Source organism: Roseiconus nitratireducens (assembly GCF_008629675.1).
Taxonomy (GTDB): Bacteria; Planctomycetota; Planctomycetia; order Pirellulales; family Pirellulaceae; genus Stieleria; species Stieleria nitratireducens.
The window spans coordinates 1-57671 of the sequence record NZ_VWOX01000006.1 but is presented as its reverse complement, the minus strand read 5'-3'; the positions used below and the strand labels follow the sequence as shown (position 1 = coordinate 57671).

43 protein-coding genes are annotated in these 57671 nt (G+C 59.9%); 25 read left to right on the top strand and 18 right to left on the bottom strand.

The window, feature by feature from the left end; translation table 11 throughout:
• Positions 1–282: 282 nt before the first annotated feature.
• Genes FYK55_RS12235 through FYK55_RS12225 form a run of 3 tightly spaced genes read left to right on the top strand, consistent with a single transcriptional unit; the run spans position 283 to position 6239 of the window.
• Entirely contained in the window at positions 283–3165 is a 2883-nt protein-coding gene (locus FYK55_RS12235) for a PSD1 and planctomycete cytochrome C domain-containing protein (RefSeq protein ID WP_150076713.1), read from the top strand.
• A gap of 56 nt (positions 3166–3221) precedes the next feature.
• A complete protein-coding gene (locus FYK55_RS12230) occupies positions 3222–4697 on the top strand; it encodes a DUF1501 domain-containing protein (protein WP_150076712.1) in 1476 nt (491 codons plus the stop codon).
• A 60-nt stretch (positions 4698–4757) separates the two neighbouring features.
• Complete coding sequence (locus tag FYK55_RS12225) at positions 4758–6239, top strand: neutral/alkaline non-lysosomal ceramidase N-terminal domain-containing protein (RefSeq protein ID WP_150076711.1); 1482 nt, start codon at positions 4758–4760, stop codon at positions 6237–6239.
• Positions 6240–6268: 29 nt separating this feature from the next.
• On the opposite strand, the gene FYK55_RS12220 is transcribed toward FYK55_RS12225, so the two are convergent.
• Positions 6269–9409, bottom strand: a complete 3141-nt coding sequence (locus FYK55_RS12220; protein WP_150076710.1) for an efflux RND transporter permease subunit — start codon at positions 9407–9409, stop codon at positions 6269–6271.
• A complete protein-coding gene (locus tag FYK55_RS12215; RefSeq protein ID WP_150076709.1) occupies positions 9406–10932 on the bottom strand; it encodes an efflux RND transporter periplasmic adaptor subunit in 1527 nt (508 codons plus the stop codon). Before FYK55_RS12215 ends, FYK55_RS12220 begins: the two co-directional genes overlap by 4 nt.
• 187 nt (positions 10933–11119) lie before the next feature.
• Here FYK55_RS12215 and FYK55_RS12210 point away from each other — a divergent pair, with 187 nt between their 5' ends.
• Positions 11120–11794, top strand: a complete 675-nt coding sequence (locus tag FYK55_RS12210) for a TetR/AcrR family transcriptional regulator (protein WP_150076708.1) — start codon at positions 11120–11122, stop codon at positions 11792–11794.
• A 35-nt stretch (positions 11795–11829) separates the two neighbouring features.
• On the opposite strand, the gene FYK55_RS12205 is transcribed toward FYK55_RS12210, so the two are convergent.
• Complete coding sequence (locus FYK55_RS12205; RefSeq protein ID WP_150076707.1) at positions 11830–12438, bottom strand: BON domain-containing protein; 609 nt, start codon at positions 12436–12438, stop codon at positions 11830–11832.
• An 842-nt stretch (positions 12439–13280) separates the two neighbouring features.
• Here FYK55_RS12205 and FYK55_RS12200 point away from each other — a divergent pair.
• The 4 genes from FYK55_RS12200 (at position 13281) to FYK55_RS12185 (ending at position 18414) form a co-directional block, all read left to right on the top strand.
• Positions 13281–14855, top strand: coding sequence for a sigma-54-dependent transcriptional regulator (locus FYK55_RS12200; RefSeq protein ID WP_150076706.1), 1575 nt, complete (start codon positions 13281–13283; stop codon positions 14853–14855).
• A 97-nt stretch (positions 14856–14952) separates the two neighbouring features.
• Positions 14953–16863 (top strand): ATP-binding protein, encoded by a 1911-nt coding sequence (locus tag FYK55_RS12195; protein WP_150076705.1) that lies wholly within the window; start codon positions 14953–14955, stop codon positions 16861–16863.
• Positions 16860–17297: a response regulator gene (locus tag FYK55_RS12190; RefSeq protein ID WP_150076704.1), complete on the top strand. Its 438-nt coding sequence runs from the start codon at positions 16860–16862 to the stop codon at positions 17295–17297. The genes FYK55_RS12195 and FYK55_RS12190 overlap by 4 nt, the downstream gene beginning before the upstream one ends.
• A 4-nt stretch (positions 17298–17301) precedes the next feature.
• Positions 17302–18414 carry a sensor histidine kinase gene (locus tag FYK55_RS12185; protein ID WP_161604464.1) on the top strand — a complete coding sequence of 371 codons (1113 nt, stop codon included), beginning with the start codon at positions 17302–17304 and terminating at the stop codon, positions 18412–18414.
• Positions 18415–18516: 102 nt separating this feature from the next.
• Here the strand turns inward: FYK55_RS12185 and FYK55_RS12180 are convergent, their stop codons facing one another.
• Positions 18517–19335: a response regulator gene (locus tag FYK55_RS12180; protein ID WP_150076702.1), complete on the bottom strand. Its 819-nt coding sequence runs from the start codon at positions 19333–19335 to the stop codon at positions 18517–18519.
• Between the two features lie 51 nt (positions 19336–19386).
• Entirely contained in the window at positions 19387–20292 is a 906-nt protein-coding gene (locus tag FYK55_RS12175; RefSeq protein WP_161604463.1) for an ATP-binding response regulator, read from the bottom strand.
• 488 nt (positions 20293–20780) lie between these two features.
• On the opposite strand from FYK55_RS12175, the gene FYK55_RS12170 reads away from it, so the two are divergent.
• Together FYK55_RS12170 and FYK55_RS12165 are read left to right on the top strand one after the other, a co-directional pair.
• Complete coding sequence (locus FYK55_RS12170; protein ID WP_201743697.1) at positions 20781–21437, top strand: superoxide dismutase family protein; 657 nt, start codon at positions 20781–20783, stop codon at positions 21435–21437.
• 637 nt (positions 21438–22074) lie between these two features.
• The gene (locus FYK55_RS12165) at positions 22075–23307 is read left to right on the top strand and encodes a DUF1559 domain-containing protein (protein ID WP_150076699.1); all 1233 of its coding nucleotides are present in this window, start codon (positions 22075–22077) and stop codon (positions 23305–23307) included.
• Positions 23308–23388: 81 nt separating this feature from the next.
• Here FYK55_RS12165 and FYK55_RS12160 read toward each other — a convergent pair whose 3' ends face one another.
• Positions 23389–23607: a hypothetical protein gene (locus FYK55_RS12160; RefSeq protein ID WP_150076698.1), complete on the bottom strand. Its 219-nt coding sequence runs from the start codon at positions 23605–23607 to the stop codon at positions 23389–23391.
• Positions 23608–24017: 410 nt separating this feature from the next.
• On the opposite strand from FYK55_RS12160, the gene FYK55_RS12155 reads away from it, so the two are divergent.
• Complete coding sequence (locus tag FYK55_RS12155; protein ID WP_201743696.1) at positions 24018–24944, top strand: PIG-L deacetylase family protein; 927 nt, start codon at positions 24018–24020, stop codon at positions 24942–24944.
• A 303-nt stretch (positions 24945–25247) separates the two neighbouring features.
• Here the strand turns inward: FYK55_RS12155 and FYK55_RS12150 are convergent, their stop codons facing one another.
• Both FYK55_RS12150 and FYK55_RS12145 read right to left on the bottom strand, forming a co-directional pair.
• Positions 25248–25883: an ECF-type sigma factor gene (locus FYK55_RS12150; protein WP_150076697.1), complete on the bottom strand. Its 636-nt coding sequence runs from the start codon at positions 25881–25883 to the stop codon at positions 25248–25250.
• 5 nt (positions 25884–25888) lie between these two features.
• Positions 25889–27412 (bottom strand): protein kinase domain-containing protein, encoded by a 1524-nt coding sequence (locus tag FYK55_RS12145; RefSeq protein ID WP_150076696.1) that lies wholly within the window; start codon positions 27410–27412, stop codon positions 25889–25891.
• Positions 27413–28038: 626 nt separating this feature from the next.
• On the opposite strand from FYK55_RS12145, the gene FYK55_RS12140 reads away from it, so the two are divergent.
• Complete coding sequence (locus tag FYK55_RS12140; protein WP_150076695.1) at positions 28039–28548, top strand: HEAT repeat domain-containing protein; 510 nt, start codon at positions 28039–28041, stop codon at positions 28546–28548.
• A 174-nt stretch (positions 28549–28722) separates the two neighbouring features.
• Here the strand turns inward: FYK55_RS12140 and FYK55_RS12135 are convergent, their stop codons facing one another.
• From FYK55_RS12135 to FYK55_RS12120, 4 genes are all read right to left on the bottom strand, one after another.
• Positions 28723–29376, bottom strand: coding sequence for a methyltransferase domain-containing protein (locus FYK55_RS12135; protein ID WP_150076694.1), 654 nt, complete (start codon positions 29374–29376; stop codon positions 28723–28725).
• 284 nt (positions 29377–29660) lie between these two features.
• A complete protein-coding gene (locus FYK55_RS12130) occupies positions 29661–30221 on the bottom strand; it encodes a hypothetical protein (RefSeq protein ID WP_150076693.1) in 561 nt (186 codons plus the stop codon).
• A 97-nt stretch (positions 30222–30318) separates the two neighbouring features.
• The gene (locus tag FYK55_RS12125; RefSeq protein ID WP_150076692.1) at positions 30319–33705 is read right to left on the bottom strand and encodes an efflux RND transporter permease subunit; all 3387 of its coding nucleotides are present in this window, start codon (positions 33703–33705) and stop codon (positions 30319–30321) included.
• 136 nt (positions 33706–33841) lie between these two features.
• Positions 33842–35332 carry an efflux RND transporter periplasmic adaptor subunit gene (locus tag FYK55_RS12120; RefSeq protein WP_150076691.1) on the bottom strand — a complete coding sequence of 497 codons (1491 nt, stop codon included), beginning with the start codon at positions 35330–35332 and terminating at the stop codon, positions 33842–33844.
• Between the two features lie 330 nt (positions 35333–35662).
• On the opposite strand from FYK55_RS12120, the gene FYK55_RS12115 reads away from it, so the two are divergent.
• From FYK55_RS12115 to ald, 4 genes are all read left to right on the top strand, one after another.
• Positions 35663–35857 carry a hypothetical protein gene (locus tag FYK55_RS12115; RefSeq protein ID WP_150076690.1) on the top strand — a complete coding sequence of 65 codons (195 nt, stop codon included), beginning with the start codon at positions 35663–35665 and terminating at the stop codon, positions 35855–35857.
• Between the two features lie 549 nt (positions 35858–36406).
• Entirely contained in the window at positions 36407–37900 is a 1494-nt protein-coding gene (gene glpK, locus FYK55_RS12110) for a glycerol kinase GlpK (RefSeq protein ID WP_150076689.1), read from the top strand.
• Positions 37897–39471: a glycerol-3-phosphate dehydrogenase/oxidase gene (locus FYK55_RS12105; RefSeq protein WP_235908638.1), complete on the top strand. Its 1575-nt coding sequence runs from the start codon at positions 37897–37899 to the stop codon at positions 39469–39471. Before glpK ends, FYK55_RS12105 begins: the two co-directional genes overlap by 4 nt.
• A gap of 515 nt (positions 39472–39986) precedes the next feature.
• Positions 39987–41093, top strand: a complete 1107-nt coding sequence (gene ald / locus FYK55_RS12100) for an alanine dehydrogenase (RefSeq protein ID WP_390621726.1) — start codon at positions 39987–39989, stop codon at positions 41091–41093.
• A gap of 233 nt (positions 41094–41326) precedes the next feature.
• Here ald and FYK55_RS12095 read toward each other — a convergent pair whose 3' ends face one another.
• Entirely contained in the window at positions 41327–41950 is a 624-nt protein-coding gene (locus FYK55_RS12095; protein ID WP_150076688.1) for a DUF3124 domain-containing protein, read from the bottom strand.
• Between the two features lie 410 nt (positions 41951–42360).
• On the opposite strand from FYK55_RS12095, the gene FYK55_RS12090 reads away from it, so the two are divergent.
• Positions 42361–42738 (top strand): hypothetical protein, encoded by a 378-nt coding sequence (locus tag FYK55_RS12090; protein ID WP_150076687.1) that lies wholly within the window; start codon positions 42361–42363, stop codon positions 42736–42738.
• A 21-nt stretch (positions 42739–42759) separates the two neighbouring features.
• On the opposite strand, the gene FYK55_RS12085 is transcribed toward FYK55_RS12090, so the two are convergent.
• Positions 42760–43986 (bottom strand): outer membrane protein assembly factor BamB family protein, encoded by a 1227-nt coding sequence (locus FYK55_RS12085; RefSeq protein WP_150076686.1) that lies wholly within the window; start codon positions 43984–43986, stop codon positions 42760–42762.
• 165 nt (positions 43987–44151) lie between these two features.
• Between FYK55_RS12085 and FYK55_RS12080 the strand changes: the two genes are divergently transcribed.
• The 3 genes from FYK55_RS12080 to FYK55_RS12070 all read left to right on the top strand — a co-directional run bounded on the left by FYK55_RS12080 (position 44152) and on the right by FYK55_RS12070 (position 46574).
• On the top strand, positions 44152–44613 hold the full coding sequence (locus tag FYK55_RS12080; protein WP_150076685.1) for a pyridoxamine 5'-phosphate oxidase family protein: 462 nt from the start codon (positions 44152–44154) through the stop codon (positions 44611–44613).
• Positions 44606–45238: a TVP38/TMEM64 family protein gene (locus FYK55_RS12075; protein WP_150076684.1), complete on the top strand. Its 633-nt coding sequence runs from the start codon at positions 44606–44608 to the stop codon at positions 45236–45238. Before FYK55_RS12080 ends, FYK55_RS12075 begins: the two co-directional genes overlap by 8 nt.
• A 94-nt stretch (positions 45239–45332) precedes the next feature.
• Positions 45333–46574 carry a hypothetical protein gene (locus FYK55_RS12070; RefSeq protein WP_150076683.1) on the top strand — a complete coding sequence of 414 codons (1242 nt, stop codon included), beginning with the start codon at positions 45333–45335 and terminating at the stop codon, positions 46572–46574.
• 79 nt (positions 46575–46653) lie between these two features.
• Here FYK55_RS12070 and FYK55_RS12065 read toward each other — a convergent pair whose 3' ends face one another.
• A complete protein-coding gene (locus tag FYK55_RS12065) occupies positions 46654–47844 on the bottom strand; it encodes an aminotransferase class V-fold PLP-dependent enzyme (protein ID WP_235908637.1) in 1191 nt (396 codons plus the stop codon).
• Between the two features lie 162 nt (positions 47845–48006).
• Positions 48007–49326, bottom strand: coding sequence for a calcium-binding protein (locus FYK55_RS12060; protein ID WP_150076681.1), 1320 nt, complete (start codon positions 49324–49326; stop codon positions 48007–48009).
• A 73-nt stretch (positions 49327–49399) separates the two neighbouring features.
• Between FYK55_RS12060 and FYK55_RS12055 the strand changes: the two genes are divergently transcribed.
• The 4 genes from FYK55_RS12055 (at position 49400) to FYK55_RS12040 (ending at position 54633) form a co-directional block, all read left to right on the top strand.
• Positions 49400–49993 (top strand): gamma carbonic anhydrase family protein, encoded by a 594-nt coding sequence (locus FYK55_RS12055; protein ID WP_201743695.1) that lies wholly within the window; start codon positions 49400–49402, stop codon positions 49991–49993.
• Positions 49994–50306: 313 nt separating this feature from the next.
• The gene (locus tag FYK55_RS12050; protein WP_150076680.1) at positions 50307–52580 is read left to right on the top strand and encodes an ATP-binding protein; all 2274 of its coding nucleotides are present in this window, start codon (positions 50307–50309) and stop codon (positions 52578–52580) included.
• Entirely contained in the window at positions 52577–53029 is a 453-nt protein-coding gene (locus tag FYK55_RS12045) for a response regulator (protein ID WP_150076679.1), read from the top strand. The genes FYK55_RS12050 and FYK55_RS12045 overlap by 4 nt, the downstream gene beginning before the upstream one ends.
• Positions 53030–53067: 38 nt before the next feature.
• Positions 53068–54633 (top strand): response regulator, encoded by a 1566-nt coding sequence (locus FYK55_RS12040; RefSeq protein WP_161604462.1) that lies wholly within the window; start codon positions 53068–53070, stop codon positions 54631–54633.
• A gap of 187 nt (positions 54634–54820) precedes the next feature.
• Here the strand turns inward: FYK55_RS12040 and FYK55_RS12035 are convergent, their stop codons facing one another.
• Complete coding sequence (locus tag FYK55_RS12035; protein ID WP_161604461.1) at positions 54821–55348, bottom strand: biliverdin-producing heme oxygenase; 528 nt, start codon at positions 55346–55348, stop codon at positions 54821–54823.
• A 316-nt stretch (positions 55349–55664) separates the two neighbouring features.
• On the opposite strand from FYK55_RS12035, the gene FYK55_RS12030 reads away from it, so the two are divergent.
• Positions 55665–55883, top strand: coding sequence for a hypervirulence associated TUDOR domain-containing protein (locus FYK55_RS12030; protein WP_150076676.1), 219 nt, complete (start codon positions 55665–55667; stop codon positions 55881–55883).
• Between the two features lie 64 nt (positions 55884–55947).
• Here FYK55_RS12030 and FYK55_RS12025 read toward each other — a convergent pair whose 3' ends face one another.
• A complete protein-coding gene (locus FYK55_RS12025) occupies positions 55948–57606 on the bottom strand; it encodes a Glu/Leu/Phe/Val dehydrogenase dimerization domain-containing protein (RefSeq protein WP_150076675.1) in 1659 nt (552 codons plus the stop codon).
• Positions 57607–57671: the final 65 nt, after the last annotated feature.

The following is a 57671-nucleotide window of genomic DNA, read 5'->3' as shown; positions in this document are numbered from 1 at the left end:
GGCTGAGGAAGTGTGGCTGTGGCGGATGGAATCGCTACAACCTTCCGACGCAGCCGTTTCGACCGGCGGCTCGGGGTGAAAAACTTGTGACCGCTGTCGGTGCCTCGTATACTGCCAAGACACGGGATCGGAGCGCCGCGGTGATTGAATCGCGTCCGCTTGCCGGCGATTCCGCCCGCCCAGGCCTCACCGATTTTGGCCGTTGCATTGCGGTTCGCCACGGCATCGCATCTTCCGTCGTTCGCTCCCGCCTCTCCCTCCCGCCCAAAACGACATCACACGATGACAGATCGCCTGGTCGTCTTGATTCTTTGCCTGACGCTCGGGGGGGCTGCGACAACATGCGGAGACCAGCCGCAATCGACGGGGAAGCCGTCGCCAACCTTCGAAGCCGACATTCAGCCGTTGTTTGCCCAGCGCTGCGGGAAATGTCACAGCCAACGCGTGCGCAAAGCCGGGCTGGATCTGTCCAGCATGGCCGGGATTCATCACGGCGGTGAATCGGGCGAGTCCCTGGTGGCCGACTCCGTTGAAGACAGCATGTTGTGGTGGCTGATCGACGAAGGCGAGATGCCGCCCCCGGATGAACCCGCGTTGACGACTGAGCAGCGTGAACTCATTCGCGATTGGATCGCTGCCGGTGTGCCCTCCGATCACGCCCATCCGATGTCGGCCGAATCGCTGAACCAGCACGACGTGTTGCCGATGCTGTTGCTGCGTTGCACGACCTGTCACGGTCCGCGTCGACGCGACGGCGGATTGGATCTTCGCTCACGCGCCGCGATGCTCCAGGGCGGCGACTCGGGGCCGGCGCTGTTCCCCGGGGATCCGGACGGCAGCTTGATGATTCAACGGATCGAACAGGAGCTGTGTCCTCCCAGTGACCTGCTGTTAAAGTTCTTTGTCCGCCGACCGCCAACCTCGGAAGTTCAAACACTGAAGGACTGGATTTCCGCTGGGGCGCCGGTGGAAGATATCGCGCCGGACGTTGCGACCGAACAACCGGATCTGCTGGTCGTCGATGCGGATCGCCAACACTGGGCATTTCAGCCGCCGACCGATCCGGCCACGGGAGCATCCATCGATGACTTCGTCGGCGATCGCCTTCGTGCGGCGGGTTTATCGTTTTCTCCCGAGGCCAGCCGTGAAACGTTGATTCGCCGCGTCTATTTGGACCTGATCGGAATGCCGCCGCGTCCCGAGCAGTTGCGACATTGGCAAACCTGTGGCGACGAGAATTGGTACTCGTCGATGGTCGACCAATTGTTGGCGTCGCCGCATTACGGAGAACGCTGGGGACGCTATTGGTTGGATCTGGCCGGGTACGCGGATTCGGAGGGTGGAATCTCCGCGGATCCGATTCGCCCGGTCGCCTGGAAGTATCGTGATTACGTCATCCAGTCGTTCAACGAAGACAAACCGTACGACCGGTTTCTGTTGGAACAGATCGCCGGCGACGAGCTGGTCGATTATCAGAACGCGGACGTGGTGACCGATCAGATGGTTGAGAATCTGGTCGCGACGGGGTTCCTGAGGATGGGGATCGATGAGACCGGTTCCCGGACCATGAACTTCGTCCCGGAACGATTGAAGGTCATCAGCGACGCGATCACCGTGGTCAGTTCCGGACTGATGGGGCTGACGATGGAATGTGCGCGGTGCCATTCCCACAAGTACGATCCGATTCCTCATCGAGATTACTACCGGTTCAAAGCAATCTTTCAAGGCGCTTTGGATGAGCACGACTGGGACAGTTTCAAAACGCGCACCTTGGACTTGGCGACGCCGGAGCACCGGCGCAGGATCAAACGCGTCAATCCGCCGCTGAAATCCGAATTGAAGAAGCTGCAGTCAACGCAGGACAAGGCGACCAGGCAGTTGCGGCTGGAGTTGCTGCGTCATCACTATCCCGACCAGCCGGAAGACGATCACCAGGCGACCCTGGCCGCGCTGCGCGTCGCCGACAACAACCGGACGTTGAAACAAAAGCGACTGGTGGAGCGTTTGCAGCAGGCGGAGCTTGAGCCGGATGCGGAGCAGCCCGCCGTCGTCCAGGCGACACGCGATCAGATTGCGGCACTGCAAAGGGAAATCGATTTGGTTCGACGTCGCATGGTCCCGGAGCCGACGATTCGTGCCCTGTGGGACCTTGGCCGTCCATCCCCTACGTATGTGCTGCGGGGCGGTGAACACAACAAACCCGGCGATTTGGTTGGCCCCGGCGTCCCTTCGGTACTGACCGATGGAAAGACGCCGTTTCAAGTCACGCCGCCGTTTCCTGATGGAACGCCCAAAACAGGACGACGACTGGCGTTTGCAAATTGGTTGACCGATCCTACGCATCCATTGACCGCGCGAGTGATGGTCAATCGGATCTGGTACCACCATTTCGGCACCGGGCTGGTCAAGGATCTGGAAAACTTTGGGCTTCAGGGTGAACCACCGTCCCACCCGGAACTGCTTGACTGGCTGGCGATCGAATTTGTTCGGCGGGGTTGGAGTGTCAAAGAGATGCACCGCCTGATCCTGAACTCTCGGACGTTCCGACAGCGCAGCGAAACCACTCAGCGGCAGCAACGGATTGATCCACAGAACCGATTGTTGTCGCGAATGCCGTTGCGGCGGATGGACGCTGAAACGCTGCGGGATTCGTTGTTGGCGGTCGCGGGACGACTGGATTTCGCCGCCGGCGGGCTTCCCGATACGATCCAAGTCGATCGTGACGGATTGGTCAGTGTCAATCCGACCGAAGGTGGTGGCTTCCGAAGGAGCGTCTACCTGCAATATCGCCGGACGCAAATCCCGACCATGATGGACACGTTTGACTACCCGCAGATGGGGCCAAACTGTATCGCCCGAACGGTTTCGATCGTTTCGCCCCAGTCGCTGATGTTGATGAACAACGAAGACGTCCGTGAACTGGCCGAAGACTTTGCCGCCCGCGTGCAACTCCTGGCGGGCGGTGATGATTCCGCGACCGCTGCGGCGATCGTTGATGCCGCCTACAGAATCGCGCTCAGCCGCCGTCCCAGCCGAGATGAATTGTCCCTCAGTACCGAAGCGTTGCGGCAACTGCGAAGTGACTGGAAGGGCGACTCACAAAAAGCTTTGGAAACGTATTGCCACGCACTGCTGAATTCCGCCGCCTTCCTCTATATCGATTGAACCTGCCACCGAACCTGCGTACGACAGGTGCCTCGTCAACTGCCCCGCGACGTCCGATGAATGAATCCACTTTTCGCCGCCGTGACTTCTTTGCCCGCATGAGCGACGGGATGTTCGGCGCCGCGTTCGCACATTTGCTGTGCCAGGATTTTTTTGGCGGGACGTCCGCGTTCGCCGAGCAACCGGTTGGCGGACCGGAAGCGCATTCGGGGCCTGCAAAGCCTTTCAACCTGACGCCCAAGCCGACGCATCATCCGGCGACGGCCAAATCGGTGATCCAGTTGTTCATGAACGGCGGTCCCAGCCAGATGGACCTGTTCGATCCCAAGCCGGTCCTGAACGGCATGGACGGCAAGCCGTACCCGGGTAATGTTGAAGAGATCGGGAACACCGGCACGGCGGGCATCGGTGTGATGATGGGGGGCAAGTACAAGTTTGCTCGGCACGGCGAAAGCGGGATGTGGATGGCGGACGTCTTGCCGCACACGGCGAAGATGGCGGACGATCTTTGCCTGATCAATTCCTTGTGGACCGATCATCCCAACCATGACAACGCCCTGTACAAGATCCACAGCGGGCGATTGTTCATGGGTTACCCGACCTTGGGCGCCTGGACCGTTTACGGGCTCGGTTCAGAGAACCAGAACCTTCCGGCGTATGTTGTGCTCAACGACCCGCTGGGATTGCCAAAGAACGGGACGCGAAACTGGACATCGGGATTCTTGCCACCGGTCTTCCAAGGCACGCCCTTTCGACCCACCGGATCGCCGATTCTGAATTTAAAACCCCAGTACGAACAGCCGTCCGAGGTGACCGAGTCGGCGCGGGGGCTGTTGCGACAGCTGGATGAAATTCACCGCGTCCGCCGTCCCTACCATCCGGAACTGGACGCCCGGATTCAATCGTATTCGTTGGCGGCTCGGATGCAGTTGTCGGCCGGCGAGGCGTTGGATATCGGCAAAGAGACTCGCGAGACGCTGTCGTTGTACGGTGTGGGTGAACCGGAAACGGATTCCTTCGGTCGCCGATGCTTGCTCGCCCGTCGACTGGTGGAGCGCGGCGTGCGATTCGTGCAAATCTTTCTGGAAGAGCAACCGTGGGACAGCCACGTCGATTTGGAAGACAACCACCGAGCCGCATGCCGCAGAACCGACAAGCCGGTTGCGGGGCTGTTGCGGGACCTGAAACGCACCGGACTGCTGGATTCCACGCTGGTCATTTGGGGAGGGGAATTTGGACGCACGCCGACGTCGCAGCGAGCGGGCGACGTTTACACCGGACGCGACCACAACATGCAAGCCTTCTCGTCGTGGATCGCCGGAGGCGGGGCTCGGGGCGGGACCACTTACGGCAAGACCGACGAGTTCGGACACAAGGTGGTCGAAGATCCGGTCAGCGTTCACGACTTTCACGCGACGCTTCTGCATCTGCTGGGCCTTCATCATCAAAAACTGTTCTTCACCAGGAGCGGGCTTGAGGAACGGCTGACCGGTGTTGAACCGCCGCGGGTGGTCACCGAAATCTTGAGTTGATTCGATTCGCTGTCACCGTCCGCCGCACCACGCCAACTCGTTTGCAAGTGAGACCTGACCATGTCCCGACCGATTCTTTCGCGGTGGATCCCCCCGGCCTTCTCCGGCGTCTGTCTGGGCTGGCTGTTGCTGACCACGTTCTCGCTTTCCGCGTTCGCCGATGAACCGGAGCGGGAATTTCGCGCCGGCGCCGCGACCAGCAACATCACCCCGCCCCTGGGCGAGTTGATCGTCGGGGGTTGGAAACCGATTCCCGCGCGAACGATTCACGACGAACTCCATGCGCGTTGCCTGGTCCTGGACAACGGACTGACTCGAATCGCGTTGGTGTTGTGCGACAACGTGGGGATCCCGGAAGAAGTATTCCAGCAGGCGCAAGTTCAGATTCAGGAATCGACCGGGATTCCGGCAAGCCACGTGCTGTTGGCATCCACCCACACGCACTCGGCAACCACCGCGCGGGGACCTAGCAAGATGGTCCGAAGCGAGTCGCTGACCGACTACCAGCGGTTCCTCGCCGGGCGCATCTCCGACGCCGTCCGGCGGGCGATTGAAAACCTGCGTCCGGCTCGAATTGCTTGGGGATCGATCGACGAACCGTCGGAGGTCTTCAACCGACGCTGGTTTGTGCACAACGCTGCCCTGCTGACCAATCCGTTCGGCGGCGTGGATCGCGTTCGCATGAACCCGCCGCGGGGACACGAATCGCTGGACCGACCGGCCGGCCCCACGGATCCGGAGATCAGTTTTCTCTCATTGCAAGATCTGGACGGGCGTCCGATTGCACTGTTGGCGAACTATTCGTTGCACTACGTGGGCGGTGTCCGTTCCGGCGACGTCTCGGCCGATTACTTCGGCTATTTCGCCAAAGCGATCGAGCGGAAATTGGGTGCTTCGGATCAATCGCCACCCTTTGTCGGCATCCTGTCCAACGGCACCAGCGGAGATGTCAACAATATCAATTTTCGCGAAAAGTCACCAAAGCGTTACGAACCCTATGCGAAGATGCAGGAAGTCGCGCAGAAAGTCGCCGACAAGGTCTATCAGGCGCACGAGCAGTTGCAGTTTCTCGATTGGGTGCCGATGGACGCTGCTCGCACCGGTTTGACGCTCAGCGTCCGCAAGCCCACCGAGGAGATGACTGACTACTTCAGCCGGGTGCTGGCGGAAAATGCCGATTCGGAGACTCCCGTCCATTCGCGGACGTCGATTTACGCCGAACGCATTGAGGCGCTGAAGCAAGCGCCCGACCAGGTGACCGTCCCGCTCCAGGCACTGCGGATCGGCGACTGGGGGATTGCGGCAATCCCGTTTGAAACGTTTGCCGAAACGGGGTTGGAATTGAAAGACCGCAGTCCCTTTGAACGGACCATGGTCATCGAGTTGGCCAACGGTTCCTTCGGCTACCTGCCGACGCCGGGACAACATCGACTGGGCGGCTACGAGACCTGGTTGGGCACCAACTACGTCCAGCCGGATGCGTCCGAGCGAATCGTGTCGCGCCTGCTGGAATTGTTCTCGATGCTGCAAAGTTCCCGGTGAGTTCAGCGGCGAATTTGCTGCCAGTGCCTTCAAGCCTCGGAGACTTCCGCCGAATCGGTTGCCGCAGCGGGTTTCCCACGTCGCTCGCTCAGCCACTGGAAGACGACGTAAAAGACCGGTGTGAAGAAGATCGCCAGGATGGTCGAAGTGACCATGCCGCCGCAAACCGCCGTTCCCAGTGACCGCCGACTGGCCGCCGCCGCACCCTGGGCGAACACCAGCGGCAGGACGCCAAAGATGAACGCGAACGAGGTCATCAAAATGGGACGGAAACGCATCCGGGAAGCTTCCAGGGCGGCCTCACGAATCGGCTTGCCCTGCAGCCGCAGGTCCCGAGCAAACTCGACAATCAGAATCGCATTCTTACTGGCCAACGCAATAATCAACACCACGCCGATTTGCACGTACGTGTTGTTGTCCATGCCCATCCAGGAGATCGCGGCGACCGTGCCCAGCAACCCGAGAGGGACGACCAGGATCACGGCCAACGGCAGCACCCAGCTTTCGTACAGGAATGCCAGCACCAGGTAGACCAGCAGCACCGCCAGGCCGAAGATATAGATTTCCTCGCCCTGGGCTTTGGCTTCCTGGTAAGAAATGCCGCTCCAGTCATAGCCGATCGTGTCGGGAAAGACCTCACCGGCCAAGCGGTCCATCACTTTGAGCGCTTCACCGGAGCTCTGTCCGGGCGCGGCGCTGCCGGTCACATTCGCCGACGGATACAAGTTGAAGCGACGAATGATCTCGGGGCCGAATGATTGTTCGATCGACATCAGGCTTCCCAGCGACACCATCTCGCCGTCGGCATTTCGCACATTCAGCCGGCGCACGTCGTCGACGCTGTCCCGGAAGGACGATTCCGCTTGCAAGCTGACTCGATACGTGCGTCCGAACTTGTTGAAATCATTGACGTAAACGGATCCCAAGGCTGTTTGCAGCGTCATGAACACGTCGTTCAGCGGGACTTCCGTGCTCATCACCTGCTGACGGTCGATGTCGGCGTACAACTGCGGAACGCCTGCCCGGAATGTGCTGTTGACGCGCTGCAGTTCGGGGCTTGCGGCGGCCCTGGCGATCAGCTCGTTGACCGCCTTCTGCAACTCTTCCAACCCCGCGCCGCCGCGGTCTTCCACCTGCATCTCGAATCCGCCGCTGGTCCCCAGACCCTGAATGGCCGGTGGCGGGATGACCAGAATGAACGCATCTTTGATTGCGCCGAATCTCCCCATCAGTTGACCGATCAGCGGTTCCTGTTGCAGGTCCGGAGCGGTGCGGTCCTCCCAATCCTCCAAGCCGATAAAGATCGTGGCGGCGTTGGAAGACTGGCTTCCTTCCAGCAAGGAAGTCCCACCAAGGGTGAACCACGTCTTCACTCCGGGCATGTCCGAAAGGATCCCGTTGATCTGGTTGATGACCTCTTTGGTCCGGTCTTGAGATGCCGCGTCGGGAAGCTGGACCGCGGTGATCAAGTAACCCTGGTCTTCGGTGGGCAAGAATCCGGTCGGCACACTGCGATACCAGTAGGCGGTCCCGCCAACCGTCAGCAAGAACGCCAACAGGACCAAAGGCCAGACCCGCAACAGTCCGCCGACGCACCACACGTAGGCCGATTCGACCCAGCCGAACGCGGTGTTGAACCAGCGGGAGAGAAAGAAACGCTTTTCCTTCGGACGTTGCAGCCAGACCGCGCATTGGGCGGGTTTCAGCGTCAGTGCGTTGACCGCGCTCAGGAACGCCGTCGCGGCGATCGTCAGCGCAAACTGTCGATACAGTTGCCCGGTGATCCCCGGCAAAAAGGTTGTCGGGATGAACACGGCCATCAGAACCGCGGTGATCCCAATCACCGGGCCGGTGACCTCGCTCATCGCTTTGACGGTGGCCGCCTTGGGTTCCATTCCACGCTCGATGTGATGCGCGGCATTCTCGACAATCACGATTGCGTCATCGACGACGATCCCGATCGCCAGGACCAATCCGAACAGAGTGAGCAGGTTGATCGAAAAGCCCAGCAGGGGCATGATCGCGAACGCCCCAATGATCGTCACCGGCACGGTGGTCGCAGGAATCAGAACCGCCCGCCAGTCCTGCAAGAAAACCAGGATCACGATCAACACCAAGACGCCCGCTTCGAAGAGTGTCTTGTAGACTTCGTGAATCGCTGACGACACAAAAATTGTCGTGTCGAACGGGACGTCGTACTCGATTCCAACCGGAAAGGACGTGCCTAATTCCGCGACCCGAGCTTTGACGCGGTCGGCGACATCCAGTGCGTTCGCACCGGGCAGCTGGTAAATCAGGATGCTGGCCGAATCCTCGCCGCCCTTTTGGGCGAAGGTGTCGTAGGTTTGGGCGCCCAGTTCTACCCGGGCGATGTCGCGCAGGTACGTCAGGCTGCCGTCGTCATCGACTTTGACGACGATGTTTTCAAACTGCTCGGGTTCGGACAATCGTCCCATCGCGGTCATCGTGTACTGGAACGCTTGCGGCGACTCCAGCGGCGGCTGGGCGATTTGACCCGCCGCGACTTGAACGTTCTGGTTGCGCAGCTGGGCCACCACATCCTGAAACGTCAAACCACGCGCATCCATTTTCGTGGGGTCCGCCCAGATCCGCATGCTGTACGCACCGATGCCACTGATCGTGACTTCGCCGACTCCATCGATTCGACTCAATTCGTCACGCAGCCGCAGATTGGCGTAGTTGGACAAGTACAGACTGTCGAATGTTTTGTCCGGTGACGTCAGCGAAACGACCAGCAAGATATTGGTGGATCGCTTCTTGACCGTCACGCCTTGTTGTCGAACCTCGGCCGGCAGAAATGGTTCGGCCAACGCGACGCGGTTTTGGACCAGGATCTGCGCCTCCTCCAAATCGGTTCCGACCTCGAACGTGATCGTCAACGAATAACTGCCGTTGGACGAAGACGTCGACGTCATGTACAGCATGTGCTCGACGCCATTGATCTGTTGTTCCAGCGGGGCCGCAACCGTATCGGTCATCACCTGCGCATTGGCGCCGGGATACGTCGCCGTCACCTGGATCGTCGGTGGCGTGATTTCTGGATACCGTTCCACCGGCAGGAACAGCAGACCGACGATCCCCAAGATGACGGTCAAGAACGCGATCACATTGGCCGCGACCGGACGGTTGATGAAAAAGTTGCTGATCACGGCGCCGTCACCGCCTGGTTGCCAGAGGTCTCTGCATCGTTCCGCTTGGCATCGCGGTCGGGTGATTCTGGGTCACCGGATTGAGATTCGGCCGACGCTTGCTCGGTCGAATTCTTCTCGGTCGCATCCTGTTCGACCGACTCTGGCAGGGCAGGGTTTTGTTGGGCAGGATCTTGTTCGTCATTTCCCCGTTCGATCGTGACGGACGTCTTATTGCGAACTTTCTGGAGTCCCGAAATGATCACGGTCTCGCCCTCCTGCAGTCCTTCGCGGATCACCGTGAAGTCGCCGTCGACGACTCCGGGTTGGATCGAACGGCGCAACGCCACGCCGTCTTCGACGACCATCACGTAGCGACCTTGTTGGTCCATTCCGATGGCGACGGTGGGAACCTGGACCGCCTGGTACTCTTCGGTGAAGGGAAGCTTGACCCTGGCAAACAGCCCCGGTGACAGTTTTCCCTGGGCGTTGTTGAACGTCGCGCGAAGCGTCGTGTTGCCCGTGTTCGGGTCGGTGCGATTGTTGACAAAATCAATCCGGCCTTCGTGGGGATACCCCTGCTCGTTGGCCAGTTTCAATTGGACCAGAATCGTTGATTCGCGAGCTCCTTTGACCTTGCCCTCTCGCATTCGGCGTCGATAGTCCAGCAACGACTGTTCATCGACGTCAAAGTCCACGTAAATCGGATTTTGTGAAACGACCGAGGTGAGGATCGTTTGGTCGGCGGTGATCAGGTTCCCATCGGTGACCAGCGATTGTCCCAGCAAGCCCTTGATGGGCGAGGTGACGCGGGTGTAACCCAAGTCCACCTTTGCGCGATCGCGGATCGCCTTCAAGTTTTCAATCTGCCCGCGAACTTCTGCCAACGCTGCCGATGCCTGATCCAATTCCGCGTTGCTGATGGCGTTTCGGTCGGACAGTTCCTTGGCCCGCTTGAAGTCTTTCTCGGCCTGCAGCAGCCGCGCTTCGGCCGCTTGCAAATTGCCTTCGGCTTGTTCCAACGCCAACTCGTAAGGCTCCGGGTCGATCAGGAACAACAACGTTTTGTTTTCTACGAGCTCGCCTTCGCTGACAGTGACCTTCGGTGTGGTCGAATCGCTCGTTTTATCGACTTCGTTCTCTGCTGGAGTCTTGGAGGACGAACCGTCGTCGCTGTTCGGCGGTGGGTCCTGCGACGAGGTTTCGTCCGCGGGAGAAGAATCCGTTGGGGAATATTTGCTCCGGGGACTGTCTTTCAGGTAGCCGCTGACCCGTGCGCGGATCTCCACCGAGTCCGCCGCTCGCGTGCGACCGGTGTACTCTCGGAATTCCTGAGTCGTCCGCACCACGGCGTCGGTGACCAGCACCGCGGGAGGTGGCGGCTTGTCCGGCCCTGCGGCGTTTGCCTGTTTGGCGCCCGGACCCGGTTGTTCCTGCGAACACCCGACCAGGCTCAACAGGGCCACACCCCCTGCCAAAGCGGACGCGATCGACGCGACTCGCCACAGTGGACGGGCGTCGAGAGAAGTGGGTGGGCGGCGCATGGTTGCTCGGAGTGCGGGAGAAAGCGTCGGCAGGCTGGCGACGGGACCGCGGGGCGATCTGCCGGAAAATTACACTGGCGAGTTTACCTGCAAGGTGTAAACTGGCAAGTGCACTTTTGCACCACGTCAAGGAAGAATCCCTGACGGACGCCTTCGGACGACATTCCACAGCGGTACGGTAGTCAGCATGCCCCCTTCCCCCTCCGTCCCCGGTCCGGAAAGACGTCCGCAACGACGTCCGCGGGTGCGATCGGAAGCCCGCCCGGGCACGCTTTCGCAGCGAAAACGAGCCGCGATCCTGGCCGGTGCGGTCGAAGCCTTTGCCGAATGTGGCTTCGAGCATGCCAACATGGACCTGATCGCCGAGAACGCCGGCGTCTCCAAGCGGACCGTCTACAACCACTTCGAGAGCAAAGACCAGCTGTTTTTCGCGGTCGTGGAAGAGGTCAAGCGGCGGTCGCGGTCGATCGGCACTCTGGTGTTCCGTCGCGACGAAAAGCTTGCGTCACAATTGCAAGAGTTTGGCCGCAGAGTGGTCGACTTCCATTGCGACCCTCCCACGCGCCGGCTGGGGCGAGTGATCCTGTCGCGGATCCTGGAGCGACCGCAGATTGCCAGCGAGCTGTTTGGTGAGAGCAAATTGTTCGAGGAAGAATTGCGAGGGTGGATCCAGGCCGCGACCGACGGCGAAATGCTTTGTTGCAGCGATGTCCATTTGGCGGCCCGCCAATTCCTGGGTCTATTGGAGACGTTCGTGATTTGGCCCCAACTGATTCGCGGCGAACCGGAACCGGGACCCAGGCAGCGCGGTCAAATCGTGGCCCAGTGCGTTGAGATGTTCTTGGCGCGGTATGCCCCCTAGCTTTCGTCGCGACCGCGGCGGAAAACGCTGTCCAGCTACCGCCCCATCACCAGACGCACCGATTCCGCGACCGGCGTGCTGCCGGAATGTTCCAATGCGACGATCACTGGCATCCCGCGATGCAATGCGGCGGTGGTCACGCGATCGCCCGCCACGCGGACGTCGACGTCTTTGTCCAGCACCACTTCCACACGTTCCCGACCATTGCGGTCTAGGATCAGGTGATCGTTGTGCAGTAGCAAGATTCTTCCGCGAACCCACGAGGCCTGCCTGACAGATTCGTTGTGGTGCCGACCAGACGCTCCGGTGAAGGATGATGCCACTCGCGTCTCGATCGCCTGCCCTGCGGGACGGATTTTTAAACGGTTGTCGACCCGATCGACGCCTTCGATGGCTTTCACGTCTTTGCCGATTCGGTAGCGTTGCCGGTAATTGTCCACGCTTCCCCGCAGCACGACGGTCCCTGCAACGATTCGATAATCGACGGCTTCGTCGTCGAGATCGACGTTGCGTCGCAGGACGTTGCGGAGATCGTTTTCGACCAGCAGATCGGGACGCCGCGACGGCAGATCGGTATCGGCGAAGGCGGTCGGACCGATAAGCGAGGCCACGACCAGGGTGATGGTGCAGAGCAGGCTCTTCATGATTCGGGTTCTCCTGCGTCGCAATCAGGCCGGGTTGAAGAGATGACGAGGTTGAGTGGGGCCTGTATTCCGACGTCGGTCCGGCAGTGGAGCGTATCGCGTGCCAAATGCGTTCAACCACGCCAGCGGGCCGCACCGTAACGGATTTCTGCGCCCACGGAGGTTTACAGACGTGCCCCCTGGTTCCGCCATGACCAGGGTGAAACGAGCCGTGCCAGGCCCGCCGTCTCGCAAATCCTCTCGGTGGAGCCCGCTGGGACGTCGCCAGCCCGGCGGTGTGGGGCGAGATCCGGCGGGACGTGCCGTTCCCTCCGCAGTCGGCACACCATTTGCCACTGCCCACGATCTGCTCTGGCTCACCATTTGCCACGGCCAGCGGCTGGCTCGGTTCTGCCGATCCCACCCGTGCCCCTGCTCTCAGCGGTCAGCTCTCAGCGACCTGCTCTCAGCCCACAGCTCTCAGCCCACAGCTCTCAGTCCACAGCTCTCAGTCCACAGCTCTCACGCCCACCACGCCACCTTGCCTTCACACCGGTTGCATGACGCCCGGCCCGTTCTACCGGCCGATTGGAAAACCTTCCTTCGTGTGCCATCGATCCTCTCGGAATTTCGATCCACCCTGACCCGGAGGACGAAGCGAATCGGGACGACCACTTTGCCAAGGCGACGCCAGGCTTTCAAATGCCCAAGCACGGTTCCGCAAAACCGGCGGGGAGGCGATACAGTGGTCGCTGGACCCGTTGGCACGTTCGCCTGCCGGGTTCCTGATGCAGTCGCCAGGACGTTCAAGGGCGACTGCCTGTTTTCAAATCGATAGACGACGCGAGAGAAGTAGCAAGGACATGGCTGATGTGTTGGTGATCGATGATGATCCGATGGTGCAGCAGCTGGTCGCCGCAGCCCTGAAGAAGTTGGATTTGGGTGTTCGGTTCGCGGATTCCGCCGCTGCCGGGCTCCAGGCAATCCGTGATCTGAATCCCGACACGTTGTTCTTGGACATCAAGTTACCCGACGTTTCGGGGTTGGACTTGACGGAGCAGATTCGGTTGTTGGATCCCAAACTGCCGGTGGTTTTTATCACCGTCTCGGACGACAGCAACACGGCGATTGAGGCGATGACGGCCGGCGCGTACGAGTTCTTGCTCAAGCCGTTGGACATGGCACAAGTGCAGGAAGTGGCGTGCCGCGCGATCAAGGCCCGCCGGATGATGCGGGTGCCGGTTCGGATGAGCGAATCGGTCGGTGAATTGGAGGGAGAGCGGCAATCGGGGACCGAAGATCCGATGATCGGTCGCAGCCTGCCGATGCTGGAGGTCTACAAAGATGTGGGGCGGGTGGCGAACCAGGAAGTGCCCGTGTTGATTTGCGGTGAGAGCGGAACGGGCAAGGAATTGGTGGCCCGCGCCGTCTACCAACACAGCCTGCGTTCGGACAAACCGTTTCTGGCGGTCAACTGTGCGGCGCTGTCGGAAACGCTTTTGGAAAGCGAGTTGTTCGGCCATGAAAAGGGAGCGTTCACCGGCGCCGATCGCCGCCGCATCGGCAAGTTTGAGCAGTGCGATGGTGGCACGATCTTTTTGGACGAGGTCGGCGACATGGCGGCCGAAGTCCAAAGCAAGGTTTTGCGGTTGCTGCAAGAGCAGACGTTCGAACGCGTGGGAGGTTCCGAAACGATTCAGACCGACGTCCGCATCATCTCCGCAACCAACCGCGATCTGGAAGCGATGATCGAAGCAGGCGAATTCCGATTGGACCTGTACCACCGGTTGAACGGCTATTTGATCCAGCTGCCACCGCTGCGCGACAGGATGGAAGATATCGTGCGGTTGGTGGAATACCTGTTGGTACGGTACAGCCGCGAATCCGGCAAGGAATTGCGGGGAATCGCCCCGGAGACGCTGGCGCGGCTGCGTCACTACGATTGGCCGGGCAACATTCGCGAAATGCAATCGGTGATTCGAAAAGCGGTATTAAAGTCGACCGGTCCGGTGTTGGTGCCCGACACGTTACCGACGGAAATCATCAACGCCGGCGGCGGAGACACCGAATTTCCGGAAGCGGAACGCCGCGCGAAGCCAGCTTCCAGCAACCCTCCCGTAGCAAGCGAGATCCAGCCGGGCCGCGGGTCGGGAGATCCGGCCGGCGCGGACGGGACGGGGGAGATGTGCAGCGATCTCGCGCAATTTCTCAGCGACGAACGGATCGCGAAATCGGAGACGTTGTACGCGGAGACTCTGGAGGTCATGGAGCGGTACCTGATCGCCCGTGTGCTGCGATCGACACAGGGAAATCAATCACGCGCCGCCGCCACCCTGGGGATCAGCCGGGGAAGTTTGCGCAACAAGATTCGCACGCTGGGAATCTCGATCGAAAGTCACGTGACCACCGCCGAACGCGGTTCCCGGTCGAAGGAGTGATGATTCCGGCAGCCGACTCACGGACGACACCTGCCTCGGATCAGAGATCCAAGGCGTGCGGTCGTTGCATTGATCAAAAGGGATTCTTGAGCCAATCATGAAACGAAAGACGCGAAGACGGGCGATCCCGATTCGATGGAAGTTGTTCACGATCACGGCGGTTGTCGGTCTGGTTGCCGCCGCGATCGCGATCAGCGGACTGTCCCGGATGCGGACGATCAATGACCGCATGAATTTGCTGGTCGATTTCGCGACCGAGACGTCACGGATTGCGGCCACGATGAAAGGGGAGTTGGTCACCGTCACACGTGCCGAGACGAACATGGTGTTGGCCAAAAGTGATGAGGAGATGGAGCGCCATCTGTTAACGATTGACACGACGTTGGACAGCCTTTCGCAAAACGTCGACAAGCTCCGGCCCTACGCGGGCGACACCACCCGCGAGTACCTTGACGATTTCCAATCCAAGTGGAATGCATGGCAGGTCAATCACCTGGAACTCCGCGGTCTCGCATTACAAAATTCCGATGTCCGCGCCCGGGAATTGTCGTTGGGTGAAGCGCGAGAGGCGTTGGATCGCTTGGATGCCAAGCTGAAGGAAATCTCCGACCAGGCCGATGAGACGTCGCCGCAGCAGACGCTCGTGCCTGAAATTCGGATCGGAGCGTTGCAGTTGCAGCGCATCGAGAAGAACTTGATGCTGGCTTCCAATGAACAGGCTGTGCGGGATTCCAAGCAGAAAGTCGAACCATTGCGAGTGTCAATCCGCGAACAGTTGCGGGCTCTCAGTGAACAGCCACAGGCCGATGAATCGCTGGTGGCGGAAGCGTCGGCAGCGTTTGAAGCCTACCTGCAAGTCCTGCAACGCATCCTGGATCACATGGGGCAAAGTTCCAACATCTACGTGATGGAATTGGTCTATGGAATCGGCGTGCCCATCGCAGACGAATGCGAATCATTGCTGGACAAGATCAGCGCCGCTGGCGAACAGGAGATCGACCAGCTGAAAGTCGAGAGCAGCGCCGCCTATATCAACGCCCGGCGGGGGCTGGTCTTGTTAAGTGTGATCGGAATTGCCACCAGCCTGCTGGTCTCGTTTCTGATCAGCGATCGCATCGCACGCGGCCTGGGCAAGCTGGCCACTTACGCCCGTGAGGTTCATCACGCCCGCGACCTGTCCCGCCCCATTCCGTCGGTCGGCAATGATGAAGTCGGTCAGGTCGCCGACGCGTTGGACGGAATGAGAAAAACGGTTTATTCGGCAACACGCCAGTTGGAACAGGTGAACGTGGCGTTGTCTGAAAAGTCGGAGGAAATGGAACAGTTCGTGTACACGGTTTCGCACGATCTGAAATCGCCGCTGGTTTCCTGCAAGGGGCTGCTGGGGCTGATGCGCGAAGATCTCCAGGACCAGGATTACGACGAGGTGTTTGATTCGATCGCTCGGATGGAGGGGGCGACGGACCAACTCGGACAAATCATCGACGACCTGCTGGAACTCAGTCGGATCGGACGCAAACCGATTTCGCCGGTCGATGTCGACGTCCATGCGATGTTGGTGCAGTTGGCCGATGACCTTCGGCAGCGCGTTCACGACGCCGGCGTCGATCTTCGGATTCAACCCAATCTTCCTCGCGTGCAAGCGGACGCCAGTGACCTCCGCCGACTGTTTGACAACTTAATCTCCAATGCGGTGAAGTACGCCAGCGACGTCGAGCAACCATGGGTCGAGGTGGGCGGAACGCAAGAATCCGACATCGTCCGTTATTATGTTCGCGACAACGGACCGGGGATCGAACCGGATTACCAGGAGAAAATCTTCGGGTTGTTCCAGCGTTTGGAACATTCCAAGGTGGGCACGGGACTCGGGTTGGCATCGGTGCGAAAAATCGCTCGGATGCATGGCGGGCGCGCCTGGGTGGAATCCGAGCCGAATCAGGGGGCGACGTTTTGGATTGAATTGCCGAAGAATTCGCAAGCTGGAACTTTTGAAGGGAACTCAGAATGAACGCGCACCTGCTGACCTTTCTACTTGTCGAGGACGATGACAATCATGCTCATTTGGTGATGCGCAGCCTGCGAAAGGCACGCGTCAGGAACCAGGTCTATCGCGTCACCGACGGCGTGGAGGCGCTCAAATTCCTGCGTCGGGAAGGCGAATTTCATGGCCATCCGCAACCCGATGTGGTGTTGCTGGACTTGAAACTTCCGAAAGTCGGCGGCCACGAGGTCCTGGCGTCCATCAAGCAGGACGATGAACTTAAAATGATTCCCGTGGTGATCATGACGACGTCGGATGCCGAATCGGACAGGGCGCGGGCCTACGAGCATCACGCCAACAGCTACGTCGTCAAACCGCTTGATTTTGATCGCTTCCGCGAGTTGGTCCGGGACCTGTGTCTGTATTGGGGCGTTTGGAATGAGCGGCCCGAAGGAGCATGATTTGTTGAACGAATCCTGTCCGCTAAGGGTGTTGTTGGTGGAGGACAATGAAACCCACCGCCACTTGATCCGAAGGCATCTCACCAAGAGCGTCGGCGAGGGCATCCAACTGACGCAGACCGACCGATTGCAAGAAGCATTGAATGAACTCGCCCGCGGGCCCTACGATGCTGTTCTGCTCGATCTCAGCCTGCCGGACAGCCCGTTGACTGAAACACTTCCCCGGCTGATCGACCAGGTGACCGACGTTCCGGTGGTCGTGCTGACTTCACTGGGGGACTTGGATTTTGCCAGTCAACTCGTCCAGCAGGGTGCCGACGACTTTCTGGTCAAATCGGAAATCACCGGGCAAACATTGCTACGGTCGATCCGCTACGCGATTGAGCGGAAAAAGAATCAGATCAAACTTTCCGAGTACGCGGCACGACTGAAAAAACGCAACGAGGAACTGAAGAGCTTCGCCCACACGATCGCCCACGAAGTTCGGTCACCGCTGAATGTGGTCTCCTGCTGCCTGTCCCTGGTGGAAGAAGAACAGGCCGGGCAACTGGACGAGGACAGCATGGAGGCCATCGCCGATGCGAAAGCCGCGATCAAGGGGATGGCCGAACTGGTCACCGATCTGCTGGACTTCTCGCGCGCCGAGCACGATCAGTCGCAACACGTCCCCGTCGCGATGCAATCTCTTCTCGGTGAAGTCCGCACGTCGCTTCGGACCGAGTTGGATCAGGCCCAAGCTGAACTCCAGGCTTCGGACTTGCCGGAAGTCCATGGCAATCCGGTCCAGCTACGGCAGTTGCTGAAGAATCTGATTTCCAACGCAATCAAGTACCGCCATCCGGAGCGGGTTCCGTCCGTTTCGGTTTGGGTTGCGCAGAGAGACTCGGAGTGGTTGGTCGGTGTGGACGACAACGGAATCGGCATCCCGGCGGATCGGATCGCCGACGTGTTCTCGCCCTTTGTGCGAGCCCACGAGTTCACGGGCGTTCCGGGGACCGGAATCGGATTGGCCTACTGCCGCCGAATCGTGGAGGCCCACGGCGGAGAGATCTGGATTGAGCAGAGTTCCGACGCAGGCACTTCGTTGCGGTTCACAATTGAAAAGGCAGCGCGGTAGGCGGTGCGTTGATTCTCGAGAGTCGGCTTGCACTCCGTGCGATTTTGCGAACATTGCCGCATTCATGTATTGCAAAAGACGTGTTTCCGAGCGGTCGGCCTGTCAGTCGACAGAGGCTTTGCTAACGTCCAGGTTCAACGACTGGCGGAGTTCGGCGAGAAGTCCCGGCAGGGTGTCCAGGTTGGCGCGAATCACGTCATCATCCTCCGTCTCCGCAGCACGCTCAATGTTCGCGGCACAAGACAGGATCCGCTGGCCGCCAAGGTTTGCGGCGCATCCTCGAAGCCGATGCGCCGCCGCCGCCGCCCCGCGGTAGTCGTGCCGCTGAAACGCTTGAGCGATGTTTGACCGCAAACTGTCCGATTGCGTGTCGAACGTTTCAACAAACAGCTCAAAGATGGCTTGGTCATTCTGGATCCGTTTCATCACACCCGCCCGATCAAAGACGGGCAGGCTCGCCAACGCGTCAAGCGTTTGCTTACATGCCGTCTGGGAAGAACTCGATTGATCGGACGGATCCGCGGCAGTCGCGGGCGAGTCGGTCGGCGGATCGCAGATCGACGACAGGGTCTCAAACAGTTGGTCGATATCGACCGGCTTGGGCACACAATCGTTCATTCCCGCACTCAAACATTCACGACGGTCGGTTTCGGTACCGCGGGCGCTCATCGCGATGATTGGAATGTCCGCGCCACCGTTCGCGACGGAACGTCGAATTCTGGCGGTCGCCTCGTAGCCGTCCATGACGGGCATTTGCAGATCCATCAGGACGACGTCGAACGGATTCCGTTGGAATTGCTCCACCGCTTGCAGTCCATGATCAGCGGTCGTCACTTCGCACCCGCGCCGTCGCAGCAGACGCTTCAATGCACGTTGATTCGCTGGGACGTCGTCCACCAACAACACTTTCACGCTTTTCATCAAATCCACCTCCTGGAATGCCCCTCAGAATCACCGTCAGCGCTCAGTTCATCATAGCGGCCTGACGGTCGCGAGCATGACTTCGTTGGCGGCGTCGTTGAAACGAATTTCCGAAGAAAGCCGGTGCATCAAATTCAGACCCCGGTCATGACCGATTGCGAACAGGTCTCGCAGATCGTTGCGAGAGTATTCGCGGACATCAAAGCCGTTGCCAGCATCACGGATCACGAATTTCGCTCGATCCCGGGTGATCTCCGAGTCGATGATCACCTTCCGTTGTCGGTATTCTGGGTGGCTGTTGCGGCCATGAATCACGTGCTTCAGTTCGCGACCCGAGGTGTCGCTGCGGAGTCGCGCCAGCAATTCGCGGCGGATCTCGAGGTTGCCGTGCAAAATGGCGTTCGTTATCGCCTCTTCCAAGGCGGTACAGGCCCGGATCCGATCCCACGGATCGCCCACCTCCATGCTTGCCATCGTTCGGTGCAGCGAACTGACCACGGGTTCGATCATGAACAGATCGTTGTCCAATTCGTAGCGGCAACGCTCTTCGGCCAATCGTCGGCCGGCAAAGTTGCGACAGCGGTCCACCATTCCTCGGGTGATCAACCGAGACACGGCAAGCTGGAGTCGCTGCGTCAGATGGGCGGCGGGAACATACGTGGCCACACCCAACGACAAAGCCTCTTCCGCTTCCGATTCGCTGCCCTGGGCGGTCAACGCGAGCATCGTCACCTGCGGGTGAGTCCGGCGGACGTGATCGACGAATTCAGTTGGAATTCCAGACGCGGAATCAAAGGCCGCGACGATCACATCGACACGGGATTGTGCCAGACGTTCGATCGCCTGGTCAGCGTCCCACACGTGTTCGACGCGCAACTTGGAACAATCGCCCAGGAGGAGTCCCGCCTGCTGCTGGATGTTGCTTGCGCGGCCAGCGACAAGAACGACAGGTTTCATTGGATTTCTCGTTTCTGAAAGGAGGCCGGAAGTTTGCAAAGGGCGAAATCTGTTTGTCACGCTCGCCATCGCTGCTGCGGCCGTTTCGCGTCAGCTCGGACGCAGCTGCCATGCCTGACCGCGAATCAGAATCGAGGTTGTTTCGCAACTTCGCTTACCGAAACGAGTTGCGTTGCCGCGTTTAGTAGCCACCGAGATTGGCATTGATCGGATCGGCAGGTAACAGCCTGACCGTCCTGGCACGAGCGGTTCCACCATCCGCGAGGGGCAGTTTCCCCTCGGAAGCGCTGTTCGGGGGATGGGCGTTCATGCTGGCTTCTTAGCGATCGAGCCAGGAAGGACGTCACGGATTTCGCGCTCTTTCGTCGGTGCCTGCGTTCCTGGCGGGCTTCGGCATCGATTTTGCAACCCTTTCATACACCGAGTAATCCACACCCGCGGAAACCTTCCCGCGGCCATCTGCATCGACCCGATGATCACGAGGAAAAATGATGTTTCGCAAGACAAGCTCACTGTTGCTGCTGACGCTGTTGTGCTTCGGTTGCAACGAGGGACCGGATCAGGACACCGTCGTTCCGGAACCTGCCGCGCCGGATACCACGGTGCCGGACACCACGACGCCTGAGCAGCCCATGCCGTCATCCGGGACCACTTCAACAGACGCGGCGTCGACGAATTCCAATGATTCGGCTGCCTCCGAATCGATGGTCGCGGTTGCGAACTTGGAACCGATCGGCGACAGCGGTGTGAAAGGCACCGTGACCTTCACCGCGGTCGATGGCGGCGTGAAAGTCACCGGCGAGGTGACGGGGTTGGAACCCGGGAAGCATGGATTCCACGTCCACGAAAAGGGCGATCTGTCCGACAAGGAAACGGGAAAGTCGGCGGGTGGTCACTTCAACCCTACCGACCAACCGCATGGCAAGCCAAGTGACGAAAAGCGGCACGTCGGCGATTTGGGGAACATCGAAGCCAACGAAGACGGAGTTGCGACCATCGAGATGACCGATGAAGTCATCAGTCTAAGTGGCGACGACGCGATTGTTGGCAAGTCGTTGATGATTCACGCCGGCGAGGACAAGTTCACCCAGCCGACCGGCGATGCCGGGGCGCGCGTGGCATTTGGCGTGATCGAAAAACAGTAACACGCTTCTAACGAACCGATCGAAAGCATTGGCAAGCGGGTCCATGACCCGCTTGCCTTTTTTGTTTGACGGTGCAATCACTCGCAATCGACCTTTCCCCTCCACATCGGAAGGGTCAAAGGCGAGGTACGACCCTTTGGTCAGAGCATCTATTGGGCAGGGCGTCTAACTGGAGAGCGCCACTTTGGGTGAGCCGCGTGGAGCTAGCCGCGGGTTTTTTCGCATCAACCGGCGGCTAGCGCCTTGCCGCTCATTGCACTGCAAATCACGGTGTTTTTGATTGAAAGTGGCGCTCCCCAGAGAGAACCAGCTGACATCAATTGCGTTGGACGTGCGCTCCCCGCGTCATCGCAAGTTCCTCCGTGACTCGTGCGCGAGCCGGAGGGTTACGTGACATCAATAGAAACCAATGCCTTGAAACGACGGGACAAATTGTGTGACACCGACGGTTGCGGAGGGGCTGAATCGACCCGCGCGGGTGGTGGTCGTCGGACTCCCCCATCGTTCAAGGTCGTCGGCCTTGCCATTAGTTGCGTTAGACGGGTCGCATCCATCCCGCGAGCTACTATAGTACTGCGTCCAATCCACGGCCGGCTGTCAGGCCGTGGAGCTTAGTCGTTATTCTCGGGAAGCCAAAATGAGAAGAAGTAAAGTGAACCGGAGCGGGTTCACGTTGGTTGAATTGCTGGTGGTGATCGCCATCATCGGCATTCTTGTGGGGCTGTTGTTGCCGGCCGTCCAGGCCGCGCGTGAAGCTGCTCGTCGCATGAGTTGCAGCAATAATTTCAAGCAAATCGGCTTGGCCATCCACAACTATCACAGTGCGTACAAGCAACTTCCGATGCACGGCGTCGGAACCGATGTTGGCGATGGCGGGCACAATTGGTGGACCTCATACAACAACCACAACTACTGGCGTCTGAGCGCGTTGGTGGGGATGAGCCCGTTCTTCGAACAGCAGGGCTTGTGGGAGCAGATCAGCAACCCCAACGCATCCCGAACCGATGGCGACACGGGGGCCGGAATCGGAACGACGACCAACCCTTGGCCTCCGATGGGCCCAACGCCGCAAAACATCCAGTACATCCCCTGGGCGACCGAAATCCCGATGCTGCGTTGTCCTAGCGATCCGGGACAGGGGTTGCCCTCACTGGGCCGGACCAACTACGCGATGGGCATGGGCGATTCGTTCTGGCGGACGATGCAGGGTGCGCTTCGACCGGCGAATCCAGGCGTTGCGACCGACTTCGCTACGCATTCGCGGGCGGCCAACCGTGGTTTCTTCACGTTGCACAATCAGAACCGATTCCGGGACGTGCTGGACGGACTTTCCAATACGATGGCGATGGGCGAGATTGCCACTGACCTCGGTGATTTTGACAACCGCACCCGTGCCAAGCGGCACCCGGGCGGCCAACCGGCTCAAACCCAAATCCGGGACAATCCTCGCTTGTGTGCCGAAGACACCTCGCCGATGATCGATCCGGCTCGGCCAAGGTTCTGGACGCAAGGCAACCTGGAAGGCGCCAGCAAGGGGCGCGGCTTTCGCTGGGCGGATAGTCAGAACGCACAGTCCAACGTGCACTCGATTCTGCCTCCCAACAGTGCTCTGTGCATCCCGCACGACTCCAACGGTCCGTCGATTATGACTGTGTCCAGTCGCCACCAAGGCGGTGCGCACATCCTGATGGGAGACGGTGCCGTGACGTTTGTCACCGATTCGATCGAAGCGGGCAATCAGAACAATGCTGTGGTTTGGCGAGGCGGAACCGCCGCGCTGAAGAACATGCCTGGTGCACAGAGTCCCTACGGGTTGTGGGGGGCGCTGGGTTCCAAGGCTGCAAAGGAGACGATCGACGAACAGCTCTAGGTTTTTCGTCGGTACGCAACCATGCGACGTTTGCACGCCGCTCGACCTCAGGTCGGGCGGCGTGTTTTCATGCGCGTCCCGCTATTGCGTCTTGATTTCTTGGGGTTCGGATTCTTCGAGGGAATCGATCATGTCGCCCCGATTGGCTTGCTCCTCCGCGGCGATTGCGGCTTCGTAGGCGCGCACTGCGTCGATTTGGTTTTCGGTGACCACGGGCTGGGGCGGTTCTGGCTGGCATCCGACCAGACACAACAGCAACACGCAGGTGGTCAGACAGAAGCATTTGAATAACAGAGGCATTGACGCGCTCCCGCACGTGGAATTTTGAAAGATCGTCCGAGGCCGTCGGAGCGTCAGGGATTGTATCAGACCGCCGTGGCACCACCGCGGGCGCCCCATCGGCTCCGACTGGACGACCGGCCACTCGGGCCCACCGAATGGACGGGCCCACCGAATGGAAGAGCCCGCCGGACCCGCATGATGCCGCGGGGCAGATATAATCGTGAATTCCATCCACCAGGTTCAGCGTGGCGACGATGTCGACTCGGTTCAGACGAAGCCGAAGGCACCGCACGTCCTCCGTCTGCCCGATTCGTCCGATTCACAGCACCATGACCGTGATCGACCGAACGGTTTCGCTGACGTTTTCAGCAACAGCCTGGGACCACCCCTCCGATCTTCCTTCCTTACCGATTCCGGGAGTTTCTTTGATGCGATTTTCAAAGTTCATCCTCTTGATGGCCGTTGTTGCGTTTGCCGGAGGTGCCCAACAGGGTTTTGCACAGTCTTCCGAATCGAGCGAAGCACCCAAACTTCGAATCATTTGTTTCGGAGCTCATCCGGACGATGCGGAATACAAAAGCGGCGGGACGGCGGCGATGTGGGCCCAACAGGGGCATCACGTCAAATTGGTTTCGGTGACCAACGGAGACATTGGCCATTGGAGCCAAGCCGGCGGACCGTTGGCGCGACGGAGGACGGCGGAATCCGCCGAGGTGGCGCGGCGCTTGGGAGTGACCAGCGAAGTCCTGGACATCCACGACGGGGAATTGATACCGACGTTGGAGAATCGGCGGAAGATCACGCGGCTGATTCGCCAGTGGGATGCCGACATCGTGATTGCCCACCGACCCTGGGACTACCATCCGGACCACCGCTACACGGGCGTGCTGGTCCAGGACGCCGCCTACATGGTCACCGTGCCTTACTTCTGTCCCAACACGCCGCCACTGAAAAAGAATCCCGTGTTTCTCTACTCCAGCGACCGTTTTCAGAAACCCTATCCGTTCGAGGCCGACATCGCCGTGGGAATCGACGACGTGTTTGAAAAGAAGGTCAATGCGTTGACCGCCCTGGTTTCACAGACCTTTGAAGGCGGTGCGCTGGGGAGTGCCGACGAGATGGCCGAAGCGCCGCCGGAGTCCAAGCCGCAATTACGCTACGAGTGGTTGCGACAGCGATGGGACCGCCGGCAGTCCGGCGAAGCGAAGAACTATCGCGCCGCCTTGATTCGGTGGTACGGCGAGGACCGAGCCGACGACATCAAGTACGCCGAAGCGTTTGAGATTTGCGAGTACGGCCGACAGCCCAGCGACGAAGAAATCCGTCAGCTATTTCCTTTCTTCCCGAAAGAATAAAACCGTGGGTGATTCCTACGGGCCAGCTGTCAATCAATGAAAACGCCAATGTAGCCACCGTCGCCAGACGGTGGTGCTGCGGCTTCACTCATGTAGCCCCCCGTCGCCAGACGGTGGTGCTACGGCCACACTCATGTAGCCACCATCGCCAGACGGTGGTGCTGCGGCCTCATTCATGTAGCCACCGCCAACAGACGGTGGTGCTGCGGCCTCATTCATGTAGCCACCGTCGCCAGACGGTGGTGCTGCCGCCTTGACCTGGCTCAGCCGAGCGTGGCTGCAGTGACACTCGGTGCGAGGCAATCAGCTGTCTTCGGTCGGACCGAGCGCGCTGGTCCAGATTTCGCGAATGACTTTCAGCTTGCGTTCTACCGAGCGCAAGGAGATGTCCAACCGTTCGGCAATTTCTTGATTGGAGTAACCTTCGAAGCGCAGGGTGGCGACTTGCCGTTGCGAGTCGTCCGGTAGCAGTTCGAACATCTTCTGTTGTTGTTCTTCCATCACCGCCAGAAAGTCCGCCGTGGGTTCGCCGTGCACCAGGTCGCCGAAACTACGGATGGGTCGATCGCCGGAACCCTCGAACACCGATTCGCCTCGTACCGATTCGCCGCCGCGTTTCTGGGCGGTCTGGCGGCGGATTTGGTCGACCGCCTTCATGCCGGCGATGGCAGTCAGTAATTTCCACAGATCGTCACGATTCTGCAGTTGCTGAAAACGGCCTTCGGCCGCACCGCGACAAAGACTGTCAAAGACGCTGACCGCGACGTCCTCCTCGTCCGCAATCCGGCGTGGAGCCGAACCCATCCTCCGGGCAGCCACCCGAACCAGTCGGGCAAAATAGCGTTCCCAGATTTTCTGTGTCGCGTCGTCCTGACCGGCTTTCAAATCGCCGATCCAGGCGGTGACGGAATCTTCTGGATTACCTTCGGATGGATGCATCGGTGTCAACCTACGGTGTCGGGTGGCTGAAACGAGGACTCGGCCAAACGCGAGGTCAGCTCGGGAACCGGCCGTGACCAGGCGGCGATGTGCCCCAAGTCCAAGCGACGATCGGCGATCACCGGCTGCAACGCCGATCGAATGCACTCGGCCAATGCCTCGTCTGTCGAAGAACCGAATCGACCTGACTCCGGCGGTTGAAACTTCTGGTCCAACAGGGCCGAGGATTGATTTGCGTCGAACAACCGGTTGCCCGACAGCAACTCCGCGGCGACGCAGCCGAAGGCGTACCAGTCGCAATGGGCACCGATGTCGGTCATCAAGAACTGTTCCGGTGGCATGTAAGCCGGTGTCCCCACCAGCGTGCGATCGGTCTGTTCGGCGCCCACCAATCGCGAAAGCCCAAAATCGGTGATCGCAATGTGCCCGGCACGATTGACCAACACGTTGGCGGGTTTGAGGTCCAGGTGCAGCACGCCGCATTGATGTGCGTGTCGCAGTCCGGCGGCGATCTGACCGAGGATGGCTCGGGCGGTCGCTCCGGGGATCGCCCCGAGTTGGCTGAGGACCGACCGTAAATCCGCTCCGTCGTAATAGTCCAGCGCGATGAAGCGTGTATGAAACGCGACAAAGTGGTCCCGCAGAGAAATGATGTTGTCGTGTTGCAGACGCTGAAGCAGCGCTGCCTCCTGCTGAAAGCGATTGACGACGTTGGGGCTGGCGACAAAGCGGTGCCGCAACATCTTGAGCGCCACCGTTGTCCGATCGGAGACTTGTTCCGCACGATACACCACCCCCATGGCTCCCGTACCGACACATCGCTGCAACAGGTACCCGTGAAGGTTTTTTCCGCACAAGGCGTCGCGGTGTCGGGCCCCCAGGCGTTGGCTGACCAGCCGGCTGAAGGCAAGGTCGAACTCGTCGCGGGTTTCGCGAAGCTGACGGAGCGCCGGTGCAGGAAGGAACAAGGCCTTCACCGGCGATGCGGCACGGACGTCCGCCGAACAGGGGTAACCGGTCAGCAGCGACATCTCACCCAGGACGCCACCGGGCCCGTCCACATCGATGACCTGGCGGTCCGGACCTTCCCCGCAAATCACTTCGACCGAACCTTCTGTCAGCAGAAACAAGCCGGGGGCCGGGCTGCCTGCCCGGAGCAGCGATTGGTCTGCGTCAAACGCGGCGGGTTGCATCTGCGTCGCTAGCTGGGATCGGGCATTGAAGGTCAGGTCTTGGAGGGCCGGACAGCTGTGAACGGCACGCCAGGTTGACACGGCGACCCCTTTGGGGATCACTCCGCCGGATGCCGACTCCGCATTCGTCGATTGGCCGATCAAGTCGTCACGAAGCGCCTGCAATTCCTGCGACAGCCAGTCCCGACGCTTCGGCTCCACACGGCTCAGCCAATCCTCGGCTCGGCTGGACCACTGCTGATCGGAAACCAACTCGCCGGCACGAAATTCCGCCTCCACCGCGTCGCAAATGGCGTCGATCTGGGCTGCCGCCTGGGCGTCGCGGGTCAGGTTCATCAGTGAGGACCACCATCTGCGAAAACCGACCACGCCAACGGCGGCGAATCGGTGAGTGAGGCGATTGCGGCGTCACGCGACATCACGGGCCGCCCGCACGAAAACCTCTCCGGCGAACGCCAATGTATCCGATTCATACCATCCGGCACGCGTTCGCAAAGCCGGACAGGACGCTGGCTGCAAAAACATGCCGACGCGATCTCAAAGATGTCTTTTTAGAGTCGTTCGGGCAAAGGAGGTGGATTCAACTTCGCAACCCGATTCGGTACAAATTTTGGACGCAATCGTTTCGAAGTTCGGCGGCCGGATTTCCTGTTCGGAACTCAGTTCGCCCAGGTGATGGAACGGGGCTGTGTACCGTATACTAGCCCCCGGCAACGCCACTCGGATATGGAAAGCCCTGGAATCATGGGCCAGGGTGGAGCGACCGTCGGCAGACGATGGTCGTACCCCGTTTTTCACGCTCGGGCGAGCGTCGCGATCCTCAAGTGGTGTTGTCCAACCAGGCCACAGGTGGATCATTTCAAACTTCAGATTCTTGGCTTTGAAGCCGCCACGTGTCGCAGTGAGAAGCGGCGCGTCGGTCAGACGATCGGTTACGACAATTCCCTTTCGACGGTGCAGACATGGATTCCAAGGAGACCGAGACGGCTCTTCAACAGTTGGCGTCGGACGACGGCGTGGTTCGAGAAAAGGCTCGCAAGTCGCTGGTCGCGACGCACAGCCCGGAAGTCATTCGGGCGCTGATCTCCGAATTGGTCGATCCTCGCAAACAGGTCCGCTGGGAAGCAGCAAAAGCCCTGTCAGAAATCGGCGATCCCGTCGCCGCCCTGGGGTTGGTTCATGCGATGGATGATGACAGCAAGGAAGTGGCGTGGATTGCCGCCGAGGGCGTCGCGGCAATGGGGACCGCCGGCCTGACTGCGGTGCTGAGCGGATTGACGCGATCGAGCCGCTGTCCGGAATTCCACAAAGTGGCCCACCATGCCCTGAAGGAATTCCACAAGCGGGGGACGAATCGCGAGATCGTGGAAACCGTGATGCAGGCCCTGGAGGGCGTGGAACCACGGTTGACCGCGCCGGTGGTCGCCTACGAGGCCCTGTCCAAACTACGGTTGGCCAAGACGTCGGCGTGAAGCCAACGCTCGCGAACAATCTTCACCGTCCCGCTCGAAGGTTGTGAATTGAATTCACCCTCCTTTCTAAGGAGGGTCGAGCGCAGCGAGGGAAGGATTGCCGCGCCCCTCGCAGAAACGGATTGCCGTCGTCGCTTCGCAGCTGGAGTCAAGCAAGGTCCATCGACAATCGCTTCACTCACTCAGGCCCGCGACGACGATTGCAATGGGCATCGTGAACAACTCGATCCGCTCCTGCTTCTGCAAGGCGAACCCGGCGTCGCCAAGCAGTTTCTCTAGCGGGATGGGTTGGCAATCGACGATGTGCGGAAAATGGGCATGCATCCACACGTAGGTTTTTTCGAGCAGGCTTTCCGACTGCCCGTCGGAGACCGTGGCCATGCTGACGACGCCCAGGCGTCCGTTCGGTTTGAGCACGCGTCGGCATTCGGCCAAAACTGCCGGAATTGCCTCCAGGTCGAACAACTCCAGGGTGAAGCTCATGGTGACAACGTCGAACTGGTCGTCGGGAAAAGGTATCGGCGGAACCGATTCGACCAACAACTCCACACGATCTTCCACCCCTTCGTACCGCACCCGCTTTGCTGCGACGTCACGCATGCCGCTGGAAATGTCGACGCCGGCAACTCTTCCGTCGGGACCGACCGCCTGGGCCAGCGCAACCAAGGAATGACCCGTCCCGTAGCCGATTTCCAGGACGGATTCGCCCGGGCGGACACCGAGCATTTCCAAGCCCTTTTCGCGGGCCACGTGTTCGCCGCCATCGGCGATCAGGTCGTACGCGTGACTGATCCGGTCGTAGAACTGTCGGGTCGGATTGGCCGTCATGAAAGCACTCCGAACGGGGCATGAAAAAACATAGCGGCAAGCGATTGCGGAAACAGTCGGACCATGCCGCAAACACCTCCAACAGCTGACCAACATACCGCATCGCATCCGACCCGTTGTGCTCAACAGACCGTGTCGGCATCAACGGGACATCACGCTTCTCGGGCTGAAAGCCCGCTTGTTTGCCCAGCCCAGCCCGTCAGGGCTGGGAAACCGGCAACATCAAGACGCCGAGGGCCAACGGCCCGACCGTTTGCATGATCCCCTCATTGTCTGCTCAACGGCTAGTGACCGTGCTCGTCATGATCATGGTCGTGGCTGAGTTTTCCCGTGTAGGATTTGCCCTCAATCTCCACGGTGATGGCCCCCTCGGCGCCTGCGTCCAACCATTCATCCAACGTCGCTTCGGTGGACGTGAATTGAGCGTTCCCTCCGGCGGCAGCGTCCGAATTGGCTGCGAGCTCGAAGGTCTGGACTTGGCCATCGTGCTTCAGGCTCAAGCTGAGCGACTCGGCGGGAATCGTCACGGCTTCTTTCGCGGCACCATCGAGCAGGTAGATCGAAACCCCGTCTTCGCCGTGCACGAGTTCACCGTGGTACGCCTCGTTGCCAAGTTCAATCAGGTCTCCGCCGTGGGGGCCATGTTCGGGGTGCCCGCCGGCCTCATGTTCCGCGTGGTCTTCGTGCCCGGCATGATCGTCATGGCCTTCATGGTCGCCATCGGCATGCGTTTGCGATCCTGAGACCTCGGCTGTGGAATCGGTCGATTGGCTGCAACCGCCCAGGAAACACGCGGTCGCCAGCATCAGCGGCGCGACCATCTTCCAGTTCTGAGAAAACATCATCTTTGATGACTCCTTATCGAATCCAGACGGGACCAAACGCGACACCGTGCCACCTTCGGATCCGCCAAAGTGATTTCAGTTTCGACGACGTTGCCCCTCAAACTTCGACGGGTTCGCGTCGGTGCTGTTTTGCCGGTGGACGCGGCGGAGGTGTTTCAAATTGATCGGCGCGGTCGGCACGTTCCTGCAAGATGCGTTCACCGGCCGACCTGCCGACCGTCCAAAACAGGGCCGGCCGGACGAAGAATTCGGCCAGAGTGCTGGTCAGTAATCCGCCCACGATCACCGTCGCGACCGGGTACAGGATTTCCTTGCCGGGTTCGCCCGCCGCCAACGCCAGGGGCAACAGACCGATGCCACTGGTCAGTGCCGTCATCAACACCGGCGCCATCCGTTCCTGGCCCGCGCGCCGGACCATCGACCGCGTCCACTGCTCCCCTTCAAACTCAACCAGATGCAGATAGTGATTCAGCAGCAGGATCCCGTTCCGGCTGGCGATGCCGCAAAGCGAAATGAAACCGACCATCGCGGCGACGGTCAGGTTCTGTTCGGTCAGGACCAAGGCCGCAACGGCCCCGATGAACGCGGTCGGCAACGCGGCAAGAACCTGAAGGGAGAAGTTCACGTTGGAGAAGAGTGTGAACAGGACCAGGAACATGCCGGCAAGCGCGACAACCGACAGAATCGCCAGCCGACGCGTCGCCGATTGCTGACTCTCGAACTGGCCGCCGTATTCGATGAAGTAACCTGGCGGCAATTCCATCTCTGCCAATCGTGACTTGATATCCGAAACGACGTCGACGACCCCTCGCTGAGAAACATTCGCTTGCAACACGATCCGCCGACGGACTTGTTCTCGCTTGATCGTATTCGGTCCGCCGCTTTCGTAGATCCTGGCGACCGAGCCCAACGCGATCGTGCCCCCGTCCGGTAGCGTGATCGCCATCCGTCGTAATTTGCTTTGGTCTTCGCGGAACGGTTCATCCAGTCGCAACAACAGATCGAACGTCCGCTGCCCTTTCAAAATCTGGCTGACCACCTGGCCATTCATCGCGGTTTCGACCAGTTCCATCACATCGGTTGGATGCAACCCGTAGCGGACCAGGGCATCCCGATCGAGCTCGATTCTCAATTGCGGGATGTTCGTTTGCTGCTCGACCATCACATCGGCCAGGCCCTCGATGTCCGCGATCCGCTGTTTCATCTCGTGGGCTTTCCGGCGGAGAATGTCCAGGTCGTCGCCGTAGAGCTTGATACCGATTTGTGCTTTGACGCCGGATATCATGTGACTGATCAAGTGGGCCAGCGGTTGTTCGGTGCTGGAAACCACTCCGGGAATCTCATCCATGGCTTCTCGGATTTCTTCAATCGTTCTTTCCCGATCCACGCCATCGGCGATCTCCAACACAAACTCACTGACGTTCACTCCCTCGGCGTGCTCATCCAATTCCGCACGTCCGGTTCGCCGCACCACGGTTTCAACATCCTGGATCTTCAGCAGCCGTTCCTGGACCCGGTTCCCGATTTCGTTGCTGGTGGCCAGCGAGGTGCCGGGGGCCAGCAGCGCGTTGACTTGCACGCTCCCTTCGTTGAAGGGCGGCAGAAAGTCTCGCTCGAGGGATACCAACGCGATCCCGGAAAACAGCACCAACACGGCGGCCACACCCAACACCGGACCGGGGAATCGTGTGCTGAAGTTGATCGCCGTTGCGGCGATTCCCTTCAGCCCCTCCAGCAATCGTCCTTCTTCGGCTTCGGCACCGCCGAGCAGACGTTCGGCCACCTGCAAAAGGATCCAGAACAACGGGGTGCCGGCCAGCGTCCACCAGATCGGATCGCCCGGCAACGGATCGGGCGATCCCAGGACGTCAAAGAAGCGCGGAATGACCCAGTAGAAAGTCAAAGCCGAGACGGCGGCCGCCAGCAGGGGCGCGACCAACTTCCAGGTTCGATCACCCACCAGCAACAGGGATGACAATGCCGGCGTGACCGTCAAAGAGACTGCCAGCGAGGCGAGCAGCGAAACGACATAGCCCATCGCCAACGGAATGAAGAGTTTTCCTTCCATCCCTTGAAGCGCGAACAGCGGGATGAAGACCAGCACGACGATTGCCGTTCCGAACACAATCGAACTTCGAACCTCCGTGCTGGCGTCCAACACGACCTTCAGCGTCGATCGCGGATGGTCGCTGTGTCGGTTATCGCGCAGCCGGCGAAAAATGTTCTCGACGTCGACGATCGCATCGTCGACCAGTTCGCCGATGGCGACGGCGATTCCGCCCAGGGTCATCGTATTGATGCTCAATCCGAAGAGGGCGAACACGCAGGCGGTGGCTACGATCGAGAGGGGAATCGCGGTCAGCGTGATGAACGTGGTGCGAAAGTTCAACAAGAACAAAAACAAGATGATCAGCACCAAGACGCCGCCATCGGACAGGGCTTCGACGACGTTTTCCACCGCCCGGTCGATGAAAGAGCGTTGGGAGTACATGTTGGCGATGCGGATGTCGTCGGGCAGTGAGACACGAAGCTCTTCGAGCGCATCACGGATCGCATCGTCCACCGCGCGGGTATCGCTTCCGGGCTGTTTGTTGATCGTCAACACCACCGCGTCGCCTCCTTCGACGGCGCCATCCTTGGCGCGGACAAAGGCCGACGCATCGCCCCGTTTGACTTGCGGAGCTTGCACCACTTTGGCAATCTCCGAGAGCGTGATGGCGCGATCCTCCCGCATCACCACGACCAGCTTCCGCAGATCTTCAAGTGTCTGGACGCGGCCGAGTCCGCGAACCAAAAGTTCGTTCGCCCCTCGGTCATCCAAATAACCGCCGACGGCGTTCAGGTTGGATCGCGAAACAGCCTCATGCACGTCGTGCATCGTGATCCCGAAGGTGCGCAGGGCGTCCGGATCGACCAGCACCTGGTACTGCATCCTTCCGCCGCCCATGGTGAAAACCTGTGACACACCGGGAATGGTCAGCAAGCGTTGGCGGACGACCCAATCGGCCAACGTCCGCACCTCCATGGGTGGCGTCTTCTCGCCCTCGCTCCACATCCCGTACATCAAGATCTGTCCCATGATCGACGAGATTGGGGCGAGGGTCGGGTTGATGCCCGCGGGCAATTGTTCGGCGGCCAATTGCAACCGCTCATTGACGATCTGGCGATCGTTGTAGATGTCGGTGTTCCAATCAAATTCGACGTAGATGACCGAGATCCCGGTGCCGCTGCTGCTGCGGACCGCCATCACGCCGCTGGCACCGTTGAAGGCCGTCTCCAGCGGAAAGGTGATCAGGGATTCCACTTCCTCTGGCGCCATCCCCGGCGCCTCGGTGATGACCACCACACGGGGGCGGTTCAAATTCGGGAAGACATCGATCGGCAATTGCGCCGTCTGCCACGTACCGACCCCCAACAGGATCACGGCAACGGCCAGGACTAGCGTCCGGTTGTGCAGCGAAAACGAAATGATTTTGTCAAGCATGGGCGAAGCCGCCTTGGAATCGTTGCCGTGAAAGGCAGTCGAAAAACTGTGTGGAAAGAATCGTCGTCACGGCGAATGGTTTCTTGCGTGCCGGAGACGTGTCGCGATTCGCTTTCTGGACGAATGCGGTCTTGGGTCAGTGGTTGTGCCCGGCGTGCGGATCGATGGCGCCACCTGATTGATTCTTCAGCGCCATTTGCAACTGGTGGGCGCCGCTGATCGCGATCGTCTGGCCTGGCCAGACCTGACCGTCGTTGGCAATCGCGACGTTCACCGAGTCCCGCGACAGCACGTGCACCGGAACCTGATCGAAATGGTCGCCGTTTTGAACGAACAGAAATCGTTCCGGGCCCTCTTCAGCGACCGCCGCTTTGGGCACGACGATCGCGTTGTCCAACTGCGTCTCCGGCAACCGCACGGTCAGCCGTTGTCCGGGCTTGTACCTCCAACTGACGTACCGTTTATCGCCGCGAACTTCGGACCGTTCCACTTCATTGTCCAAGCCGACATAGAACGGCAACGACCGTGACTCGCGTCCAACCTCGTTGCCGATGTACACCACCTTCAGATCTTGAACCGTTTCCCGGGCTTCACCGGAGCCCTCGAAAATGGCCTGCAACGCTGCGCCGGTCGCAGCGGCTTGGCGGAGCAGGTCGCCGTCCCGCTGGAACGCGTGTCCTTCGATAAGCAGTCGGCTGTAGTCGGAAAGCTGCGCGAGCTGCTGTCCCGCCGAAACCGATTCTCCGCGACGCACCTCCAGTTCCGTGACCAGAAAGCTGGTGTCCAAGTGTTGCGGATGGGGCGACTCCGGAGGCTGAAACGCCGTCAATTGCGTCTCACGCGATGGGGAGTCCTTCCAAGCTTCGTCATGCAGCGATTCGTGATGAAGTGATTGGTCATCGTGGAGAATGGGCGCGTAGACGATGACTTCACGGATCAAGGTCCGGGTCTTTTCGATCCGGTCGATTTGCTCTTCGGTCAACCCGTGCAACAACAAAGACTGTCGCTCGGCTCGAAGTCCCGCATCCAACTTGTCTCGCTCGTACTGGCGGTTGATCAACGTCTTTCCGGCGACGGCGCCCGATCGAGCGACGTCCGAAAGGCGTTCGATCTCCCGTCGTTCAACGTCCATTTCGCCCAGTTTGGCCAAGAACGTTTCCTGCGTTTTGACCAGGTCCTGGTGCGTCAACCTGAGCCGGAAGAGTGGCGTGCCACTCTTGATCAGTTCGCCGCGAGAAACGTTGATGGCATTGATCACGCCGGTCAACGGTGATGTGACCGAAACGTGCGTCTGGCCGGGCCACTGCGTGACCACCCCGGGAACCTCGACGTAGCGGGTGAACGAACCAACTTTGACGGTATCCGTCTGCAGACGCAGATTGGCCCGCGCTTGGGGGCTCAGTTCGATTGACTCGGTTTCCGAATGCCCGCCGTGATCGTGACCTGCATGATCATCGTCGGCAACTTCGGAATGGTCGGCGACAGCCGGGGATGCATCGGTGCGCCATCCCCAGCGGGTGGGAAGGTCCGTCAACAACGCGACCCCGATTAGCAAGGCGGCAATGACGGAAACAAGGGTCAGGATGACAGCGCGGATCCGCGCTCCCCGCAATGATTTGCTGGACATCTCTGCAGTCTCGAAAATGGATGGACCGGCTCGGTTCAGCCCGTCGGATTCCCAACCGCGCAGGGCGGTTCTCGGAAATCCCTATCCGATCCAGGTCGGCTGAAACCGTTTGAAAAGACAAATTCGCGCGTCGGGGACGCTCGTCCGATTCGGACGCGAACGCCTTAAATCAGCCAGGTGCAGAGCGCCGCGCAGTGCGAGTGCGAATCGCTGCCGGACAGCGTGGTCCGATGCCATTGGATGCAAGCAAGGCGAAACACAGATGCGTCACACTTCGGCTCTGCATCGACGGGAGCCCACCCGATCAACGGAAAATCAATCGCAAATCCGATGTCATCCGACTGCAAGAAACTGCATTCCAGCTCCGTATGGCATCCGGGCAAGTTCCCCTCACAGGGGCTCTGTCCGCAGCCACAGCCGCTGGAGGTCCAGGCCGGCCCGCCCAAATCGCAATTGGACCGAATCGTGGTGTCGGTGGGCATGTCCGCGGCGGGTTCACACGCGGTCGTGCGGCAATCGCTGTGAGCAACCGGACTCCTCGGCGCATCATGGTGGTGATCATGACAAATGGGAGACTCTTGCCGCGAATCGCCAAAAGATGATTTCGCGTGGACACCTGGGTGGGAATGCACGGGCGGTAAAGACACCGCGTCCCGGTGTGCCAATTCATGTCCGTTGTGATCGTGCACGCGACACCCCATTGCATGATGCAGACCACACCCGAACAAGGAGTGCAGCAGCAGGGCAGCAACGGTGGTTAGACGGCAGACAGTGGACAATTGCGAATCCTGTGGCAGTGGTGCGCTGGAATGATTATCGGCTTCTCCGGATCGGCAGGCCAGACCTGGCTGGGAAGACGGAAAAAAAATCGGCAGATTGCCCAGATTCAGAAAACTCGCGTTGGCCGGCCCAGAGGTGACTGTCTGAACGCTGCCGGCCGCACCGACGGACGGTGGGGTGAATAGTTGCCGAATGTTGATCGAATCCGCGGCAGGCTCCGTCAACGGCTGTCCGGTTGGTCGTTAAGCTGGGACGATTCCCCACTTTCTTCCCCCCACCGTTGGCATTGAAACCATGGGCGTTGTTCTGGCACTGGATCAAGGTACCACGTCTTCGCGGGCCATTTTGTTCGATCACGCCGGTTCGGTCGTCGGGGTCGCCCAGCAGGAATTCGAACAGCACTACCCGCGGCCGGGTTGGGTGGAGCACGACGCCGACGAGATCTGGAACAGCCAGCATGCCGTGGCGGTTGAGGTGCTGGCCAAATGTGATTGCAAGGCGTCCGACGTGGAAGCGATCGGAATCACCAATCAGCGAGAGACGACGCTGCTGTGGGACCGGACGACGGGACAGCCGATTCACCCCGCAATCGTCTGGCAGGATCGTCGCACGGCAGGCTATTGTGATTCCCTGGTCGCGGCCGGTCACGGCCAGCAAGTCCGTGACACCACGGGATTGTTGATCGATCCCTACTTCTGTGCCACCAAGATCCACTGGTTGCTCGAGAATGTTCCCGGAGCACGTGCCCGGGCCGAACGAGGCGAGCTGGCATTTGGCACCATTGACAGTTGGCTGATCTGGAAGTTGACCGGTGGCCGTGTCCACGTCACCGATGTGACCAACGCGTCGCGGACGATGCTCTTGAATCTCCGCACCTGCCAATGGGATGAATCGCTATTGGATTTGCTGAGCATCCCGGCGGCGTTGTTGCCCGAAATCGTCGAATCTAGCGAGGTCTATGGCGAAACCGACGCGCAATGGTTCGGAGAAACCATCAAGATCGGCGGCGCAGCCGGCGACCAGCAGGCTGCTTTGTTCGGCCAGAATTGCACACGTCACGGGATGGCCAAGAATACCTATGGGACCGGCTGTTTCATGTTGATGAACGTCGGCGAACAGCCGCAGCGTTCTGAAAACAAGTTGCTGACCAGCGTCGCGTGCAGCGCGGCCGGCCGTCGCGAGTACGCCTTGGAAGGCAGTGTGTTCGTCGCCGGCGCAGCGGTGCAGTGGCTGCGTGACGGGCTGGGAATCATCGAATCATCGTCGGATGTGGAATCGCTGGCGCGCAGCGTTCCCGACAGCGATGGCGTCTATCTGGTGCCGGCGTTTGCCGGATTGGGCGCACCGCACTGGGACGCCTACGCCCGCGGCACACTGGTGGGGCTGACCCGGGGGACGCACCGCGGTCACATCGCCAGGGCGACGCTGGAGGGCATCGCCTTTCAGGTCGCGGACGTGTTTGATGCGATGCAGAAAGACACGGGAATGAATATCGCAGAACTGCGGGTCGATGGCGGAGCGTCGGCCAACGATCTCTTGATGCAATTCCAAGCGGACATCATGAAGACGCCTGTCGTTCGCCCGAAGGTGATCGAAACCACCGCGTTGGGCGCGGCGTACCTCGCGGGTTTGGCCGTGGGATTCTGGAAAGACATCCACGAAATTGAATCGATCTGGGAGGCGGAAAAAGTGTTTACACCCTCGCTTTCGGAGAGCGAGGTGGAACATCGTCGAAGCCGATGGGCCGAAGCCCTGCACCGCGCTCAGGCCTGGGAAACCGAAGCATGACCGGCTTTTCTTTGAATCGGGATCGCGCGGTGGCGCGGGTCCGTGACCGCCAGGCGGCCTGGGACGTGATCGTGATTGGCGGCGGAGCCACGGGAATCGGTACCGCGATGGATGCCGCCGGCCGCGGATTGGATGTGTTGCTGCTGGAGCGGTTTGATTTCGGCAAAGGCACTTCCAGTCGCAGCACCAAACTGGTGCACGGGGGCGTGCGCTATCTTCGGCAAGGCAATGTGACGCTGGTGCGCGACGCACTTCGCGAACGAAGTTTGCTGATGCAGAACGCTCCGCATCTGGTCCACGACACGGCGTTCCTGATCCCCTGCCAAGGTTTTCGAGAACGAATGTTCTATGGCATCGGTTTGAAGATGTATGACCTGCTGGCAACCGGTGACAGTTTCGGTCGCTCGGGAATCGTGTCCACCGAAGTGGCGCGCTCTCTGGCTCCGGCCATTCGGACCGATCAATTGCGGGGTGCCGTCCGATATCACGACGGACAGTTCGATGACACGCGTCTATTGATCAACATGGCGCAAACCGCACACGAAGACGGTGCCTGCCTGATCAATTACTTCGCCGTCACCGGCTTGCACCGCGAACCCGGTGGTCGGATCGACGGGGTGATCGGCGTCGACGAAGAAACCGGCCAGGAGTTGCAGATCCGGGCCCGGTCGGTGGTGAACGCGGCCGGACCGTTTTGTGATGACGTCCGACGACTGGACCAGGCCGATTGCGAACCCATGGTCGCGGCCAGTCAGGGCATCCATTTGGTGCTCCCCAGAGAATTCTTTCCCGGCGAGACGGCCATGATCGTGCCGAAAACGTCCGACGGCCGAGTGATCTTTATCATTCCCTGGCACCAGCACGCACTCGTCGGGACCACGGACACGCCGATCGATCACGCGGAATTCGAGCCGGCGCCGCAAGAACAGGAAATCCAATTCCTGCTGGAGACCGCGTCGGAGTATTTGCAACGGGCCCCGAAACGCGAGGACGTGCTAAGCGTTTTTACCGGAATTCGGCCGCTGGTCAAAGGCGACAAGTCAGCCCGGACCGCCTCGCTTTCGCGTGATCACGTGATCCGCGTTTCCGACTCCGGTCTGATCACGATCACCGGCGGCAAGTGGACCACGGTCCGAAAGATGTCCGAAGACTGCGTCGATACCGTGGTTCAGAATGTGAAACTTTCCGCAACCGATTGCCAGACGCGTTCGAGACGCATTCATGGTGCGATGCAAGTGGACAGCAGCAGCCCGAGGTCGTGGTACGGCAGTGACCTGAAAGCCATTGAGCGGCTGGAGCTCGATGATCCCTCTTTGGCCAATCCCGTTCATCCCGAGCTGACGGTTCGGCGGTCGCAGGTACTGTGGGCGGTCCGTCATGAAATGGCAAGGACGATTGAAGACGTCTTGGCCCGACGCACCCGGGCACTGTTTTTGAATGCGCAGGCTTCGTTGGACGCCGCGCCCGTCGTCGCCGAACTGATGGCCGGGGAATTAGGAAAGCCGCAAGCCTGGTGCGAAGAACAGTGCCACGCCTTTGCGGAAACCGCCCGCCATTACCTGTTGCCATAACGCCCAGCGAGGTTCTCCTGAAGGACCGTTGCACGAAGACGCGGATCCGCGACAAACACCGGCTGGACGACGCGACTTTAAGCTGTCCAGCTAGTGGATTATCCAGCCAGGATTTGTGACCAGCGACGACGTGCTTCGCCACTTCACCCTCCCGCTTGCGGGAGGGTCGGAGACGAGGAACGAGACTCCGGGGAGGGTAGAACCTGAAACAAATGTCAAAAACGAATGTCGCAGCAATAACCCTCCCCGCGTCGTCGCGGGGCTCCTCCGCGACCCTCCCGCTCGCGGGAGGGTGAACCAGAGAACGCGGACATTGATCGCTGGATGGACCTCCGGCGACTTGACCCACAAATGCAGGGCAGTTGAACCAGCTAGGCTCAGCGGAGCGTGGTGATTGCCGGTCAGCCACTTTCTGACCACAAAGGCTGCGACGACTCCCCGATTGACCGACTTTCCGACCTCAACCGGCGGAACTCCGTTTCCACTTTTCTTTCAACGGTAAAGGATCGACGAGCATGCCCATCACGATTGGTGTTCCCACCGAGATCAAACAGGACGAATACCGCGTTGCTATGCTGCCGTTCGGAGTCGAAGAACTGGTGGCGCGGGGACATCGGGTGCTGGTCGAAGCGGGGGCCGGGCTTGGTTCCGGTGTCGGCGACCACGATTACCTGCGGGCCGGAGCTGAACTGGTCACGTCGGCCGAGGAGGTCTTTGGCCAGGCCGATTTGGTCGTCAAAGTGAAGGAGCCGTTGCCGGCTGAATACGAAAGGATTCGCCCTGAGCAGATGCTGTTCACCTACTTTCACCTTGCCGCCAGCAAGGCGTTGACCGAAGCGATGCTGGATCGTGGCGCGACATGCATTGCGTATGAGACGCTTCGCGATTCGGCCGGCCGATTGCCGTTGTTGACGCCGATGAGCGAAGTGGCCGGCCGGATGAGTATTCAAGAGGGTGCCAAGTACCTGGAGCGTCCTCAAATGGGCCGGGGGATCCTGCTGGGCGGAGTTCCGGGTGTCCAGCCCGCCCACATCACGATCCTGGGCGGTGGCATTGTCGGCGCCAATGCCGCCAAGATCGCGGCCGGCTTTCAAGCCGACGTGGCTATCCTGGACGTCAATTTGGATCGCCTGCGTTACCTGGACGACATCATGCCGGCCAACGTCAATTGCCTGTACAGCGATCGTCACACAATCCTGGAACAGTTGCAACGGGCTGACCTGGTGATCGGTTCGGTGTTGATTCCCGGTGCCAAGGCGCCCCAACTGGTGCGAGCCGAGGACCTGCGCCGAATGAAGTCCGGCAGCGTGGTCATTGATGTGGCGGTGGACCAGGGCGGTTGCATCGAAACCAGCCGACCAACGACCCACAGCAATCCGACGTTCATCATCGATGAAGTCGTGCACTACTGCGTCACGAACATGCCCGGCGCGGTCGGACGAACCAGCACCTTCGCACTGTGCAACGCCACGTTGTCCTGGGTGCTCAAGCTTGCCGATCTCGGTCCCGACGGATTGATCGCCCGGCCCTCGCCGTTACGCGAGGCGATCAACGTTTACCAGGGTCGCGTCACCAATGAAGCGGTCGCTGCGGCGTTTGATCTGGATTACCGCCCGCTTTGATCTTTCAATCAAAGCGCGGTGAATTGCAGCGCAGGGACCGGCGAACCGCTAGCTGGACAACGCCACTTTGGGTCAGCCGCGTGGCACTAGCCGCGAGTTTTCTCGCCTCCACCGGCGGCTGGCGCCGTGCCGCTTGTTCACCTCAGCTCACCATGCTTTTGATGGGAACTGGCATCGTTCCAATTGGTGGGGCAATCCCGTCGTGGTGCGTCCATGCGGGACAGTTGAAAACACTAGGGTTCCGAATCTGGCGTGACTTCGATTCCCTGTTTCCCGAAGCCGATGCCTTGGGGACCAACCACGCCCACCATGACCGTTTCGATCAAAGGGGCGTCGACTTTGGAATCGCTTCGCCAATCCACCAGAAAGTTTGCTCCCGAGCCGCCGGAGCTGTCATGTCGCTCGACCAGGAATTCGATGGTTTCCAACGGTGCAAGCTTGATCAATTGATCAACGTAACGGCGTGCCAGTTTTCCGCTGGTGTCGAAGTACTGGACCGAACTGACGTAGATCGGTTTGGAAGGGCTGACGTTGCGAATGCTGAGCGTCGTTTCCAACGGGTAGGGGGACCCGCCTTCGTAGTAGATGTGTGAATAAACCGGGACGTAGACCAAGTGCCGATCGGCAAGTTGGTCCGGTGTCACGTCGCCACTGTCGTATTGACTCAGATCCGGCGGTTGGTAGCTGCGCGGCGGGACGTAGGTCAGTTGTGATTCGATTCCTGACAGCCGGTGTTCAATGTAGTATGCGACGCCGAACAGTAGCCCCAGCAGCAGCACCACCAGCAACAAGACCTTGCCGAAGTTCTCACCCAACCACAAAAACCATTCCGGAATCTCTTCCTGTTTGTTCGCCATCGCACATCATTGAGAATTGAATCGGGTGTCCCGGCGGGTCGTCGAGCTCCTCCGCCCTCACATCACCACCGACCAGGCACCATCGCGGAACGGCGTCATCCGGCCGCCGGCGGTCACCTGGATCCGTCAGCCACGGATCCGAGGCTCGGACTCGCTCGGCAGCTTGCCAAACCGGCGCGTTGCCGGTTCGGCAGGTGCCAGTGGCGCCACTGAAACGCATTGGAGCGTTTTCTTTTCCTGGTTGCAGGCCATTTGGGAGAAATCTTGTGTCGACCGCTGGAAATCCGCAACAGGACGGACTACTGGTTTGTCAAACCTCACAACGATCTGCTCTTTCCAGGGTGGACGATGCACCGGGCTCCAACACCGGTGGTGCCCGCCACAATTGCCTCCGCTGCAGGATGAAAAGAATGATTTCACGGCTGCTCGCTCTGACGCTCGTCTTCGGTTTTCTGAGTTCGCCGGCATGGGCCGCCAGTCCCAGCGGTCGCTGGGCCGGCAGTTGGTCCAGCGCGTCGACCGGACACCGTGGGCCGCTTCGGGCTCGTGTGCGTCAGGTCGACACGAACACCTATCGAACGCTGTTTGCTGGGCGATTCGCCAAAGTCATCCCGTTCGTCTACCCCGCCACACTGCATCGGGTGCCAGGAACCTGCAATCAATTCGAATCTTCCGCGCGGTTGCCGCTGATGGGAGAGTATCGGATGACGGCGACGGTCAACGGCAATCAGTTCTACGCTCGTTTTCGCAGCCGTGAAGATCAGGGAATCTTCAATTTGTCCCGCTGACCGGGACGCCCTTGCCGGCGGCTACTTTTCGATCAGGTACAGGTGCGATTTGCTGCGCAGAATCAGTTGGTCATCGACAATTGCCGGCGACGCCATGAAACCGTCGCCCAGTTTTCCCTCCGCGAGCAGTTGGTAGGTGTCGCCGGGCTGAATCGTGAAGGTTTCCCCGTCGGTGTTGAACAGGTAGATCCTGCCTCCGGCAAAGACCGGTGACGCGGCGAACGAGCCACCGGCCCGCCGCTGCCAAAGCATTTCGCCGGTTTTGGCGTCTCGCGCGGACACGATCCCGTCGTCGCTGTTCATGTACAGCACGCCGTCGACCAGCAGCGGCGAGGACTTTTTGGCGACGCTTTTTTGTGCCGACCAGGCGACGTGGGAGGCCGTCAAGTCACCGGTACCGTCGGGGCTGACGGCCACCATCGATCCCATGCCGTTGGTCAAGAACAACAGCCCTTCTCCGTACAACGGCCGTGCCGACGCATTCATCCCATCGTGGTAGACGGTCCACAACGTCTCTCCGGTGTCGGGGGCGTAGGCGATCGTTGCGACGGCACTGGGATAAACAAGCTGTTTTTCTCCAGCGACGTCGATGACGTGACCGGTGCAATAGGCCTTCATGCGGTCCCCGTTGTCGGTTCCGTAGTCAATTTCCCGCTGTTTCTTCCAGACGGTCTTTCCGGTCTGCGCGTCCAACGCAATCACGTACTGTTGGTCGAATCCGTCGTAGGCGATGAACAGCTTGCCATCAAACAGGATCGGGGAAGACGCCGGACCGCGGTGATGGTCACATTCCAAATCTTCTCGCCGCCAGAGCACCTCCGCGGATTCGGTGTCCAAGCAAGCGGTCAGGTAGCTCCCGAAGTGGACGTAAACCCGGCCGGATTCCACGACCGGCGTCGGCGTCGCGTAGCTGTTCATCGGATGACAAAAAGCCGGCTCCGCGTTTTGCTTGACGACCTTGTCGTGGACCACGTTTCCGTTGTCACGATCAACGCAAATGACCGACATTTCCTTGCCATCCTCGGTGGCCGTCGTCAACCAGATTTGGTCGCCCCACACGACCGGCGATGACCATCCCTTGCCGTGGATCGGCGTCTTCCACCGCACCACCGATTCGTCGATCTTGACCGGAAGGTCCGCCGAGTCGGCGTGCCCGTCACCGGCGGGGCCGCGGTACTCGGGCCAATTCGAGCCCGGGGCGACCAGAAGGACCGTCGCCGCGAAAAGTGATACCATCGCGTTGTGCATGGGCAATCCACTCGTGAAGGATGGGGAACCAAGGAAGCCGGTGGGAAAACCACATTGTAGAGACAAAGTGACGGCATCGTGGATGACCCAACCGACACGGGGAGGGCAGTCACACGGCACGGTGGAGGCCCGCCGATTTGCGGCTCGGCCGCTATAATTTGTTGCATGAGCCAACCAAAACCCGAACCGGTCCGCCCTGAACAGGTGTTTGACCTCGCCAAGCAGGTGATCGCCGCAGATCGGTTTCCCTATCTGGCGACCGTCCAGGAAGACCAACCCCGGTTGCGGCCCGTTTCCCCGGTCCGCACGGAAGGGTTCACGGTCTTCGTTGCCAACTTAAAGAACTATCACAAGACGGCTGAGATTGCGGCGAATCCCAAAGTGGAGCTGTGTTATCTGAGCGATCATCACGACCAGGTTCGGATCACCGGCGTCGCAACCGTTCTGGACGATCGCAAGACACTTCAATCGATTTGGGATGAGAATCCGCTGCTACGCAACTACCTGGGTTCGATCGACAATCCGGACCTGATCGTGTACCGCATCGATCCCGTGCGCGTCCGATTCATGCGTGAATGGGCGCTCGAATACCACGAAGTCGACTTCCAGCGGCCGGTCGATGCGTGAACTGTTCCGCACGTTGCCGTTGATGTGCGTCGTGCTGCTGGTCCCCGTGCTTCCGTTCCTGTTTTTCGGCGGTCAGTTCGAGGATTGGTTGCGCGGGGTGGCCGAAGATCCGCCGTCGGTTCCGAAAACCGCCGCGCTGATCGTGGGACTACTGGCAACGGATATCTTGCTTCCGATTCCGTCCAGCGTGATCAGCACGCTAAGCGGCTGGCAACTCGGCTGGTGGCGTGGCACGCTGGCGACGTGGACGGGAATGAACCTGGGGGCGATCATCGGATTTGCGCTGGCGCGTCGCTGGGGACAGCGGTTCGCGTTGTGGTTCTCCAGCGGCGAAGATCTGCTGCGGATGCGGCAGATGAGTGACCGTTATGGGCCATCGGTTCTGGTGCTGACGCGTGCCGTCCCTGTGTTCGCGGAGGCCAGCGTGTTGATCGCCGGAATTCATCGATTGCGTTGGCGACGATTCCTGCCAGCAATCCTGCTCAGCAACCTGGGCGTCGCGGTGGCCTATTCGGCTCTGGGAGAATTTGCCCAACGCAACCAGTGGTTGCCAATGGCCTTGGCGGTCTCCGTCGCGTTTCCGGTGCTGATCGCGGCAGCGGCCAAACGTTACTTGCCGGAATAATCTTCCAAATCAATGCGCCCACGCAAGCTGGCATTTCTGCCTCTTGTCGGCGTCGCCACGCTAACCGACGACCGTCGCCGCAAAGGTTTTCAAGATGAATGCACCGAAAAAGCCCAGATCCCTGCTCAAACGCATCGCCGTGATTCTTGGCGGCACCGCGGTTGTCCTCCTCGGACTCGTGGCGTTGTGGATCTGGAACGCTCGGCGGTCGTTCGAGGCGCAGCTGGAGCCGCTGCGCGAAGACGGCAAGCCGGTCAGCTTGAAGCAAATTCGGCCCGAGGATGTTCCAGAGTCCGAAAACGCAGCTGTCGTCCTGGCACAGCGTCAAACGTCTCTGCAGGAGTTTGATCGACGTCTGGCAGAGGCCACCGCCCAGACAAATGATCCTGAAGAGATCGAAGCCGCCGGCGCGAAGCTCGCTTCCGAAATCGAGGCTTCCGACCCGGAATTGGTCCCCGCAATTCGCGAGCTCGCCGCAAGACCGGTCTATCAGCCAGGATTGGACTACACCCTGCCGCCGGCGGAATTCATGCAGCAGGTGATCGAACGCCAGAGTGAAGTCCGCACCGCGGCCAGGCTGCTTCAGGGGCATGGCTTGATGCTGCTGGCCAATGGACAACCCGACCAGGCTGCTGCTGACGCGATCGCCATTGTGCAATGGAGCGATTTGATCGGCGGACAGCCTCTGTTGGTCAACGGTTTGACCAGCTTCGCCGTTCGCTTGACCGGGTTGGATCTGGCGGAGCGATTGCTGTACCAGGGGGGCTTGTCGCCCGAAGTCCGGCAGCGACTGGTCGCGTTGGTCGGCGACGAGCAGACGTTGGTTTCCAATTTCCAGCGGATGCTGGACACCGAGCGGGCTTTCGGCATCGACTCGTACCGCCAACTGCCGTCCGCCACAATCGGAGCGTTGTCGGGCGATGTGGGTCAGTACTTGAAGCAAGTGGAATCTTTCCAGTCCCTGGCCGCCGACCCAAGCGGCCTTGGTGACTCGGCTGAGCCTTCGACTGGCGGCTCCCTGTCGGGACTGTCTTGGTCCGCATTGCATCAGGGGATCGTCGCGTTGCGCCGCGTGCAGGCCAAGAGTCGTGCCCTGAGCATCTTGTCCGCCTGGCAATCGACCGATCCCGCCAATGAACTTTCGGTTGAATCCCTGTCGCTTTCGCCGCCGACCACGACGGACCCGTTCAACGGAAAACCAATGAAGCTTGTCAACAGGCTTGATTCGCTTGCGGTTTATTCTGTCGGCGAAAACCTGACCGATGACGGAGGCGACCTGTCGGAGGGCGAAGATGTGGGCGTGGCACCGGGGGAAGATGACACCTCTTCTCGCTGAGGTGGTGTTGCTGTCGCCGCTTCGCGACTCGAGGTCATGCAATCTGTAGGGCATGCTGTGCATGCCGGTGAAGTCGCACCTACCCCTTCTTGCCACATCCGCATCGGACCAACGCCTCGGCAAGCCGATCGTATTGCCCCAGGTCGTTGTAGGCTTGAGCCGAAATGCGGACGCAGGCGACCCCGTTGGCGAGCCGAAAAATCGGCACCTCGATCCGAAACTCACCGGCCAGCCGCCCTCGCAACGTTTCCAGTTTCGAATCGATATTCTGCCCGTGGATCGGCAGCGGGACCGATGCCAAACTGCCGATCATTTCGGGCGGTGATGGGGCCGGTTGGCCCAACGCCGTCAGCAGGTGATCTCGCGCGGAGAGCGCAAGCTGACGATTGTGCCGCATCAAACCTTCGATACCGCCAGGAACCAGTGTGCGCAGGAATTCGAGGGCCCGCGGCATCGCGAGCAACGGTGACGGGTCGTAGGTGCCCAACCAATTGAATTCGGCCAGGAACCTGGAAACCCCGTACGAATCGCGGTTCGCTCCGTGGCTGATCGACGTCGGGCGGATTTCCGGTTGGAACTCGCGTCGCACGTACAGGAACGCGGATGATTTCGGACCACACAGCCATTTGTGGTGATTGGCGGTGTAGTAATCCGGATCCAACTGACTCAAATCGACCTGCAGCATTCCCGCCGCATGGGCTCCGTCGACCAGCACGCGGACGCCCCGTTGGTGTGCCAATGCGATTAGCTCCGCCAGCGGAAAAACCAACCCGGTCGGGCTGGTGACATGATCGATCAACAACAGACGCGTGCGACCATTGATTTTTTCTTCCACGGCTTGCAGCACCGCGTCAGGCGACTCGATCGGGAAGGGCACTTCCGCGTGAACGACGCTTGCACCAAATCGCTCCGCCGCGAATCTCGCCGCATTGTTACAGGCGTTGTAGCCGTGGTCGGTGACCAACACCTGATCGCCGCTGCGAAATGGAAACGACCGCAACACCGCGTTGACGCCTTCGGTCGCGTTTCGCACAAAGGCGATGTCTTGATCCGGAGCGTGTACCAAGTCCGCGAGCAAGGCGCGAACCTGATCCAATCGGGGCAGCAACGACCGCTCCGGGGCCAGAAAAGAAATCGGATCTCGTTCCAACTGTTGCAGAAACTCTCGTTGCGCCTCCAGGACCACCCTGGGGGTCGCCCCGAAAGAACCGTGATTCAGAAAATCGATTTCTGGATTGAGCACCCAATGTTGGGCGAGATCACTGGGCACCAGCGGCAACCTTCCAGGCAAACGGATCGGATCGGAATTCCGCATTTCAGCCAGGCTTTGTCAAAACGCGGATCGGTCCGGAATTGTAAAGCCAAAAAGCGGGCACGGGGATCCCCGTGCCCGCTCGCGTTGGGCGGAGTTCAACCTGTCTTTTGTTGCCGATCAGCTGTGGTAGACGTAGTAGATCCCGTCGCCTTCGGCCGACTGGAAGTCCATCAAGTACGCCGTCGACACGAAGTAGAACGAAATCGGGCTGATGCGTTTCAAGTGTTGCGTGAAGCGATCCGCGCCTGAACCACCATCCAACCAGTCGTAGTTGGCAATGTCGTACCCGCCGTCGAGTTCATCATTGCCGGCTTGACCGTACAGATGGTCCGCCCCCAGGCCGCCGAACAACTGGTCGTCGTCATTACCGCCATACAGGTAATCATTGCCCGCGTCACCGTACAGGCGGTCGTCGCCGTTGACGCCCCACATCCGGTCATTTCCGTCGCCGCCACGCAGGTAATCGTCGCCGTCGTTGCCGATCAACTGGTCATCGCCGTTGTCGCCGTAGATCGAATCGGCACCGTCCTGGCCCCACATCATGTCGTTGCCGTCGCCACCCCGCATGTAGTCATTGCCGCCTTGTCCCTGCATGGAATCGGCACCGTTTTGACCGTACATGTAGTCGCGGTCATCACCGCCATACATCGTGTCGTTGTCGTTTCCGCCGTACATCCAATCGTTACCGGCCATGCCGTACAGTCGATCGGCGCCGTCATGTCCATACATCCGGTCGTCGCCGTCATCGCCACGCAAAAAGTCGTTCCCGGCCCGACCGTAGAGATAGTCCACGCCGGCCTCACCAAACAGAGAATCGTCTCCGTTTCCGCCGTCAACGGTGTCATTGCCTGCGTCCGCGTGCAGCGTATCGTTACCATCTTCGCCAAAAAGGGAATCGGATCCGTCGCCGCCGTAGATCAAGTCATTGCCAGATCCGCCGCGTGCGGTGTCGTTGCCCTCACGGCCGAACAGCTGATCATCCTGGTCACCGCCGCGAAGATCGTCGTTGCCAAGGCCTCCGTCCAAGTAGTCGAAGCCGCCTTGTCCCAGCAGGGTGTCATTTCCCGCCTGGCCGAACAGGTAATCCGCGGCGGTTCCGCCAATCAGGGTGTCATCGCCATTGCCGCCGTCGGCGGACATGTTGATGTCCGTGTTGTTGACCACCGTATCGTCACCGTCTTTGGCATCCACCATGATCCAATTGACGTCCTCCACGTCGTAATCACGATCTTTTTCGATGTCGCCGTCCGCGTCACGGATTACCACCAACACCTCATCGATCTCGCCGTCGTCGTACTTGTACGAAATCTCGATCGTGTCGTTGTCGTTGGTGCCCTCGACCTCCAAGATGCCATTGTCCAGGCTGATGTCCCCGGCCATCATTCGGCGGGCACCAAGTTGTTCGAGTTTCAATCGTCGGTTTTTGGAGAATGACATCGTTTGCTGCCTTTTGCGGTTGAAGGGAAGGTTGTGAACCGTGCAGACTGCCGAGCGTCAAAGGTGCCATCCTGTGACAGAGAAACCTGTCGCCTCCACTCCATCACACGACCGCGACGACCGGATGTTCATTCAGCTGGGTGACCAATCACCGAAATATGCCTCCAAACAGACGTGGGTCGCGCCCGGGGCGGTCTTGATCGGCGACGCGATCCTGGGGGTCGATGCAAGCATTTGGTTCGGCGCCGTCGTGCGGGCCGACCAGGAACCGATTTCGATCGGAGATCGGACCAACATCCAGGATTTGTGCGTGCTGCACACCGATCCCGGATTTCCCATCACCTTGGGCGTCGACTGCACGATCGGTCACCGAGCGATCTTGCACGGCTGCAGCATCGGCGACGGCAGTTTGGTCGGGATGGGCGCGATCGTTCTGAACGGTGCGCGGATCGGAAACGGGTGCTTGATCGGTGCCGGGGCACTCGTCCCCGAAGGCGCCGAGATACCCGATGGGACGCTGGCGGTGGGCATGCCGGCGCGGGGCATCCGAGAATTGTCCGCCGCCGACAAAGTCGGGTTGCGGGACGCGGCTGCGCGTTACGTCCAGCGCTCAAAACAGTATTTGTCGCAGGCTCGTGTGATCGAAGATCCGCGGTCGGCTGAGTGAACCTTTGGCCCGAGCGGGGGGGGGCTGGAAAAGCCGGGGATTGCCGAAGCCCGGATCGGGTGCGTTGGCCACGGGCTGGAGGCGGTGGCGAAAGCGGCTTCAAAACGCCACCGTTCGGGGATCCTGAGTCGCAATCCATCTTTTCTGAATCCCCGCGGACGGTAAAATGCGTCCACTTGTCTGCTAATACAGCGATGTGCGGCGCGACCTATGAAAGCTCGATCGTCCGTGGAAAAAGTATCGATGCAGATCTGGGCGGTTCGTCGTTTGGGTGGCGAACCCCGTTGCTACCTTTCCACTGCCTGAAGCTTTCATGGACCCGCTTTTGCCTGGGACCTCGTTGCGGGGACCTGTCGAGCTTTCAAATTGCGATCGAGAACCGATTCACATTCCCGCCACGATCCAGGCCTTTGGCTGCATGGTCGTTGTTCGGATGGCCGATCGCAGGATCGTTTCGGCCAGCGAAAATGTTTCGCACTGGCTGTCCGACTTCCAACCCAGTTGGCTGGGGAAAACGCTGGACCAGACGCTTCCGACGCTGGGATCCCTCTTGGACCAGGTTGCCCAGGCACGGGAAGGGAAGCTGATTCGTCGCGATGAACTCGCGCTCGGGGAATCCGGGCTGACCGTTTCTGCCCACCATTGCGACGGACTGGGGTTTTTCGAGCTGGAATCGCGCGACATCGGTTCGGAAGGGCAACCGGCAGATTTGGTCGGTCGTGTTTTCGCCGGATTGGAGAATCGGGAACTTCAGGAACTCTATCAACGGATGATCGAGTTGATTCGCGAGTTCACCGGATTCGACCGCGTCATGCTGTACCAGTTCCACGAGGACGACCACGGCAGCGTGATTGCCGAAGCGAAATGTGAGGAGCAAGAGGCTTATTTGGGACTGCATTATCCGGCTGGCGATATTCCCGTTCCGGCTCGCCGACTGTACGAACTGAATTGGATCCGGACGCTTGCCGACGTGCACGCGGACGCCATCCCGATGCTCCCCGGCCGGGTTGCCGTGACAGGCGATGACGAGGCGGACGATTCGCTCCGGCCGATCAACATGACCTATTCCCAGTTGCGGGCGATCTCGCCGATCCATCTGGAATACCTGCGGAACATGAAGGTCGGGGCAAGCATGTCCATTTCCATTCTCAGCGGCGGTCGACTCTGGGGGCTTGTGGCCTGCCATCACCGCACGCCGAAGGTGCTCTCACCCAGCCAGCGAGACGCCTGCGAGCTTGCCGGATCGGTCCTGTCGACGTATTTGACCAGTCGTCGTCAGGAAGCGGTGCTGAAGCGGCAGGTCGGAATCCGCGAACGGATCACCAGCGAGGTTTCGAAGCTGGCCAACGTCGATGATTTTCTGACGTCCATGGAGAACGCCGCGCCGTGGATGTCCGACCTCTTGGACGCCGACGGATTCGTCTATTGCACCGGTGAACGCCAGATCCGTTGGGGTGAAACCGTGGACGCACCTCGAGTCGGCGAAATCGTCGCGGCCCTGGAACAACAGGATCGCCAATCGGTCCTCTACACCGACCGGATTTCGGGCTGGATTCCCGCCGCCAAAGAATACGAGGACCGGGTGGCGGGGCTGTTGGTGATCCGGATGGGACAACGTGACGGCGGCCTGCTGCTGTTCTTTCGCAAGCCTTACGCGAAAACGATTCAATGGGCCGGGGATCCCAACAAGACGGTCACCGATGAAAGTGGACGGCTGAGTCCGCGAAAGTCGTTCGAGCAGTTCACTCAAGAGGTCACCGGGACGTCTCGTCCTTGGTCGGCTACCGATCGAGAAACCGCCGATACGCTGCTGAGCACTTTGAATTCGGTGATTGTCGAACAGGCGGCTCGAGTGCAGCGCATCAACCGCGAACTTCGTCAGTTGAACGCAGACCTGGACGCGTTCGCCTACGCCGCTTCCCATGACCTCAAGGAACCGTTGCGTGGAATCCATCACTACATCTACCTGTTGGAGGAAGCGGGCACCCACGGTGACCAGGCGTTCCATCGCAGCCTGCGAGGTCTGAAGCAACTTGTCGAACGAATGAGCGATCTGCTCGACGGGCTGCTGAGGTTTTCTCGCGCCGGCCGACAAGACTTGTGGTGGGAAGAATTCACCCTCCAGGAAGTAGTGGGGCAGGCGCAAGACATCCTGTTCGCCGGCTCGCAGCCGGACCATGTGGACATCCAGATCGAATCGGCGGGTCCGCTCAACGGCGACTTTGCCTGCATCCGCGAAGTCCTGACCAACCTGATTTCCAACGCGATCAAGTACAACGACCAGGAAACCGTCGAGATCCGGATCGGGACCCAGGACGTCCGCAACTCGCCGCTAAAGGCTCACCCGGAATTGCAATCCAACGTGGTCTATGTTCGCGACAACGGGATCGGGATCGAGCCCGCCCACCAGCAGCAGGTTTTCGAAATCTTTCGCCGCCTTCACGAACGGCAGGAATACGGCGGCGGCTCCGGGGCCGGGTTGACCATCGTGCGACGAATCGTCGAGCGGCACAACGGACGTTTGGCGGTCGAATCGGACGGAAAGCTGGGGACGACGATCCATTTCGGCTGGGAGCCCAAGGCATGAGTGAAGGTATTCCGTCAATCTGGGTCCTGGAAGACAATGACGAGGACTACCAGATCCTTGAAATGGCCTTCACGCGGATGGATCGTCCCATCAGGATGACTCGATTCCGGCGCGTTCGCGAACTGATCGATCAGGCCGAGAAACTGCGGCCGCCGACGCTGTTCTACTGCGACCTGCGGCTCCCCGGCGAGAGCGGAATGCAGGCAATCAGCTTCTTGACCGCAAATCCTCGGCTGCAAGACATTCCCAAATTGGTGTTTTCAACTTCATCGAATCCCGTTGAAATTCGCAATGCCTATCGGGCCGGTGCAAACGCGTTCCACGTCAAACGTCTCAGCACCGCCGCGATGATTCAGCTGCATCAATCGGCCCTGAAGTACTGGTTGGACGAAGTTTCGATCGTCGACGAATGCAAGTCCATTGTCTCCACTGAACAGAGCAATCCTTGATGAATCTTGCTACCAATCGTAGCCAAACGATCCTTTTGGTGGACGATTCTGCAGAAGACCGGGCTCGCATTCGATCGGCGCTGATGAAGGGGGCCCCGCTTCGCCGCTATCACTTCTTGGAAGCTTCCGATGGCGACGAAGGGTTGGCGATCTGCCAAGCGGAGGACGCGATCGATTGCGTGATCGTTGATGTTCATATGCCGCGGCTCTCCGGCAGATCGTTCCTGAAAGAACTTTGCGAGCCCGCCGGAATCCCACGGTATCCGGTCATCGTCTTGACCGGAAGTTCCGTCAATCAGGACGCCGGTGATGCGTTGCAGCTGGGGGCGCAGGACTACGTCACCAAAGACGCGATCTATCCGACCGTCCTGTTTCGTGTGATTGACAATGCCGTCGAGCGACATGCTCTGACACAAGAATTGCACGCCAGCCGTCAATTGGCCGACGCCGCCAGCCGAGCAAAGAGCGCCTTGATCGGCAATATCAGCCATGAGATTCGCACTCCCATGACCGCGGTCATGGGAATGTGCGACTTGTTGCTCGACACGCGGCTGACCGAAGATCAGCAGGATCTCGTTCGAACGATGCGCGAGAATGGCGAGTACCTGGTCGAAATCGTGAACGACTTGCTGGATCTGTCAAAGCTGGAAGCCGGCCGGGTCAAGATCGAAGAAGAAATCATCGAACTGAGGAACTTGATGGAGCGTTCCGTTGGTTTGATGATGGTCCGGGCACGGGAAAACAGGACCCAACTGGTTTTGCACTACGACGACCGATTGCCCGAAGCGATCCGGTCGGATCCCATTCGCATTCGCCAGATGCTGCTGAATCTGATCAGCAACGCGATCAAGTTCTCTCCCGGCGGACAGGTGGATGTGACCGTCGGTCGGACCGCGGCGCACGAACCGGGACAAGAAGATTTCTTGGTGTTGACGGTCGCCGACACCGGATGTGGGATCCCGCCGGAGGACTTGGATCGGATCTTTCTGCCGTTTGTGCAGTCCGAATCCAAAGGCCGCGCCAAGGGCATCGGAGGAACGGGGCTGGGACTCGCGATCTGTTCGCGGTTGGTCCAGATCATGGACGGTCGAATGGACGTCAGAAGTGAGATGGGGCAAGGCAGTGTCTTCTCCTTCTCGATTCCCCTGGTTCCGGCGGAGTTGCCGATTGAAGAAAACGAGACACGATCCCTGTCTGCTAGCGTGGAAGAACTGCTGGACGGTTGCCGCTTTCTGGTCGCCGAGGACACCCGGGCGACACAGTGGATCATTCGTCGAATGATTGAAGCCGCCGGAGGGAAAGCGACGGTGGTTGAGAGCGGATCCAGTCTGTTGCGGGAACTAATCGACGGCAGCGATCGGTACGTCGGCGTGGTGACCGACATTCAAATGCCGGAAATGGACGGACTGGATGCGACGCGGCGGATTCGTCAATTGGACACCGAAATCCCGATCCTGGTGCTCACGGCCGACGCCGTGAGTGAAACGCGTCGCTTGGCAGCCGAAGCCGGTGCCAATGACGTGCTGACCAAACCGATCGTGCGTGAGGAATTGCTGCAGACTCTGGCCAGCTACTGCGATCAGTCTCGCACTCGCAATTGCTAGCCGGAGTGCATTGCGCCGGCATAGCCACGCTCAACTCTTCTTGGAGAGGAGGGTTGATTAAATCCGCATCGGCTGCAGCCGCGACGCGGCGACAGCCCCCTGCCGTCGGCGCAAGCCGACGGATACGGCGCTCTCGCTCGACCTGGCTTGGACAGCAAGTTGAAATGAAACCGCACGACCAGCCGTTTCACTCCGTCATGACATCCGGCATCTCGACCGCGAAACATTCTTGTGCGTACTGAAACGTTTCTTTCGCAGCCTGCACGGCCGAGTCGATGTCGCCACGGAAATCAGCCAGTCCCTGGGCGACGACGGGCCATCGGTTCTTGGCATCGTGTGATAGTTGCTGCAAGAATTGAGTTCCGCTGCCCGGAGGCAATTGGTCTTTCGCTGACCGCACCATGAATGATCCTCCCATCGCCGAACCCTCAATCACGTAGGCGCGTCCCCAATCCGCGGCATCGATCGCTTCGCATCGGGCACTCGAATTCGCGGCATCGGGAGGCGCACTGTCGGGGCCCCGATCGGCAAGCGGCGCATGGATTGATGCGAGATCGTCTTCGATCGCACGCAGAATCCGATCAGTGCTTGGTGGCAAATTCAGTTCCGCCGACACCCGGCGGACACTCTCACGGCAATGCAGATGAAGTCGTCGCATGCCTCGTAGGTACGCTGCGTATTGGGACGGATCTCCGAACAGGTCATAACGTCCCATTCGAGCATCAAGTGCCTGGTGATCCGACTTCGTCTCGCGACGAAGGCATTCTCTAAGGTTTGGCTTGTCCACGATTCAGCGAACCAAAAAGGGGAAGTGAGATGAAGAGCTGCCAGACGCGCTCGGCAGAAGCGCTTTACATGAGCCGCGTGGCGCTTGCCGCGGGTTTCCTCGCCTCAACCGGCGGCTAGCACTTTGCCGCTGATTGCACTGCAAATCACGATCCAAAGAGGTCTCGCAAGTGCGAAAGGAGTGGCACGACTTTTGCCCTGCCGGTTCCGCGATCGACAACCATTCAAACACAGGAGTCATCGTGATGGGCCAAAAGTTTCAAAAGAATCAATACGTCCAATGGAATTGGTCAGGTGGCAAAGCGAAGGGACAAATCAAAGAATCGTACAAAGAAAAGGTTACCAAAGAGATCGAGGGCAGCGAAATCACCCGGAACGCCAGCGACGACGAACCTGCCTACCTGATCGAGCAGGAGGACGGTAGCAGAGTCCTCAAAAGCGAAAGTGAGCTCTCCGACGCTTGAAGCGGCGATCCACGCAGACTCTTGAGGCAACGATTCGCGCTGCTCGCTTTGGCCGGGAGACCAATCAGGGGAACAGACCACGAGCAAGTTTTGCCTGGGCGACGGTCCCGATCCCTTCGATGAGCGCGGCGGTGCGCATGTCGACGCCGGTTTGCTCGGACCGCCCGACCGTCCGGCGGAAGCCGTCGACCAGGATTCGATGCAGTCGTTCATTAACTTCGTCCAGCGTCCACATGTAGTTCTGCGTATCCTGAACCCATTCAAAATAAGACACCGTGACACCACCGGCGTTGGCCAGGATGTCGGGGATGATGAAGACGGATTTCTCGTTCAGAACCTCATCGGCCTCCAAAGTGGTCGGCCCGTTCGCCCCCTCCGCCAGAATCCGACAATCGACGCGTTCCGCATTGTCCGCCGTGATCTGGTTTTGCATGGCGGCCGGTACCAGGATGTCGCAGCGAAGTTCCAGCAGCTCCTGGTTGCTGATCGCTTCCCCCTTGCGACAACCCTTCAAGAAACGGTTTTCCTTCACGTGTTCGAGCAGCGCGGCAACGGACAGGCCGTTGGGGTTGTGGATTCCGGTCGTCGCATCGCTCACCCCGATGATTTTTACGCCCAAAGCCTCCAGGAATTGGGCCGCATGACTTCCGACGTTCCCGAATCCCTGGACGACGGCGGTGCATTCGGACAAGTTCATCCGAAGCTGCTTGGCCGCTTCTTCTACCAGGTAGACGACGCCTCGGCCGGTCGCCTCCGTTCGCCCGCGTGCTCCGCCAAGCACCACCGGTTTGCCGGTGACGACTGCCGGGACGGCGAATCCAACCTGCTGGCTGTAGGTGTCCATGATCCAGGCCATCACTCGTTCGTCGGTACCCATATCGGGAGCGGGAATGTCCTTGTCCGGCCCGATCATCAGGTGGATTTCAGAGGCGAATCGGCGGGTGAGCCGCTGGAGTTCATGACTGGTCAATCCCGTCGGATCCATCCGAACGCCTCCCTTGGCGCCCCCGAACGGCAAGCCGACCAGAGCGCACTTCCAACTCATCCACATTGCCAACGCGGAGACTTCGCCCAGACTGACATCCTGGTGATAGCGAATACCGCCCTTGGTCGGCCCCATCGTCAGAATGTGCTGAACCCGATAGCCGAAGACGGTTTCCACCTCGCTGTATTGGTCGCGACGAAACGGGAACGTGACGACCAGGTTACGCTCGGGAAACAGGAGTCGTTGGCGAATGTTGTCATCCAACCCCATCAATTGCGCGGCCTTGAGAAACTGCCGCTGGGCAAGCCGGAACATCGGCGAATCCCATTCCGCATCACGGACACGCGTGCGTTCAATCGCGTATCGCAGCGATCGTGTTAACGTCGAGCGACTTAGTTGGTTCTTGACCAGGTAATCCTGTGCGCCGGCCTCCACGGCTTTGGCGGCAATCCGCACGTCATCCAGGCCGGTCACGATCACGATCGGAAGCGTCGGCGCCTGTGAGCGAATCTCACGGAACGTTTGCAGTCCTTCGCTATCCGGTAAGGTCAAGTCCAGCAGTATCATCTCCGGGGCGCCCTCACTGACTCGCTGGTGGGCGTCGCTGAGTGTCCCGACACTCTCCAGCGAGAACGAAGGACTCTTCGCGTCGGCGAGCAAGCTTTCGATCAGGCGAACATGGATCGGGTTGTCTTCAACCAGAAGCAGTTTGATCGTATTGGAGGATTGTGCGTTCATCGACACTCTCTCGTTGCGAGTCCTGTTCGTCGTTCGCGAATTTGAGATCGCTACCGTCGCCGATC

Bases quoted from the DNA above. Each gene is read 5' to 3' on its own strand.
- FYK55_RS12235 (WP_150076713.1), top strand. From the start codon at position 283: ATGACAGATCGCCTGGTCGTCTTGATTCTTTGCCTGACGCTCGGGGGG.
- FYK55_RS12230 (WP_150076712.1), top strand. From the start codon at position 3,222: ATGAATGAATCCACTTTTCGCCGCCGTGACTTCTTTGCCCGCATGAGC.
- FYK55_RS12225 (WP_150076711.1), top strand. From the start codon at position 4,758: ATGTCCCGACCGATTCTTTCGCGGTGGATCCCCCCGGCCTTCTCCGGC.
- FYK55_RS12215 (WP_150076709.1), bottom strand. From the start codon at position 10,932: ATGCGCCGCCCACCCACTTCTCTCGACGCCCGTCCACTGTGGCGAGTC.
- FYK55_RS12210 (WP_150076708.1), top strand. From the start codon at position 11,120: ATGCCCCCTTCCCCCTCCGTCCCCGGTCCGGAAAGACGTCCGCAACGA.
- FYK55_RS12205 (WP_150076707.1), bottom strand. From the start codon at position 12,438: ATGAAGAGCCTGCTCTGCACCATCACCCTGGTCGTGGCCTCGCTTATC.
- FYK55_RS12200 (WP_150076706.1), top strand. From the start codon at position 13,281: ATGGCTGATGTGTTGGTGATCGATGATGATCCGATGGTGCAGCAGCTG.
- FYK55_RS12195 (WP_150076705.1), top strand. From the start codon at position 14,953: ATGAAACGAAAGACGCGAAGACGGGCGATCCCGATTCGATGGAAGTTG.
- FYK55_RS12190 (WP_150076704.1), top strand. From the start codon at position 16,860: ATGAACGCGCACCTGCTGACCTTTCTACTTGTCGAGGACGATGACAAT.
- FYK55_RS12180 (WP_150076702.1), bottom strand. From the start codon at position 19,335: ATGAAAAGCGTGAAAGTGTTGTTGGTGGACGACGTCCCAGCGAATCAA.
- FYK55_RS12175 (WP_161604463.1), bottom strand. From the start codon at position 20,292: ATGAAACCTGTCGTTCTTGTCGCTGGCCGCGCAAGCAACATCCAGCAG.
- FYK55_RS12170 (WP_201743697.1), top strand. From the start codon at position 20,781: ATGATGTTTCGCAAGACAAGCTCACTGTTGCTGCTGACGCTGTTGTGC.
- FYK55_RS12165 (WP_150076699.1), top strand. From the start codon at position 22,075: ATGAGAAGAAGTAAAGTGAACCGGAGCGGGTTCACGTTGGTTGAATTG.
- FYK55_RS12160 (WP_150076698.1), bottom strand. From the start codon at position 23,607: ATGCCTCTGTTATTCAAATGCTTCTGTCTGACCACCTGCGTGTTGCTG.
- FYK55_RS12155 (WP_201743696.1), top strand. From the start codon at position 24,018: ATGCGATTTTCAAAGTTCATCCTCTTGATGGCCGTTGTTGCGTTTGCC.
- FYK55_RS12150 (WP_150076697.1), bottom strand. From the start codon at position 25,883: ATGCATCCATCCGAAGGTAATCCAGAAGATTCCGTCACCGCCTGGATC.
- FYK55_RS12145 (WP_150076696.1), bottom strand. From the start codon at position 27,412: ATGAACCTGACCCGCGACGCCCAGGCGGCAGCCCAGATCGACGCCATT.
- FYK55_RS12140 (WP_150076695.1), top strand. From the start codon at position 28,039: ATGGATTCCAAGGAGACCGAGACGGCTCTTCAACAGTTGGCGTCGGAC.
- FYK55_RS12135 (WP_150076694.1), bottom strand. From the start codon at position 29,376: ATGACGGCCAATCCGACCCGACAGTTCTACGACCGGATCAGTCACGCG.
- FYK55_RS12130 (WP_150076693.1), bottom strand. From the start codon at position 30,221: ATGATGTTTTCTCAGAACTGGAAGATGGTCGCGCCGCTGATGCTGGCG.
- FYK55_RS12125 (WP_150076692.1), bottom strand. From the start codon at position 33,705: ATGCTTGACAAAATCATTTCGTTTTCGCTGCACAACCGGACGCTAGTC.
- FYK55_RS12120 (WP_150076691.1), bottom strand. From the start codon at position 35,332: ATGTCCAGCAAATCATTGCGGGGAGCGCGGATCCGCGCTGTCATCCTG.
- FYK55_RS12115 (WP_150076690.1), top strand. From the start codon at position 35,663: ATGTCATCCGACTGCAAGAAACTGCATTCCAGCTCCGTATGGCATCCG.
- glpK (WP_150076689.1), top strand. From the start codon at position 36,407: ATGGGCGTTGTTCTGGCACTGGATCAAGGTACCACGTCTTCGCGGGCC.
- FYK55_RS12105 (WP_235908638.1), top strand. From the start codon at position 37,897: ATGACCGGCTTTTCTTTGAATCGGGATCGCGCGGTGGCGCGGGTCCGT.
- ald (WP_390621726.1), top strand. From the start codon at position 39,987: ATGCCCATCACGATTGGTGTTCCCACCGAGATCAAACAGGACGAATAC.
- FYK55_RS12095 (WP_150076688.1), bottom strand. From the start codon at position 41,950: ATGGCGAACAAACAGGAAGAGATTCCGGAATGGTTTTTGTGGTTGGGT.
- FYK55_RS12090 (WP_150076687.1), top strand. From the start codon at position 42,361: ATGATTTCACGGCTGCTCGCTCTGACGCTCGTCTTCGGTTTTCTGAGT.
- FYK55_RS12085 (WP_150076686.1), bottom strand. From the start codon at position 43,986: ATGCACAACGCGATGGTATCACTTTTCGCGGCGACGGTCCTTCTGGTC.
- FYK55_RS12080 (WP_150076685.1), top strand. From the start codon at position 44,152: ATGAGCCAACCAAAACCCGAACCGGTCCGCCCTGAACAGGTGTTTGAC.
- FYK55_RS12075 (WP_150076684.1), top strand. From the start codon at position 44,606: ATGCGTGAACTGTTCCGCACGTTGCCGTTGATGTGCGTCGTGCTGCTG.
- FYK55_RS12070 (WP_150076683.1), top strand. From the start codon at position 45,333: ATGAATGCACCGAAAAAGCCCAGATCCCTGCTCAAACGCATCGCCGTG.
- FYK55_RS12060 (WP_150076681.1), bottom strand. From the start codon at position 49,326: ATGTCATTCTCCAAAAACCGACGATTGAAACTCGAACAACTTGGTGCC.
- FYK55_RS12050 (WP_150076680.1), top strand. From the start codon at position 50,307: ATGGACCCGCTTTTGCCTGGGACCTCGTTGCGGGGACCTGTCGAGCTT.
- FYK55_RS12045 (WP_150076679.1), top strand. From the start codon at position 52,577: ATGAGTGAAGGTATTCCGTCAATCTGGGTCCTGGAAGACAATGACGAG.
- FYK55_RS12035 (WP_161604461.1), bottom strand. From the start codon at position 55,348: ATGGGACGTTATGACCTGTTCGGAGATCCGTCCCAATACGCAGCGTAC.
- FYK55_RS12030 (WP_150076676.1), top strand. From the start codon at position 55,665: ATGGGCCAAAAGTTTCAAAAGAATCAATACGTCCAATGGAATTGGTCA.
- FYK55_RS12025 (WP_150076675.1), bottom strand. From the start codon at position 57,606: ATGAACGCACAATCCTCCAATACGATCAAACTGCTTCTGGTTGAAGAC.